This window comes from Saccharopolyspora mangrovi (assembly GCF_035320975.1).
Classification (GTDB): Bacteria; Actinomycetota; Actinomycetes; order Mycobacteriales; family Pseudonocardiaceae; genus Saccharopolyspora; species Saccharopolyspora mangrovi.
The window spans coordinates 99156-155588 of sequence record NZ_JAWLNX010000006.1; the positions used below are offsets into that span (position 1 = coordinate 99156).

Here is a 56433-nt window from a genome sequence, read left to right on the forward strand (position 1 = left end):
GGCGGATGGAGGCCGATCCCGACCTTCTTCGACGCGGACCGGAGGCGGTGCTCTACGCGGTGCTCGACCACGTCGTGGACGGGTACGCGCCGGTCATCGCGGGTCTGCAGAACGACATCGACGAGATCGAGACCGAGGTCTTCGGCTCCGACCCGCACGTGTCGCGGCGCATCTACGAGCTCTCCCGCGAGGTCATCGAGTTCCAGCGCGCGACCCGCCCGCTGCTGGCGATCCTGCGCAGCCTGGAGGCCGGGTTCGAGAAGTACCAGATCGACGAGGAGCTGCAGCGCTACCTGCGCGACGTCGCCGACCACGCCACCACCGTCGCCGAGCGCGTCGACGGGTTCCGGCAGATGCTCGACAACATCCTCACCGTCAACGCCACGCTGGTCACCCAGGCGCAGAACGAGGAGATGAAGCGCATGACCGAGGCCAGCTACGCGCAGAACGAGGAGATCAAGCGGATCTCCTCGTGGGCGGCGATCCTGTTCGCCCCGACCCTGATCGGCACGGTGTACGGGATGAACTTCGACGTCATCCCGGAGCTGCACTGGTCGTTGGGCTACCCGTTCGCCCTGGTGCTGATGATCGTGGTCTGCCTCGGCCTCTACGCGATCTTCAAGCGCCGGAACTGGCTGTAGCTCAGCCGAAGGTGCCGACCTTGTGCAGGTAGCAGGTGCCGCACATGGATTCGTAGCCGACGTCGCCCTCGATGGCGACCTGGCTGCCGTCCTGGGTGAACTCGCCGTTGACGGTGCGCGCGTTGAGCGTCGCCTTGCGACCGCAGCGGCAGATCGTCTTGAGCTCCTCGATGGAGTGGGCGAGCTCCATCAGCCGCAGGCTCCCCGGGAAACCGCGGGTGCGGAAGTCGTTGCGCAGCCCGTAGGCGATCACCGGGATGCCGTCGAGCACGGCCAGCCGGAACAGGTCCTCCACCTGCTCACCGGTGAGGAACTGGGCTTCGTCGACGAGCACGCAGTCGGGCACCCCGGACGCCAGCACGACGTCGCGCACGGCGGTGTCGGCGTCGGAGACGAGATCGACCTCCCGCGTCACGTTGATCCGCGACAGCACCTCGGGGCTCTTGGTGTCGATCTCCGGCTTCACCACGAACACCCGCTGCCCGCGCTCGGCGTAGTTGTGCGCGACCTGGATCAACGCCGTCGACTTGCCGGAGTTCATCGCCCCGTACCGGAAGTAGAGCTTCGCCACGACCGAGCACGCTAGCGACCCGAGATCCCCACCCCGAACCCAGCCCCGCCCCCGACCCGCAGCAGGATCCCAACCAACGGCGCGGGTCCAGATCATCTGACGTGACGTCGTCACCGCCGACGGCCTTGAGACTCCGACGAAAAAGCCCAGGCCGTGGGGCCTGGGCTTTGCGCTCCTCCGACTGGACTCGAACCAGTAACCCTTCGGTTAACAGCCGAATGCTCTGCCGATTGAGCTACGGAGGAATGTTCTCTTGTCGTCGGCGCTCTCTCGCGCTGACGGGAACTACTTTAGCGGATGCCCGAAAGGGGTTTCACGGCACCCCCCGGGTTAGCTTCAACACGAACATCTGTGCAGGTCACGCGCGATGTGCGACGACGAAGACCCGGCGGAACGGGAACCAGGTCACACCATCCGGTCGTTTCGGATAGGCGGCCGAAAGGCGATTCGACAACTCCGCTCGGAACTCCGCCCACTCCTCGTCGTCCAATGCCGCGCGCACCGGCCGCAGGGCAGTTCCGCTCACCCACTCCAGGACCGGGTTGGGGCCGCGCAGCGCGTGCACGTAGGTCGTTTCCCAGGCGTCGACCTCGAGGTCCGGGTCGGCGAGCTCGTCGGCGTACTCCACCGGGTCGCGCACGACGTCGTCGTGCCGCAGCACGCCGTCCAGCTTGCCGCGCCAGCGCGGCTCGACAGCCAGCTCGCGGATGGTGGCGTGGGACGGGGCGTTGAAGTTGCCGGGGACCTGGAAGGTGAACCAGGCGCCGCCGGGCAGTTCCGGCAGCCAGCGGTGCAGCAGTTCGACGTGGTCCGGAACCCACTGCAGGACCGCGTTGCAGAGCACCACATCGGTGTCCGACTGCGGTTTCCAGTCGCGGACGTCCTCGACCCGGGCGGGCACACCGCGCGAGCGGGCTTCGGCGACCATCTCCTCGGAGGAGTCCAGCGCCTCGACCTCGGCGCGCGGCCAGCGACCCGTGAGCAGTCCCGTCAGGTTGCCCGCTCCGCAGCCGAGATCGACCACGCGCCTGGGGTTCTCCGCGCGCACCCGGCTGATCAGCTCGAAGGCCGGCCGATCTCGCTGGTCGCTGAAGGTCAGGTACGTGCCCGGGTCCCACATGCCGCCACCTCCGCTAGCAGTACGCCCGTACCGTATAACGGTCGTGCGTTCCCGTCGAGGGCGTTTCGAGGTGGAACGAACTCAGGCGGGCAGGTCGCGGGACTCCCGCAGGCGCTGCACCAGAGCACCCGCCAGGCGGTCGAGGGCCGCCTCGTCGGTGCCCGGATCGGGGCGGATCTGCAGCTCGATGCCGTTGCGGCCCGGAACCTTGCGCTGGACGAACCAGGCACCACCACCCGGCAGCTCCCGGTGGTGGCGGGTGCGGATCGAGCGGTTGACGCGCTCGTGGACCACGTCCGGCAGCCGCGTCTCGCCGGTGAGCGCCAAGCGGCGGGGTTGCAGGTCCCGCAGGATGACCGCGCCGTCGATCCGCCGCGCTTCCTCCGCCTCGGTCACGGTCAGCACGCCGCTGCCCCAGGTGGCCTTGCTGATCAGGTGCCAGCCGACCCGCCGGCCCTCGGGCAGCCACAGGCCGAGGTGAGTGGCCACCACCGGCCCGCCCTCGCCGGGCGCGGCGGACAGGACGTGCTCGTGCTCCTCGAGGCTGCCTGCGAAGTCCGCCGGCACCTCGGCGGTTCCGCTCAACTTCGCCAGCAGCCTCTTGATCACAGAGTCGTTCCCATCGCCTGGTCCAGCAGTGCCTTGCGGTAGCCCTCCAGGGCGACCATGTCGCCGAACAGGGCGTTGTACTCCTCGGCGTCCTCCAGCGGGGACATCCGCTGGACCTTGGACTTGATGTCCGCGATCTGCCTGCTGACCAGGCGCTCCTGCAGCCGGGCGATGATCGCGCCCACGTAGCGCGGGTCGTCCTCGGTCGTCCACTCCAGCGCCTCGACGGCCAGCTGCGTGCACAACCTGGCCCCGACCTGGCTCTCGCACCGCTGCGAGACCGCGTCGACCAGCCCGGCTCCGCTCAGGCCCGACGCCGTGCCACCCGCGGCCAGCAGGGCCTTCTGCAGCTCGGCGTAGACCGGCTCGGTGAAGGCCTCGGCGGGCAGCGAGTCGTAGAGCGGCCCGGCCAGCGCGGGGACCTGCAGCGCCGCCTTGAGGGCCTCCCGCTGCAGCCAGCGGGGATCGTGCCGCGGCGGTTTCGGCGGCAGCTCGACGTCCATGCCCAGCGACTGCTGGTTCTCGTCGCGGCGCGGGCGCCGCTGCTTGCGGACCGGGGCTCCGGAGCTCTCCCGGACCCGCTTGACCACCTGGTTCTCGTCGTTCCAGCCCGCCCACCAGGCCAGCTTGGCCGCGTACCCGTCGCGACTGGCCGGGTCCTTGATCTGGGCGACCAGCGGAACCGTGCGCTTGAGCGCGGCGACCCGGCCGTCCACCGAATCCAGGTCGTACTCGGTGAGCAGGCTGCGGATGGCGAACTCGAACAGCGGCCGCCGCCGGGCCACCAGGTCGCGCACCGCCGCGTCGCCCTGGGCCTCGCGCAGCTCGCACGGGTCCATGTTGTCCGGGGTGATCGCCACGTAGGTCTGACCGGCGAACTGCTGCTCACCGTCGAAGGCCTTCATCGCGGCCTTCTGGCCCGCCTCGTCGCCGTCGAAGGTGAAGATGACCTCGCCGCGGAAGGCGTCGTCGTCCATCATCAGCCGCCGCAGCACCGAGATGTGCTCGTCGCCGAACGCGGTTCCGCAGGAGGCCACCGCGGTGGGCACGCCCGCCAGGTGCATGGCCATCACGTCGGTGTAGCCCTCGACGACCACGGCTTGGCGACGCTTGGCGATCTCCCGCTTGGCGAGGTCGATGCCGAACAGCACCTGCGACTTGTTGAAGATCGGGGTCGCCGAGGTGTTGACGTACTTGGCCTCGATCGGGTCGTCGTCGAAGATCCGGCGCGCGCCGAACCCCACGACGTCACCGCCGAGGTCCTTCAGCGGCCACAGCAGCCGCCGGTGGAAGCGGTCCATCGGACCGCGCCTGCCCTCGCGCGACAAGCCGCACTTGATCAGCTCGTCGACCTCGAAGCCCTTCTTCAGCAGCAGCTTCGTGAGCTTGTCCCAGCCGCTGGGCGCGAAGCCGCAACCGAAGCGCTGGGCGGCGGCCTCGTCGAAACCGCGCTGGGCCAAGTACTCGCGGGCCGGTTGGGCCTCGGGCGAGCGCAGTTGCTCGGCGTAGAACTCGGCGGCGATGCGGTGAGCTTCGACCATGCGCGCCCGGCTGCCCCGGTCGCGCTTCGGGCCTGGCGTGCCGCCCTCGTACTGCAGCTGGATGCCGACCCGGTCGGCGAGGCGTTCCACCGACTCCACGAAGCCGAGGTGCTCGATCTTCATCATGAAGGCGATCACGTCGCCGCCCTCACCGCAGCCGAAGCAGTGGAAGGTGCCGTGGCTGGGGCGGACGTTGAACGACGGCGTCTTCTCGTCGTGGAACGGGCACAGGCCCTTCTGCGCGCCACCGCCGGCGTTGCGCAGCGCGACGTAGTCGCCGACGACGACGTCGATCCGGTTGCGATCGCGCACCTCGGCGATGTCGCTCTCCCGGATCCTGCCTGTCACGTCACCCAGTCTAGGGCCAAGGTGATCGATCACGACCGGGTGTCCGCCCGGTGCGGCAGAATCGCTCGCGTGAAGCCGGACATCAGCACGCTCGCCGCCGAGTTCGACCGGCACCGCAGCCGCCTGATCGGGCTGGGCTACCGGTTGACCGGCCGGCTCGCCGACGCCGAGGACGCGGTGCAGGACGCCTGGCTGAGGCTGGCGGGCACCGACCTCGACGAGATCAGAGACCTGGGCGGCTGGCTGACCACCGTGGTGAGCCGGCTGTGCCTGGACCGGATGCGCTCGGCGGCCGTGCGCCGGGAGAGCTACGTCGGGCCGTGGCTGCCGGAACCCCTGGTCAGCGCAGTGGATTCCGATCCGGGCGACATCGTGGCCGGGCAGGACGACCTGCGCATGGCGGCGATGCGGGTGCTGCACGAGCTGCCACCGGACCAGCGGCTCGCGCTGGTGCTGCACGACGGGTTCGAGGTGCCCTTCGCCGAGATCGCCGACGTGCTGGGCTGCAGCGTGCCGACCGCCCGCCAGCACGCCTCGCGGGCCCGCAAGGTGATGAGCGACGCCGCTCCCCCGGAGCGGGTGCCGCTGCCCGAGCAGCAGCGCGCGCTGGAGGACTTCCTGACCGCGGTGGCGGCCAAGGACATCGCGGCGCTCACCCGCCTGCTGCACCCGGCCGCCGCCGTCTACGGCGACAGCGGCGGCAAGGCCCGCACCGCGCGGCGTCCAGTGGTCGGCGCCGACAAGGTCGCCCGGTTCGCGGTCGGACTCATCGAGAAGTACGGCGGGGACCTGGTCGGGGCCGCACGTCCGGTGCTGGTCAACGGCGACTTAGGGATGATGCTGCCGGGCGACGCGCAGGTGGCACCCCGGGTGTTCACGCTGGCCGTCCGCGACGGACGGCCAGCGGAGGTGTTCGACATCGTCAACCCGGACAAGCTGACCCGGGTGGAGTTCTAGGGCATCGGGACCTTGCAGGCGTCGCCGCTGGTGAAGCCCTGGGCGGTGAGGCCGAGGGCGTGGTTGACGCGGGTGCGCTGGTTCTCCACGGCGATCATGTAGGTCAGCTCGACCAGGCCCTTGTGGCCCAGGCGCCGGTCGAGCTCGGCGACCTGCTCGTCGGTGACCTGCATCGGCTGCTCGGTCATGGCGTCGGCGTAGGCGATGACCAGCCGCTCCATCTCGGAGTACTTGTCCGAGGTGCGGTAGTCGTCGATCTCCTTGAGCCGGTCGATGTCCAGGCCCTCGTTGCGCTGCAGCATGGTGCCGAAGTCGACGCACCACGAGCAGCCGATCTTGGTGGCCACCCGGTAGACCGCCAGCTCGCGCAGGTTCGCGGGCAACGCCTTCGCGGCCTTCTCCACCGCCATCTCCGACACGCCCGCCGCCATCAGCAGTCCCCGGTGGTGGGCGACCACGGTCAGCGGGTCGAGCACCGCGCCGTAGCGGCGCTTGGAGAACTTGTAGGTGAGCTTGGTCAGCAGGTTCGCTTCGCTGGTGGGCACGCCCGGAATGCGCGGCATGTGCTCGCTCCCTCCTCGCCACCCCGGCTTTCGGGGTTCGTCACCGGAGTGACGAGGCAGGGCGTCGAAGCGTGACAGCTCAGCTCGGATCGGTGATGCGGGCCAGGAAGTAGATCGCTCCGCTGTCGCGGTGCCGGACCAGGAGCAGGAACGGGCGGTCGACCTCGACGCGGACCGGTTCGGGCTCCCGGACGATGGCGGTCAGCCGCATCATCATCGCGGTGGCCGCCGCTCCTTCCAGACCTGCTTCGTCGACGTCGAGCACCGCCTCGTGCAGCACCTCCGAGACCCGCAGCGACCGGTCGGTGAGCGGCGTGAAGTCGGCGGCCGGGGTGAACAGGTCGCGCACGCCCAGCGCGCCGAGCGGCTCGGTGAGCTCCGCGCCGCCGGAGACCTTGAAGCGCGGCAGGAAGAGCTCGATCTTGCGCTGTTCCATCGCGCCGAGCAGGCCGGACAACCGCGCGGTGTCGAGAGCGGTTTCGGCGGCGGCCAGGTCGCCGTCGGGCAGGAGGACGACCGCCTCCACTCCCCCGGCGGCCGGGAGCCCGACGGCCTGCCAGCCGTCGGCGGTCGCGTAGCCGAGGTTCTTCGCGGCCGTCATGGTCGGGACGTCGCGGTCACCGGCGGGCGCGTGGAACGGGCGCTGGGTGGTCTTGGACTTCTCGAACGCCTCCTTCCAGGAGACCTTCAAGTAGAGCGCGTTGACCAGGGCCGCAACGGTCTGCGGGTGGACCGCCCCGGTGGGCAGCAGCTCCGGGATGAGGTCGCGGGTGGTCTCGGCGACGTCGGCGTTGATCAGCTGCCGCGCGCCCTCGGGGTCGTCCCGGAACGGTGCGTTGCGCACCGCGCTGCCCGGCCAGTCCTTGAGCGCCAGCCGGTAGGACTCCTCGATCGGCAGGTCGGCGTGCGCCCACAGGGTGTTGGCGACGGCCAGCACCGGCTGCTCACCCGAGGCCGCCGTCAGCTCCGCGGCCGCGCCGAGCAGTTCCAGCAGGGTCGCCGGTTCGTCGCGCAGAGCGCTGACCAGCTCTTCCCTGGTCCGGCCACCCGTGGCGGTGGCCGCCAGCCCGAGCGCGCTGCTCACCGAGTACGGCGACCAGCAGAAGGTCTTCGCAGGCGGCGGAGCCAGCTTCTCGTGCAGGGCCAGGGTGAAGTCGAGGTGATCGTTCACGTCGGCGGGGCTCCGTTCCGCGTCGGGGAGACTCGGGCTTGATCCCGAGTCTGCCAGAGCGCGGCACGCGACCACGGCCGCGAACGCTCCCGGCTTCTAGCCGGATTTCCCGTTCCGCCCTGGAACTGCTAACGAGCGGTGGAGCCCACCGCCGAGCAGGACGACCACCGGGAGGGTTCTCAGCGGAGGGATTCTTCGATGTCGCTCAGCCCCATCAGGCGGAGTTCCTGGGCGATGTACTCGGCGGCTCGCTGGCCTGCGGGGTCCTGCCAGCGGAGGTCCTTGATCCAGTCGGCCAGGTTGTCCGCGTTGACGTACGGCTCGCCGCCGACGACGAGCTTCTGGATGTAGTGCCGGTTGCGCATTCGGGGTCTCCTCGCGGCCCGGCGTCGGGGGAACGACGGGCCGCCGCCGCTCGGCTCGGGGTGCCTCGCGGTACGGGATCAGGGCACATGCCGCCAGCAGAACCGCCGGTCGACACTCTGGGTAAGGATTGTCGCCGACGAACCTAGATCCATTCACCCCCATTCGGATTAACGTCACATTGGTTTGGACACGCTATGCACATGCTGTTGATGCCAGGTCACGGCCTGCGCATCCGTCAGCGACGCGACCTGGTCCAAAACCACCCGATAGCGGGACGAATCGTCCGAAGCACGCAGCCAGGCATCCCGCATCACCGGATCGAGTGAAGTGGGAGCGCGTTGGTCCAACGCCTCGACGAGCTCGGCCAGCTGCTCCCGCTGCCGGGCCTGCATCCGCCTGCGGTCGGCGTCGTGCAGCACGTAGCGCACCGCCATCGACTTCAGCACCGTCACCTCGGCGACCGCCTTCTCCGGCAGCACCAGGTCCGCGCGGTAGCGGGTCAGCCCAGGACCGAAGCGGCCGACCGTGCCGCTGACCGCCGCCGCCACGAAACGACCGACGAGTTCGCTGGTCAGCCGCTTGAGCGCGACCTGCGCCGACATCGTTCCGTCGTAGTCGAGCACCGCGGCCACCACCGGCCAGCGCACCAGGTCCTCGGCCGCTTCCTCCAGCAGCGCGGTCTCACCGCTGCGCAGGAACCGCTCGTCGGCCAGCTTCGCGATCTGCGCCCGCTCCTGCGGATCGGTCAGCGCGCGCAACGAGATCCGACCGGAGATCACCGCGTCCTCGACGTCGTGCACCGAGTAGGCGACGTCGTCGGCCCAGTCCATGATCTGCGCCTCCAGGCAGCGGTGGCCCTCCGGAGCACCGTCGCGCAGCCACTCGAAGACCTCCAGGTCGTCGCCGTAGGCGCCGAACTTGGTCTCCCCGGGTCGCTTCGGCCACGGGTACTTCGTCGCCGCGTCCAGGCAGGCCCGGGTCAGGTTCAGGCCACGCCCGATCTCGCCGGAATCGGTGACCTTCGGTTCGAGCCGGGTGAGGATGCGCAGCGTCTGCGCGTTGCCCTCGAAACCGCCGTGATCGGCCGCCAGCTCGTTGAGCGCCTTCTCGCCGTTGTGCCCGAACGGCGGGTGACCGATGTCATGAGCCAGCCCAGCGGTGTCGACCAGGTCCGCGTCGGAGCCCAGCGCGGTGGCGATGCCCCGGCCGATCTGCGCGACCTCCAGCGAGTGCGTCAGCCGCGTGCGCGGCACATCACCGCCCTCGTTCGGCCCCATGACCTGGGTCTTTCCCGCGAGTCTGCGCAGCGCGGCGGAGTGCAGGACGCGGGCTCGGTCGCGGGCGAACGCGGTCCGGTCGTCCGGGTGCGCGGACGCGGCCTCCTTCGGCGCCTCGGGGTGCAGGCGCTGGAGGTCGTGCTCGCCGTACCCGGCCAGGTTCACGGGGCTCATCGCAGTGAGGCTAAGGCCCCGAGATGACATGTCCACGCCGTGCCCCCGACACCGGCGTCAACAAGAGCAACCCGAAGCCTCAGCGGAAACCTGGGGCGGACCGACCAGCTCGACAGCCCCTAGCCGAGGCCGTCGCCGTTGAGCTCCGCCGGTGCGTGGGTGAGGCGGTAGTAGAGCAGGGCGCCGGTTTCGCGGACGATGTACTTCATCTGGATCTCGCGGGTCTGGACCACGGGGCCCGAGCGAGCCGGCGAGGCCCACGCCTCCAAGCCCATGTCGTTGGCCATCGTCCGGGCGCGCAACGAGTGCCAGGGGTCGCTGACGATCAGCGCGCTGTCCCAGCGGCGCTGCTCGGCGAGCTCGGCGACCGCCTGCATGCTGCCGAGGGTGTCCGTGCCGACGTCGACGTCGACGATCTTGTCGCGCGGGACGCCGTTCTCGACCAGCCAGTTCTTGCCGGCCTGAGCCTCGGTGTAGGTGTCCCCGGCCTTGCGGCCGCCGACGGTGACGATGTAGTCGGTCAGCCCCTCCTCGTAGAGGCCCAGGGCCTGCTCCAGCCGGGCTTCGAGGATGTCGGACGGCTTGCCGTGGTACTGCGCCGCACCCAGCACCACCGCGATGTCCACCGGCTGCCGGTCATCCGCGCGGGCGACCTGCCACACGCGGATCGCCGTGCCGCCGACCACCAGGATCGCCACCAGCAGCGCCCCCACCAGGGCACGCGAGAGGATGCGACCGGTCCGCGACCGGTGGGCGGGATGATGTGCGCTCACTCAGGCATCCTCGCAGATCCGAAACCGGCCGCGCCCGGGCCGGGCCCGTCCTGGAACGGGCCCGGTAATCCGGTCTTCCGCATCGTGATCAGCAGCCGATCAGCCGGGCGCCGAGGTACTCCTCGAGCTTGTCGATGGCCACGCGCTCCTGGCTCATCGTGTCCCGCTCGCGCACCGTGACGGCGTGGTCGGAGAGGCTGTCGAAGTCGATCGTCACGCAGAACGGCGTGCCGATCTCGTCCTGCCGCCGGTAGCGGCGGCCGATCGCACCGGCGTCGTCGAAGTCGACGTTCCAGTTGCGGCGCAACATCGCTGCGACGTCGCGGGCCTTCGGCGAGAGCTCGGCGTTGCGCGACAGCGGCAGCACCGCGGCCTTCACCGGGGCGAGCCTGCGGTCCAGCTTGAGCACGACGCGCTTGTCCACGCCGCCCTTGGCGTTGGGCGCCTCGTCCTCGGTGTAGGCGTCGATCAGGAACGCCATCATCGGACGACCGACACCAGCCGCCGGCTCGATCACGTACGGCCGGTAGCGCGAGTTGCTGGCCTGGTCGAAGTAGGTCAGGTCCACGCCCGAGTGGTTGGAGTGCGTGGTGAGGTCGAAGTCGGTGCGGTTGGCGATGCCTTCCAGCTCGCCCCACTCCTGACCGCCGAAGCGGAACCGGTACTCGATGTCGACGGTGCGCTTCGAGTAGTGCGACAGCTTCTCCTTCGGGTGCTCGTACTCCCGCAGGTTGTCGGTGTCGATGCCCAGCTCCGCGTACCAGCTCATCCGCTGGTCGATCCAGTACTGGTGCCACTGCTCGTCCTCGCCGGGCTCGACGAAGAACTCCATCTCCATCTGCTCGAACTCGCGGGTCCGGAAGATGAAGTTGCCGGGCGTGATCTCGTTGCGGAAGCTCTTGCCGATCTGGCCGATGCCGAACGGCGGCTTCTTGCGCGCGGTGGTCATCACGTTGGCGAAGTTGACGAAGATGCCCTGCGCGGTCTCGGGCCGCAGGTAGTGCATGCCCTCCTCGGACTCCACCGGCCCCAGGAAGGTCTTGAGCATCATGTTGAACTCGCGCGGCTCGGTGTACTGGCCGCGGTTGCCGCAGTTCGGGCACGGGACGTCCGACAGGTCGTCCTCGGTGACCTCCTTGCCGGTGCGCTCGGAGTACTCCTCGGCGAGCTGGTCGGCGCGGAAGCGGCGGTGGCAGGAGGTGCACTCCACCAGCGGATCGTGGAAGGCGCCGACGTGGCCGGAGGCCTCCCACACCTGGCGGGGCAGGATCACCGACGAGTCCAGGCCGACGACGTCGTCGCGGCCCTGCACCATGAACTTCCACCACTGGCGCTTGATGTTGTCCTTGAGCTCGACGCCGAGCGGGCCGTAGTCCCAGGCCGACCGGGTACCGCCGTAGATCTCGCCGGACGGGAATACGAATCCGCGGCGTTTGCAGAGGCTGACGATCGTGTCGATCTGGTCGGCGGGCACGTTCACTCCGGAGATTTCACTGGAAACACGTCGAACCAGCTGGCGAGCTGGAGTTTCCCAGCGTACCGATGCCGCGGGGACCGCATTCGGCCCGGGCCGTGCGCGCTGCGGGACCGCCCGCTCGCGGCGGGTGATCGACCCGGCATCGACCGATCGGGGCGCGACCCCGATACCCGTAGGATGGTGCGCGTGGAACGTCATGGCGTGGCCCCCGACCAGAGCGCGGCTCCGCGTCCGGACCGGCCGGAGGACCACGTCCACTCGCCGGACCGCGACGTGCGGCCGGTGCCGGTGCGCGACCAGCGGGTCCTGCACGACGCGGGTGAGCTGCTGCGGGCGCTGGCCGCGCCGGTGCGCATCGCGATCGTGCTCCAGCTGCACACCTCGGAGCGCTGCGTGCACGAGCTGGTCGATGCGCTGGGCGTCGCGCAGCCGCTGATCAGCCAGCACCTGCGGGTGCTGAAGTCGGCGGGCGTGGTCTACGGCGAGCGGCACGGCCGGGAGGTCATGTACCGGCTGGTCGACGAGCACCTGGCGCATATCGTGGTGGATGCGGCAGCACACGCCGAGGAGATCGCCCGCGAGCGAGCGGGCAACGACGCAAGCGACGGCGGACAGGAGACGGAGACAGCGTGACCACCGGCCAGGAGCCCACTGTCGGAGTACCGGGACTGCGGGCCACCAAGCAGCGAGCTGCGGTGTCGCAGCTGCTTGACCAGGTCAACGACTTCCGCTCGGCCCAGGAGCTGCACGAGGAGCTGCGGCGGCAGGGCGAGGGGATCGGTCTGACGACCGTCTACCGGACGCTGCAGACGCTCGCCGACGCCGGCGAGGTCGACGTGCTGCGCACGCCCAGCGGCGAGGCCGTCTACCGGCGCTGCTCGAGCCACCACCACCATCACCTGCTGTGCCGGCACTGCGGTCGCACCGTCGAGGTGGCCGACCCGCCGGTGGAGAACTGGGCCGAGCGCATCGGCCAGGAGCACGGCTTCTCCGACGTCAGCCACACCGTCGAGATCATCGGCACCTGCCCGGACTGCTCGGCGAAGGGCCGCTAGTACTCGTAGGTGTCCGGTGGGGCCGGGATCGGCGTGATCGTGAGCGGGTCGACGGTCGGGACGTAGTCGTTGGCCTCGGTGGCGGTGCCCGGGCGGAGGCGTCCGGTGATCTCGATCCAGGTGTCGGCCGGGAGCGCTTCTGCTCGGGGGCTGGCGAGGTCGATCTTGACCGGGGTGGCGTCGGCGGCGCAGCAGCTGATCCGCATCCTGGCCAGCTGGGTGGTCTGCGGGGTCGGGTGGACGACGAACCCCTGCAACGTGACCGTGCGGTCGTTCAACTCGCCGGAGTCGTCCCAGACCACGCGGGTCAGGAACTCCGACATGCTCAGCACCGGCGCTTCTCCGGCCGGCAGCGGCGGGAACTTGGCCTGGCTGGGAGCCGCCGGGGCCGAGGCCGCGCGGTCGCGGGTGACCGAATCCGAGCCCAGCGCCGGCGGGGCGACCAGGAAGATCGCGAAGACCGGGAGCAGCAGCATCCACGGACTGCGGGTGCCGTGCTCGTGCTGGTCGACCGCGTGCCCGGCGCGGATGTCGCGGACGATCGCGAAACCCGCGAGCAAGATCATCACCGCTCCGGCGACGACCAGCCACGGCTGCAGCGAAGGCTTGACGTAGCGCAGGTAGCCGCCGGTCAGCGAGATCTTCAGCAGCGCGCCGCCGAGCAGCACCAGCAGGACGTTCTGGGTCTCCCGCCGCATCAGGCACCTCCGAGCATTACGGCGCCCACGGCGCACGCGCATCCGACCGCGACCAGGAACGTCGCCGGTGCGAACCGCGCGGCGAACCGGCGGCCGAACGCGCCGGACTGCAGCGAGATCAGCTTGAGGTCCACCGCCGGGCCGACCACCAGGAACACCAGCTTCGGCAGCAGCGGCAAGCCGGGCATGGAGGCGACGACGAACGCGTCGGCCTCGCTGCACAACGCCAGCACCACCGCCAGGACCGCCATGACCAGGACGCCGAGCAGGATCTGACCGCCCAGCGTCTCCAGCCACTCGGCGGGCACCAGCACGTTGAACACCGCCGCGGTCAGCCCGCCCAGGACGAGGAAGCCGCCGGCCTCCACGAGGTCGTGCCGGGCGGACTCGGCGAACACCGCCCACCTGCTGCCCTCGTCGTGGTGCGCCTCGACGCGCCGCAGCGCGCGTTCGGCGAGCCACTCGGCTCGGCCGAGCTTGGCCCACAGCCACCCCATCACGCAGGCGGTCAGCAGCGAACCGAGGAACCGGGCGGGCACCATCCACGGATCGGCCGGGAAGGCCACCGCGGTGGACACCAGCACGACCGGGTTCACCGCCGGGGCGGCCAGCAGGAACGCGAGCGCGGCGGCCGGGGCGACGCCCTGCTGCATCAGCCGTCGCGCCACCGGCACCGAGGCGCACTCGCAGCCGGGCAGCGCCACTCCGGCCAGCCCGGCGACCGGCACGGCCGCGCCCGCCCGCGCGGGCAGCGCGCGGCGCAGCGCCTGCGGCGGCACGAACGCCGCGATCAGGCCGCTGACCAGGACGCCGAACACCAGGAACGGCATGGCTTGCACGCACACCGCGACGAACACGGTCGATCCGGTGCGCAGCGCGGGGACGTCCAGCACCGCGGTCAGCTGCGGCTGGAAGATCACGGCCAGCACGAGCAGCCCGCACATCACCTCCAGCGAGGTGATCGCGGGACGGCGCGTCCGCTGGGGCTCGGCGATCTCGGTCACGAGCGCAATCGTGCCAGCACCCCTTGAGCGCCGTTCGAGGCTCGGGCGCTGGGCGGGCGAAAGCCCAGGTAGCGAGGGTTCCGACACACGGGCGGGTCACCTGGGCGGGGGTTGGGGAGGGCAGTTCCAGCCATCGATCGCGATCGCGGCTGGAACTGCCCCTCGGTGGGTCAGCCCGTGCCCTCGGACTCGGCGAGCAGCTCCGAGCGCAGCTGGGACGCCGTGGCGACCACCAGCATCAGCAAGGTCCCCAGCGGCGAGGGGTCCATCCCCTCGGCGGGGAAGGCGTAGCGCAGGGTCACGTCCATCCCCCGCTCGGTGCGGACCACGCCCAGCGTGCCGAACAGCCCCTGGCCAGCGCGTTCGGCGACCGACTGCGCCAGCTCTTCACCCGGGGGCAGGTCCCACGCGACGACGCAGGTCAGGCTCAGCACCGTCAGGCCCTCCGCCAGCTGCATCGCCTGAACCGCGCACGGCACCTCGGAGTGCCGGAACGTCAGCGCGCCGTCGTCGTCGACGTGAACGTCGTGGTAGTTCTCGAGCGCTTCCTTGGCCGCGGTCATCAACCGCGCGGTGGTAGCGGCCTCTTGGGTCATCAATTAGCCCTCCTGGGCCGACGTGGCTGTCGCCGACCGATCGATTGCGCCGCCGAAGCGGCGGTCCCGGCGCGCGTACTGCTCGCACGCCCGCCAGAAGTGCGTGCGATCCACGTCGGGGAACAGCGTGTCCTGGAAGACCATCTCGGCGTAGGCAGACTGCCAGAGCAGGAAGTTCGACGTCCGCTGCTCGCCCGATGGCCTGATGAACAGGTCCACGTCCGGCATCTCCGGCTGGTAGGTGTACTTCGCGATGGTCCGCTCGTCCACTCGGTCCGGGTTGATCTTCCCGGCGGCCGCCAGTCGCGCGATCTCCCGCGCGGCGTCACCGACCTCCGCGCGCCCACCGTAGTTGACGCACATCGTCAGGTTGAGGACTTCGTTGCCAGCGGTTCGGACCTCGGCGTCCTGCAGGGTGTTGACGACGCTGCGCCACAGCTTCGGCTTGCGCCCGGCCCAGCGGACCCGCACGCCCATCTCGTCGAGCTCGTCGACGCGACGGGCGATCACGTCCCGGTTGAAGCCCATCAGGAAGCGCACCTCCTCGGGGCTGCGCTTCCAGTTCTCGGTGGAGAACGCGTACAGCGAAAGCCACTTCACGCCGAGTTCGATGGCCCCCTTGGCCAGCTCCAGCACCACGGCCTCGCCGCGCTTGTGGCCCTCGACGCGCGGCAGGCCGCGCTCGTTGGCCCAGCGACCGTTGCCGTCCATCACCACCGCGACGTGGTTGGGCACGAACTCCGGGGGCAACGCCGGCGGCTTGGCCCCCGAGGAGTGCGGCTCAGGTGCCCGAACGGTCGGGTCGTCCTTGCCTCGCCCACGGCGTCGCAACATATCCAGGTTCTCCTTCGGCGTGCTCGACGTGCGCGGCCATTGTCCCCGTCGAGCCCGATCATCAGTTCAGCGGCCGTCAGCTGTCCCCCTCCGCGGCTCCGACCAGCGCCGCTTCCGAAGCTCGTTCGCGGATCAGCTCCGGCACCGTCCGCTCCACCAACGGCAACGACCGCAACTGCCGCTCCATGTACCACTGCAGGTGCGCGGCGACCAGGCCGCTGGCCTCCCGGCGGACCGGGGCGACCGCCGCCTCGGCGGTGTCCCAATCACCGTGCAGCAACGCCTCCATCAGCGGCAACGTCAGCGCCGACGGCCGGACCGACCCGGCGGGCCTGCAGGTCGTGCACACCGCGCCACCGGCTTGGACGTTGAACGCCGCGTGCGGACCGGACTGGCCGCAGCGCGCGCACTCGGTCAGCGCGGGCGACCACCCGGCGAAGGACATGGCGCGCAGCAGGAAGGCGTCGAGCACCTGGGAGGAATCGCGGTCCCGGCCGGCCAGCGCGCGCAGCGCCCCGACGGCCAGCAGGTACAGGCGCAGCACCGGCTCGCCCTCCTCGGCGGCCAGCCGGTCGACGGTCTCCAGCACCGCGCAGGCCGCGGTGTAGCGCTGGTAGTCCTCGACGATCTGCACGCCGAAGGCGTCGACGGTCTGCACCTGGGTGATGACGTCGAGCGTGCGGCCGGTGTAGAGCTGCACGTCGACGTGGCAGAACGGCTCGACCCGCGCGCCGAAGCGGGAGGTCGTGCGGCGCACGCCCTTGGCGACCGCGCGCACCTTGCCGTAGCGCCGGGTCAACAGCGTGATGATCCGGTCCGCCTCACCCAGCTTCTGCACCCGCAGCACGACCGCGGTATCCCGGTAGAGGCTCACCGGTCCATTTTCGCACTTCGGGGTGACGATCGGGTGGGATGTCTAGAGGCGCAGCCCCGGAACGGCGTTGCGCACCACGACCCAGAGCACCACCACCGCCAGCAGGACGTGCGGTGACCAGCGCCAACGAGTCCAGGTCGGCAGCGCGCGGCCGAAGCGGCGGGCGACCCACGCCGTCCAGGCCCAGGCCAGCAGCGGCAGCAGCAGCACGGCCAGCGCGTTGTAGTGCAGCGCCGAGGGCAGGTCGGCGCGCAGCAGGCTGAACAGCGTCCTGGTGATGCCACAACCCGGGCAGTCCAGGCCGGTCAGCAGCTTGATCGGACAGGGCGGCAGCGGGAACCCGGCGTCCGAGGTGGGGTCGGCGGCGAGCACCAGCGCGGCACCCACGCAGCCGACGAGCACCGTCGCGGCGGGCAGCCGCACCCGGTGCAGGAACGACGATGCCGGCGCGGGACGACCCGCGCCGGCATCGATCTCAGTCATGGGTCACCACTGCTGCGGCGGCTGACCGTAGCCCTGCTGCGGGGGCTGGAAGGCGCCCGGCGCCTGCGGCACCTCGGGAGCCGTGACCACGACGGTCTTCATGATCTTGTCCGCCCAGGTCTGCTTCTTCTCGTCCCACAGCGGGGCGAGCCAGCCGATGGGCAGACCGCAGATCGCCGAGTCGACTACGTGGCAGATCTGGCGCAGGAAGGCGTTGCCGAAGCCGATCGGCTGGCCGGTGGCCTCGCTGACCGTCTTGATCTTGGCGACCTTCTGGCCGAGCGTCTGGCCGGTGGTGCCGCGCCGGTAGCAGGTGTTCCAGATCGTGAACCCCAGCAGACCGAGGTAGAGGATGCCGAGCACGACGAACAGGATGATCATCGTGGTCATCGCCGCGTCCTCGTCACCGCTGCTCGCCACGGCCCCGGCGACGAACCCGGAAACGATGTACAGCAGGAAGAACACGGCACCCGGGATCGCACCGTCGATCAGGTAGCCCAGCACTCGCGTGCCCCACTCGGCCAGCTGACCGGCCGGGTGCACGCCCGGCGCGCCGTAGGGCTGCGGCGGGTAGCCCTGCTGCGGTGGGTAGGGCTGCTGGGGCTGCGGGCCCGACGGAGGGCCGAAGGGCTGCTGCGGCTGCGGGCCCGAGGGCGGGCCGCCGTAGGGCTGCTGCGGACCGGACGGCGGGCCGCCGTAGGGGTAATTCACGACAGGGAGTCCTTTTTCCAGGTTTTTCGGAACGTCTGAAGGCCCGCTGCGAGGCCGTTGGGAACGTAGCTCAGACGCGGTGCGATCGTGGGCGGTTCCGGAAAACCGAGGTGGAAAAAGTGATCAGAACCCCAGCTTGCGGAGCTGCTTGGGGTCGCGCTGCCAGTCCTTGGCGATCTTGACGTGCAGATCGAGGTAGATCTTGCTTCCCAGCAGCGCCTGGATCTGCCTGCGCGCCTGAGAACCCACCGCGCGCAGGCGTTCCCCGCCGCGGCCGATGACGATGGCCTTCTGGCTGGAGCGCTCCACGTAGATCAGCGCGTGCACGTCGATCAGGTCGTCGCGGCCCTCGCGCGGGTTCATCTCCTCGACGGTGACCGCCAGCGAGTGCGGCAGCTCGTCGCGCACGCCCTCCAGCGCCGCCTCGCGGATCAGCTCGGCGATCAGCGTCGACTCCGGCTCGTCGGTCAGCTCGCCGTCCGGGTAGAGCTGCGGGCCTTCCGGCAGCTGCGAGACCAGCACGTCGGAGAGCTCGTCGACCTGGAAGGAGTCCTTGGCCGAGACCGGGATGAGCTCGGCGAAGTCCATCACCTCCTGCAGCGCCACCAGCTGTTCGGCGACCTGCTGCTTGGGCACCAGGTCGGTCTTGGTGACGATGCCGACCACCGGGGTGCGGCGGGCGACCTTCTTGAGCTGCTCGGCGATGAATCGGTCGCCGGGACCGACCTTCTCGTCGGCGGGCACGCAGAAACCGACGACGTCCACCTCGGACCAGGTCTCGTAGACCAGGTCGTTGAGCCGGCGTCCGAGCAGCGTGCGCGGGCGGTGCAGGCCGGGGGTGTCGACGATGATCAGCTGGGCATCGGGGCGGTGCACGATGCCGCGGATGGCGTGCCGGGTCGTCTGGGGCTTGCTGGAGGTGATCGCCACCTTCGTTCCGACCAGGCGATTCGTCAGCGTCGACTTGCCTGCGTTGGGCCGGCCGACGAAGCAGGCAAATCCGGAACGGTGGGCATCTTCGGAGGTCACCGCCCCATTGTGACGGCTCCCGGTCTCCACCTGCTCACCACCCACCACCCCGCACCGCCCCGGGGTTCCCGACTACCGCCGTAATCGGGACCCGGATTACCGCCGTAATCCGTCACCCGAATGCGGCGGTTTTCGAACCCTGATTACCGCCGTAATCGGGTACCTGATTACGGCGGTAATCCGTGACGGGGAACTGCCGTGGTCGGGGCGGGTCAGTCGGCGATGACGCCCTGGACTTCGCCCTTGGCGTTGGCTCGGAGGACGGGGGTGCTCTTGGTGAGGTCGTGGGCCGCGGCGACCGAGGCGTGGTCGAGGGCGTCCGCGTCGGTGACGACCGCGGCGGCCTCCAAGCCCTCGGCGCCGCTGGAGACCGCTGCGGCCACGGCGGCCTGCAGGGCCGTGAGCTTCAGGGACGACAGGTCCACCGTGGTGGCGGCGTAGGTGCGGCCGTCGGTGTCGCGGACCGCCGCGCCTTCGGCGGCTCCGTTGCGGGCGCGGGAGGAACGCGCGAGCGTGACGATCTTGGCGTCCTCCTGGTCGAGCTCCTGCGGTGCCGCCTTCTCGACATGCTCAGCCACGGCTGTTGCTTCCCTCCTGCTCGGCACCGCGCAGCGGTGCTTGATCGTTGTTCACCCGGCGGACCAGCAGCGCGTTGATGCGGATCCGTCCCCGGTGGTCCTTGCCGCCCTCGGCGCGCAGCCGGAGCCCGGCGATCTCGGTCTCGGCACCTGGCAGCGGGACCCGGCCCAGCCGCTGGGCCAGCAGCCCGCCCACGGTCTCCACGTCGGAGTCGTCGAGCTCGACGTCGAACAGCTCGCCCAGGTCTTCCACGGGCAGCCGCGAGCTGACCCGCACGGTGCCGTCCTCGAGGTGCTCGACCGGGCGGTGCTCTTCCAGGTCGGACTCGTCGGTGATCTCGCCGACGATCTCCTCGACGATGTCCTCGATGGTCAGCAGCCCGGCGGTGCCGCCGTACTCGTCGACCGCGATGGCGAGGTGCCCGCGCGAGATCTGCATCTCGCGCAGCAGCTCGTCGAGCCGCTTGGTGTCCGGCACGAAGGTCGCCGGGCGCATCAGCTCCGCGACGGCGGGCCCGGCCGCGTCGGTGGTCTCCAGCACGACGCGGGTGAGGTCCTTGAGCGTGACCAGGCCGACGATGTCGTCGACGCTGTCACCGATCACCGGGATCCGGGAGAAGCCCGAGCGCAGGCACAGCGCGAGGGCCTGCCGGGAGGACTTGGTCTGCTCGATCCAGATGATCTCGGTGCGCGGCACCATCACCTCGCGCGCGAGGGTGTCGCCGAGCTCGAAGACCGAGTGGATCATCTCCCGCTCGCCGGCGGCGACCACGCCGCGCTCACCGGCCAGGTCGACCAGCTCGCGCAGCTCGACCTCGGTGGAGAACGGCCCCTCGCGGAAGCCCTTGCCGGGCGTGATCATGTTGCCGATCAGGATCAGCAGCCTGGTCAGCGGGTTGAGCAGCCGGGCGAGCACGCGGACCGGTGCGGCGACCTTCACGCCGATGCCGTACGGGTGCTGGCGGCCGAGCGTGCGCGGGCCGACTCCGACCAGCACGTACGAGGCCACCAGCATGATCAGCACCGCGATCACCAGCGCCCAGGTCTCGGACTCGGCGATCCGCAGCGCCACCACCGTGACCAGCACGGTCGCGCCCATCTCGCAGGCGAGCCGGAGCAGGAGCAGCAGGTTGACGTGGCGCGGCCGGTCGCCGAGCACGGCGACGAGCTGCTTGGCGCCTGTGCGCCCGTGGCGGACCAGGTCCTCGGCGCGCGCCTGGGAGGCCACGGTGATGGCCGCCTCGGAGGCGGCGAACACCCCGGCCGCCAGCACCAGCAGCACCGCGAGCACCAGGAACGCGGTGGAACCGGCCAACGCCACTCCCCTAGTTCGCCGGAGCCGGGCCGGTGCCCGGCTCGTCGTCCAAACCGACCGCGCCCAGGACCTTGTCGTCCATGCTGCGCTGGGCCTTCGCCCGCTCGGCCTCGTCGCGGGCCTCGCGGTACTCGGCGAGGATGCGGTTCTGCAGCCCGAACATCTCGCGCTCCTCCTCCGGCTCGGCGTGGTCGTAGCCGAGCAGGTGCAGGACGCCGTGCACGGTGAGCAGGTGCAGCTCGTCGAGCGTGCTGTGACCGGCCTTCTTCGCCTGGTCCCGGGCGAACGCCGGGCACAGCACGATGTCGCCGAGCAGCGCCGGGCCGGAACCGGCCGAGTCGGGGCGGCGAGCCGAGTCGTACTCGTCCATCGGGAACGACATCACGTCGGTGGGCCCGGGCAGGTCCATCCACCGCTCGTGCAGGTCGGCCATCACGTCGAGGTCCACCAGCACGATGGACAGCTCGGCGAGCTGGCTGACGTTCATCTTGTCGAGCGCGAAGCGGGCCACCGAGACGATCGTCTCCTCGGGCACCGCGACGCCGGATTCGTTGGCGATCTCGATGGTCATGCTCGTCCTCGTCGCTGGCCGTTGCGGCGTCCGTCGTGCTGGTCGGTGTCGTTGAGCGCGTGCCAGCGGTCGTAGGCGTTGACGATGTCGGTGACCAGCCGGTGCCGCACCACGTCGTGGCTGTCCAGCTGGGAGAAGTGCACGTCGTCGACGTCCCCGAGGATCTCCTGCACCATCTTCAGGCCGCTGCGCTGGCCCCCGGGCAGGTCGATCTGGGTGACGTCACCGGTGACCACGATCTTGGAGCCGAAGCCCAGCCGGGTCAGGAACATCTTCATCTGCTCGGGCGTGGTGTTCTGCGCCTCGTCCAGGATGATGAACGCGTCGTTGAGCGTCCGGCCGCGCATGTAGGCCAGGGGCGCGATCTCAATCGTGCCCGCCTGGGTGAGGCGCGGCACCGACTCGGGGTCGACCATGTCGTGCAGCGCGTCGTAGAGCGGCCGCAGGTAGGGGTCGATCTTCTCGTAGAGGGTGCCGGGCAGGAATCCCAGCCGCTCACCGGCCTCGACGGCGGGGCGGGTCAGGATGATCCGGTTGACCTGCTTGGCCTGCAGCGCCTGCACGGCCTTGGCCATCGCCAAGTAGGTCTTGCCGGTACCGGCCGGTCCGATGCCGAAGACCACGGTGTGGTGGTCGATGGCGTCGACGTAGCGCTTCTGGTTGAGAGTCTTGGGGCGGATGGTGCGCCCGCGCCGCGACACGATGTCCAGGCTGAGCACGTCGGCCGGCGACTCGTTGTGGTCGGCCGAGAGCATGCCCACGCTGCGGCGGACGATGTCGGGGTTGAGCTGGCTGCCCTTGCCGATCAGGGCGATGAGCTCGGCGAACACCCGCTCGGCGAACGCGACCTCGGCAGGCTCCCCGGAGAGCGTCACCTCGTTGCCCCGGACATGGACGTCGGCAGTGAGCAGGTCCTCGATCACCCGCAGGTTCTCGTCCCGGCTCCCCACCAGCGTCAGGACGACGTCGTCGGGGATGTTCACCTTGGACTGAGCGGTTGCGGACTGCGACTGCTCCCCGGACTGGGCGGCGGCGCCACCCGCTGCGAAACCGGCCACGTAGTTCGGGCCTACCTTCTGCGCGTGCGCGCGGGTCGTTCGGTCAGTTCTCCCTGGCACCGATGGTAGTCCAAGGGAGCAACCGAGATGCCGACCTGCTCCCCCGGACCACGCCCGGTCAGCCCTTGAGCGGACCGCCGGTCATGCCACCGAGCCATTCCCCGCCGAGCAGGTGCAGGTGCACGTGGAAGATCGTCTGACCCGCGTCGGCGTTGGTGTTGAACAACAACCGATAACCGGACTCCACGATTCCCTCGGACTCGGCGATCTCGTGCGCGGTGCTGATCAGCTCGCCCAGCAGCGCAGGGTCTGCGACCGCGAGCTCGGCGGCGTTGCGGTAGCGCTTCTTGGGGATGACCAGCACGTGCGTCGGCGCTTGCGGGTTGATGTCGCGGATCGCGATGACCCGCTCGTTCTCCCGCACGATGTCGGCCGGGATCTCCCGCGCGATGATGCGCAGGAACAGCTCAGTCTCCTCGCTCATGCCCGAAGGCTATCCGAAGTGGATGTTCGACCCGAGCTGGGAAGTTGCCACTGACGTCCCCGGACCTTGGGGTGCTGCGCCGCAACCGGGGCTGGGGGAGTTGCTCCACTTGCGGCGCAGCTCTCGCCGGACCAAGGGGGGAGGGGAAGTCCGGCGAGCGTCGCAACCGAGCGTATCGCCGTGTCAGCCGATCGCGCTACGCGAGACCCCTGGTTCTCGATGTTGGTCACCTGCGGTGTCAGGACCAGCGGGTGGTGAGAGCGCCCAGCGCGCCCAGGGCCACCGCTGCGGCGGTGGAGGCTCGCAGGACCGTGTGCCCCAGGCGCGTGACCTCAGCTCCTGCCTCGCTCAGGGCGGCGAGCTCGTCGTCGGTGATGCCGCCCTCCGGGCCCACCACCAGCAGCAGCTCGCCCGACTTCGGGAGGTCGAGGTCGGTGAGCTGACCCGTGGCCGATTCGTGCAGGACCAGCGCGGTGTCGGCGCCGGCGACGAGCCCGGCCAGCTGCTTGGTGCTGACCGGCTCGGCGACCTCGGGCGTCCAGGCGCGCCGGGCCTGCTTGGCGGCCGCGTCGGCGGTGCTGCGCCAGCGGGCCAGGGCCTTGGCGCCGCGCGGCCCGTCGTCCCACTTGGCCACGCAGCGCGCCGCACGCCACGGGACGACCGCGTCGACACCGGCCTCGGTGGCCAGCTCCACCGCGAGTTCCCCGCGATCGCCCTTGACCAGCGCCTGGACCACCCGCACGCGCAGCTCGGGCTGCGGCTCGTGCCAGGTCTCCGACACGGTCAGCCGCAGCGAGTCGCGTTCGGCGGCGTCGACGACGCACCGCGCCACGCCGCCCCGCGCGTCGGAGAGCAGCAGCTCTTCGCCGACGCGCAGGCGGCGCACGGTGGCGGCGTGCTTGCCCTCCGGGCCGTCCAGCGTGGTGGGGCCCACGGCGGGCAGCTGCTCCACCGAGAAGACCGGCAGCGACACGGCCGCCTCAGCGGTGCCCGAAGGAGCGGAAGCGGGAGAACAGGCCCTGCCTGCCGTTGCCGTTGGCGGTCACGGTCGGCTCGGGCTGCTCCTCGCCGCGCAGCTTGGCCAGGTCGCGCAGCATCTCCGACTGGGTCTCGTCGAGGTTGGTCGGAACCACGACGTCCAGGTGGATGTGCAGGTCGCCGTGGCCGCTGACCTTGCCGTTGGAGCGCAGCTTGGGCAGTCCGCGATCGGTGATCACGTGCTCGGTGCCGGGCTGGGTCCCGGGCTCGACGGTGATCTCCTCGTGCGAACCGTCCAGGGTCTCCAGCAGCAGCACGGTGCCCAGCGCGGCCGCGGTCATCGGCAGCTCGACGTTGCAGTGCAGGTCGGCGCCGTCGCGGGTGAACCGCTCGTGCGGCCGCTCCTCGACCTCGACGAACAGGTCGCCCGCCGGGCCACCGCCGGGGCCGACCTCGCCCTCACCGGCGAGCCGGACGCGCATCCCGTCGCCGACACCGGCCGGGATCTTGACGGTGATGGTGCGCCGCGCGCGGACCCGGCCGTCGCCGGAGCACTGCCCGCAGGGGTCGGTGATGACCTCGCCGAAGCCGCGGCAGACCGGGCAGGGGCGGGAGGTCATGACCTGGCCCAGGAAGGACCGCTGCACCGACTGCACCTCGCCGCGACCACCGCAGGTGTCGCAGGTCGAGGGCGCGCTGCCGGCCTTCGAGCCGCCGCCGTCGCAGACGTCGCAGAGCACCGCGGTGTCCACGGTGATGTCGCGGTTGACGCCGCTGGCGCACTCCTCCAGCGTCAGGTCCAGGCGCAGCAGGGCGTCGGAACCGGGCTGCACGCGGCTGCGCGGGCCGCGGCCACCGCCGCCACCTCCGCCGCCGAAGAAGGCGTCCATGATGTCGCCGAGGCCGCCGAAGCCGGCGAACGGATCGCCGCCCATGCCGCCGCCGGCGCCACCGCCGTTGCCCAGCGGGTCGCCTCCGAGGTCGACCACCTGGCGCTTCTTCGGGTCGGAGAGCACCTCGTAGGCGGTGGTCACCTCCGCGAACCGCTCTTGGGCCGCATCGTCCGGATTGACGTCCGGGTGCAGTTCCCGGGCGAGCTTGCGGTACGCCCGCTTGATCTGCTCGGGTGTCGCGTCCTGGGGAACCCCGAGGGTCGCGTAGTAGTCCCTGGCCACCTTCTCCGTACTTCCTCTGCTCGATTGAGTCGAGTTGTTGCCGGTCAATGCCGGTGCAACCTCACCGGCCGTCCAGGATCTCACCCACGTACGCGGCCACGGCACGGACCGCCGCCATCGTTCCGGGGTAGTCCATGCGGGTCGGGCCGACAACGCCCAGACCGCCCAAGACCATGCCATCCGAACCGTATCCGGTGGAAATCACCGAGGTCGTCTGCATCTCCAAAGCCTCGTTCTCGGCCCCGATGCTGACGCGGACGGTACTCGAATCGCGGGCGGCGGCGAGCAGCTTGAGCACCACCACCTGCTCCTCCAGCGCTTCGAGGACCTGCCGCAGCGAGTTCGGGAAGTCGGCGACGTTGCGGGTGAGGTTCGGCGTGCCGCCGAGCACCATCCGCTCCTCCGGGTGCTCCACCAGCGACTCGATGAGCACGCCGCAGACCCGGATGAGCACGTCGCGCAGTTCCGGCGGCGCCTGGTCGGGCAGTTCGGCCACGGCGGCGGAGGCGTCGGCGAGCCGCTTCTCGGCCATCGCCGAGTTGAGCACGGTGCGCAGCCGCGCCACGTCGTCGTCGGTGATCACGTCCCCGAGGTCGACCATGCGCTGGTCGACGCGGCCGGTGTTGGTGATCAGCACCAGCATCAGCCTGGCCGGGGTGATGGTGACCACCTCGACGTGCCGGACCGTGGACCTGGTCAGCGTCGGGTACTGCACGACCGCGACCTGCTGGGTGAGCTGCGCGAGCAGCCGCACGCTGCGGCGCATCACGTCGTCGAGGTCCAGCGCGCCGTCCAGGAAGTTGCGGATGGCCCTGCGTTCCGGGCCGGTCAGCGGCTTGACCTCGTGCAACCGGTCGACGAACAGCCGGTAGCCCTTGTCGGTGGGAACGCGACCGGCGCTGGTGTGCGGCTGGACGATGAAGCCCTCCTCCTCCAGCGCGGCCATGTCGTTGCGGACCGTGGCGCTGGACACACCGAGGTTGTGGCGGTCGACCAACGCCTTCGAACCGACCGGCTCCTTGGACGACACGAAGTCGGCCACGATCGCCCGCAGGACCTCGAAACGGCGTTCATCCGCGTTCAACCGCGCCACCTCCTCTGCTGCCTGCCCAGCGGATTTCGCGGGAGGACGTGCCCACGCGAATCCGCGCGCCCGGAGCTTGGCGCCCCGGGCACCCACATCGAGTTTACGGTGTTCGTCCGCCAGAGCCGAGAGCCGCAGCAGCGCAGTCGCCTCGTCAGGCCAGGAGGTCCTGCACGACCGCGTCGGCCAGCAGTCGGCCCCGATCGGTGAGCACGCAGCGGCCTTCGGCGAGCGCTTCGGGCACCAGCAGACCGTCGGCCGCGGCCCGCTCGGCGGCGCGGCGGCCGCCGGCGTCGAGGGCCCGGGTCGACAGGCCGCTGCGGACGCGGAGTTCGAGCATGACGCGCTCGATGCGCTGGTCCTCGGCGGTGAGCAGTTCGCGGGCCTGCGCCGGGGAACCGCCCTCGGCGAGGGTGGCCGCGTAGCGGGCCGGGTGCTTGACGTTCCACCAGCGGACGCCGCCGACGTGGCTGTGCGCGCCGGGGCCCGCGCCCCACCAGTCGCCGCCCTGCCAGTAGCCGAGGTTGTGCCGGCACTCGGCGTCGGCGTCGCGGGCCCAGTTGGACACCTCGTACCAGTGCAGCCCGGCCTCGGCGAGCTTGGCGTCGATGAGCTCGTAGCGGTCGGCGAGGACGTCCTCGTCGGGCATCGGGAGCTCACCCCGGCGGACCTTGCGGGCCATCGCGGTGCCGTCCTCGACGATCAGCGAGTACGCGGAGACGTGGTCGACCCCGGCTTCCAGCACGGCGTCGAGGGAAGCTCTCAGGTCCTGCTCGCGTTCTCCCGGTGTGCCGTAGATCAGGTCCAGGTTGACGTGCTCGAACCCGGCCGCGCGGGCCTCGCGGGCGGCGGCCACGGCGCGGCCCGGCGTGTGGGTGCGCTCGAGGACGCGCAGGACGTGCTCGGCGGCCGATTGCATGCCGAGGGACACGCGCGTGAAACCGGATTTTCGAATCCGTTCGAAGAACTCCGGTGAGGTGGACTCCGGGTTGGACTCGGTGGTGACCTCAGCGCCCGCTGCCAGGCCGAATGTGTCGCGAATCGCATCGATGACGGCACCGAGCCGCTCGGCCCCCAGCAGCGAGGGGGTTCCGCCGCCCACGAAGACGGTTTCGGCGGCCGGTGCGGGGCCCGCCGAGAGCACCTTCGCGCCCAGCTCCAACTCGGTCCGCAAGGCGTCCAGCCAGCTGCCGAAACTCGCCGAAGATCCCAGCTCATCGGCGGTGTAGGTGTTGAAGTCGCAGTACCCGCAGCGGGTGGCGCAGAACGGCACGTGGACGTAGACGCCGAAGGGCCGCGAACCCAGCCCGGTCAAGGCCGTTTCGGGGAGGCTCCCGTCGGCCGGAGCGGGTTCGCCGGTGGGGGGTTGAGCAGGCACGCTCCCACTGTCTCACCATGCGGATGGGGTTGGATCCTCCGGTTCACGCGTGGCAGGCTTCGCGACGTGGGTGCGACTCTGCTGAAGCTGCTTCTGGTCGCCCGCCGGTACGTTGACCTGCGGCGGGTGGCCAGCGCGCTGTGCCTCGGCAAGGTCTGATCCCCCGCCGTCTTTTTGTCTTGTTCAGTCGGCGCCGGGCCTCCGAGGAGTGAGAGCCGTCACGCCGACGGTGATTCCACGCGGGGGTTTCGCGCCTGAAAGTCCCGGAGGTCGCGGACATGGTTCCCCCGACGGAATCGCCTGCTCGTCCTACCCGCAAGCGCAAGGGCCGCGGCGAGGGCCAGTGGGCGCTCGGCTACCGCGAACCGCTCAACGCCAACGAGCGCTCCAAGAAGGACGACAATCCGCTCAACGTGCGTCAGCGGATCGAGAACATCTACGCCCACCGGGGTTTCGACTCGATCGACCCGGGTGACCTGCGAGGCCGCTTCCGCTGGTGGGGCCTCTACACGCAGCGCGCGCCGGGCATCCCCGGTGCCCGCACCGGCACCATCGAGCCCGAAGAGCTCGACGACAGCTACTTCATGATGCGGGTGCGCATCGACGGCGGGGCGCTGACCACCGAGCAGCTGCGGGTCATCGGTGAGGTCTCGCAGACCTACGCCCGCGACACCGCCGACATCACCGACCGGCAGAACGTCCAGCTGCACTGGGTGCGGGTCGAGGACGTGCCGACGATCTGGGAGAAGCTCGAGGGCGTCGGCCTGTCCACCACCGAGGCCTGCGGCGACTGCCCGCGCGTGATCCTCGGTTCTCCGGTGGCCGGCATCGCCGCCGACGAGATCATCGACGCGACCCCGGCGATCGCCGAGATCACCGAGCGCTACATCGGCGACAAGTCGCTGTCGAACCTGCCGCGCAAGTTCAAGAGCGCCGTGTCGGGCTCGCCGCGCTGGGACACCGTGCCGGAGATCAACGACATCTCGCTGGTCGGCGTGGTGCACCCGGAGCACGGCCCGGGCTACGACCTGTGGGTCGGCGGCGGCCTGTCGACCAACCCGAAGCTGGCCGTGCGGCTGGGCGCCTGGGTTCCGCAGGAGGACGTGGCCGAGGTCTGGCACGGGGTCGTGCAGATCTTCCGCGACTACGGCTACCGCCGGTTGCGGCACCGCGCGCGCATCAAGTTCCTGATCAACGACTGGGGCGCCGAGAAGTTCCGGCAGGTGCTGGAGGACGAGTACCTGGGCCGCAAGCTGATCGACGGCCCGGCGCCGGAAGCCCCGTCCGGGCACCGCGACCACCTCGGCGTGCACGAGCAGGTCGACGGCAACTACTACGTGGGCGTGAAGTCGGCCGCGGGCCGGGTCAGCGGTTCGACGCTGATGGAGGTCGCCAAGGCCGCCGAGCGCGTCGGGTCCAAGCGGGTGCGCACCACGGTCGAGCAGAACCTGCTGGTGCTCGACGTGCCGGAGTCCGAAGTGGACGGTCTCCGGGCGGATCTGGCGAAGCTGGGCCTGCACGCCGACCCGTCGCCGTGGCGGCGCGGCGTGATGGCCTGCACCGGCATCGAGTTCTGCAAGCTCGCCATCGTCGAGACCAAGCAGCGCGCGATCGACCTGGTCGCCGACCTGGAGCAGCGGCTCGCGGACGTGCAGGCCGGTGTCACCGATCCGGTGTCGATCAACCTCAACGGCTGCCCGAACGCCTGCGCCCGCACCCAGGTCGCCGACATCGGCCTGAAGGGCCAGATGGTCCCGGACGGCAACGGCAACCAGGTCGAGGGCTTCCAGGTGCACCTGGGCGGCGGCCTGAGCATCGACGCCGGGTTCGGGCGCAAGATCCGCGGCCACAAGGTCACCTCCGCCGAGGTCGGCCCCTACGTGGAGCGGCTCGTGCGCAACTACCTGGACCAGCGCGCCGACGGCGAGCGGTTCGCGCAGTGGGTGGCCCGAGCCGAGGAAGACGACCTCAAGTGAGCGAGCGGGCGGTGCCGCAGTACTGCCCGTACTGCGGCGACGAGGACCTCACCCCGGAGGAAGAACCCTCCGGGGCCTGGAAGTGCCAGGCCTGCCGGCGGGTGTTCACCGTGCGGCTGGTCGGGTTGGCGCTGGGAGGGAACGGAGACTGATGACCGCCGAAACCACCACCACGAACATCGGGTCGCGGCGCAGCGACGAGGAGCTCAAGGCGCTGGTCGAGAAGGCCGCGCCGGAACTCGCCGAGGCCACCGCCGAGGAGGCGCTGCGCTGGGCCGCGGACAACTTCGGCGACGGCAGGCTGATCGTGGCCTCCAACATGCAGGACGCGGTGCTGGTCGACCTGGCCGCCAAGGCCATGCCCGGCGTGGAGATCCTGTTCCTGGAGACCGGCTACCACTTCGCCGAGACCATCGGCACGCGCGACGCGGTGGAGCAGGTCTACGACGTGAAGATGGTCAACGCGCTCCCGGAGCAGACCGTCGCCGAGCAGGACGCGGCCGAGGGCCCGCGCCTGTACGAGCGCGACGCGCAGCGCTGCTGCTTCCTGCGCAAGGTCGTGCCGCTGCGCAACACGCTGTCCCGCTACGAGGCCTGGGTGACCGGCGTGCGCCGGGTGGAGGCGCCGACCCGCGCCAACACCCCGGTCTTGACCTGGGACGACCGCAACGGGCTGGTGAAGGTCAACCCGCTGGCGGCCTGGTCCGACGAGGAGATGCAGCGCTACATCGACGACAACGGCGTGCTGGTCAACCCGCTGGTTCCGGCGGGATACCCGTCCATCGGGTGCCAGCCCTGCACCGCCAAGCCGCTTCCGGGCGCGGACCCGCGCAGCGGGCGCTGGGCGGGCAGCTCCAAGACCGAGTGCGGATTGCACGGCTGAGCACTCAGCCCACACGAGAGCGACTTTGACCCCGGGTGCGGGTGTCCGGGAGACGACGGAGGGGAAATGACCACAGCAGACACCGAGGTGTCCGCGCCGCCGCAGGTGGACAACCTGGCCGCGCTGGAGTCCGAGGCGATCCACATCTTCCGCGAGGTGGCCGGCGAGTTCGACCGCCCGGTGATCCTGTTCTCCGGCGGCAAGGACTCCACGGTGCTGGTGCACCTGGCGATCAAGGCGTTCTGGCCCGCTCCGGTGCCGTTCCCGCTGCTGCACGTCGACACCGGGCACAACTTCCCGGAGGTGCTGGACTTCCGCGACGACATCGCCGAGAAGCACCAGCTGCGCCTGGTGGTGGCCAAGGTGCAGGACTACATCGACGACGGGCGGCTGCAGGAGCGCGCCGACGGCACCCGCAACCCGCTGCAGACCCAGCCGCTGCTGGACTCCATCAGCGACAACAAGTTCGACGCCGTCTTCGGCGGCGGTCGCCGGGACGAGGAGCGCGCTCGCGCCAAGGAGCGCATCTTCAGCCTGCGCAACGCCTTCGGGCAGTGGGACCCGCGCCGGCAGCGCCCGGAGCTGTGGAACCTCTACAACGGGCGGCACCGCCCGGGTGAGCACGTGCGCGTGTTCCCGCTGTCGAACTGGACCGAGCTGGACATCTGGCGCTACATCCAGCGGGAGAAGATCGAGCTGCCGGAGATCTACTACGCGCACCGCCGCGAGGTCTACCAGCGCGACGGCATGTGGCTGACCTCCGGCCCGTGGGGCGGTCCGCGCGAGGGCGAGACGCCGGAGTCCAAGACGGTGCGCTACCGAACGGTCGGCGACGGTTCCTGCACCGGTGCGGTCGAATCCGAGGCCTACACGGTGGACGACGTGATCGCTGAGGTCGCGGCCAGCCGCCTCACCGAGCGCGGCGCGACCCGAGCCGACGACCGGATCAGCGAAGCGGCGATGGAAGACCGCAAGCGCGAAGGCTACTTCTGACAAGAAGGGGTCGCACTTGAGTTGCTTAGCGGTGCCAGTAGGGGAACCTGAGCGGCTCCGTGGCTCCGGGCGCCACTCCTTATGTATGCCACCTCGCGACCCATTGAAACTTTCCCGACGACCAAGCCTTTACCACCAGGAGTGGGTTCCCAGATGACCGAGACCACGACCCGCACCGCCCCGGACAGCGGCACCGAGGTGACGCTGCCGGTGCACACCGACCTGCTGCGGCTGGCCACCGCGGGCTCCGTCGACGACGGCAAGTCCACGCTGGTGGGTCGGCTGCTGCACGACACCAAGTCGGTGCTGGCCGACCAGCTGGACGCGGTGCACCGCGCCAGCGCGGACCGCGGACTGGCCACACCGGACCTGTCGCTGCTGGTCGACGGCCTGCGCGCGGAGCGCGAGCAGGGCATCACCATCGACGTGGCCTACCGCTACTTCGCCACGCCGAAGCGCACCTTCGTGCTCGCCGACACCCCCGGCCACGTGCAGTACACCCGCAACACGGTGACGGGCGCCTCGACCGCGCAGCTGGCGGTGCTGCTGGTCGACGCCCGCAACGGCGTCGTCGAGCAGACCCGGCGGCACGCGGCCGTGCTGGCGCTGCTGGGCGTGCCGCAGCTGGTGCTCGCGGTGAACAAGATCGACATGGTGGACTTCGACGAGGCGACCTTCACCCGCATCGCCGAGGAGTTCGCCACCCACGCCAAGGCGCTGGGCTACGCCGACGACGCCGTGGTGACCATCCCGGTGTCGGCGCTGCTGGGCGACAACGTGGTGGAGCGCTCGCAGAACACGCCCTGGTACTCCGGCCCCTCGCTGCTGGAGCACCTGGAGAGCGTGCCGGTCGCGCCGGACCCGCACGACGTGCCGTTCCGGATGCCGGTGCAGTACGTGATCCGGCCGCGCACCGCCGAGCACCCGGACTACCGCGGCTACGCCGGTCAGGTCGCCGCCGGTGTGGTGCAGGCCGGTGACGAGGTCGTCGTGCTACCCGCCGGGGTGCGCACCAAGGTGTCCCAGGTGGACACCGCCGATGGCGAGCGCGCCCAGGCCGCGGCCGGTCACTCGGTGACGCTGCTGCTGGAGGACGACGTCGACATCTCGCGCGGTGACCTGATCGCCGCCGCCGACACCGCCCCGGCGCTGACCGACGAGCTCGACGCCACGGTGTGCTGGCTGGCCGAGAAGGCGCTGAACCCGGGCGCGAAGGTGCTGGTCAAGCACGGTGCCCGCACGGTGCAGGCGATGGTGACCGAGCTGTCGGCGCGCTTCGACGAGCAGCAGCTGACCAGCGTCGCGTCCCCGGAGTCGTTGCAGCTCAACGAGATCGGGCGGGTGCAGCTGCGCACGTCCGAGCCGCTGCCGGTCGACGACTACTCCGACAGCCGCCGCAACGGGTCGTTCCTGGTGATCGACCCGGCCGACGGCACCACGCTGGCCGCTGGCCTGATCGGCGTGCCGCTCGCCCCGTTCGCCGAAGCGTCGCGATGACCACCGCGCCCCTGGTCGCCGTCGCGCACGGCAGCCGGGATCCGCGCTCCGCCGAGACGGTTCACCGGCTGCTGGGCGTGGTGCGCGCGCTTCGGCCGGAACTGGACGTGCGCGCGGCTTTCCTGGACCTGTCCCAGCCGCTGCTGGGTGACGTCCTGGACGCCGTGCGCGCCGACGGGCACCGGGAGGCCGTGGTCGTGCCGCTGCTGCTCGGCCACGCCTTCCACGCCCGCGTCGACGTGCCCGCCGCCGTCGCCGACGCGCAGCAGCGCCACCCGGACCTGCGGGTGCGCATCGGTGACGTGCTGGGCCCCGATCCGCGCCTGGACGCCGCCGCGTGGCGGCGACTGCTGGCCGCCGGCGCCGATCCGGACGATCCGGAGCTCGGCGTGCTGCTGGCGGGCGCGGGTTCCTCGCACGCCCCGGCCAACCGGCTGGTGGCCGACGTCGCTGCCCGCTGGCAGGCGCGCACCTCCTGGGCGGGCACGGTCGCGACCTTCGCCGCCGCTGCCGCGCCGGACGTGCCCGCCGCGATCGAGCTGCTGCGCGCCCGGGGTGCGCGGCGGATCGCCGTCGGGTCGTGGTTCCTGGCCCCGGGCCTGCTGCCGGACCGCATCATCGAGCTCGCCTCGGCGCACTCCGACTCCCCGCTGGTCGCCGGGCCGATGGCCGACGACCCGGGGGTGGCCGACCTGGTGCTGCACCGCTACGACCTGGCCTCGGTCGAGGTCCCGCTGCCCGCTCTGGCCTGAGCCGGAGCGCGGTGCGCCTCGCGCGCAACGGTTTGGCGAGAACTCGCCAACGGGATTCACCGGGACGACCTGGTCGGCATGATGTGATCTGTGCCGTTCACGTCAGGGTTGCGCGCGCAGGGGGTCAGTGCCCGATGAGCTCGATCCCGCACCTGATCGCGCGGGTGCGCCCTGAGTTCGCGCGCAGCGAGCAGGACAAGTCCTGCCACTTCTTCCCGCTGCCCAACGGCGACTCGCTGCCCGAAACCCTGCGCGCCTACTGCGGTTTCAGCATCGCACCCGGCCAGGCCGAAGCGCTGGAGGGTCCTGCGGGCATGCCGTGCCTGGGCTGTCTGATGGCCGCCGCGCTGTCCGACTGAGCGCCCGGCACCGGCCGAGTGAACCATTGCCGTCCCGGCCGACGTGTGATCCACCGGACCGCGCGCCGCTGAGTTTCACGCAGAGTTGTTCACTCAAAGACTACGATTCACCCCATGAGGTCATGAGAGAGTGCATGACGGCGTCTGGACGGGGTACCGGCAGCTCACCGTGCATCGTTCACCGCCAGGCCCGCGCGTTCGAGTGACCGTCGCTGTGGGGGCGATCAATGCAAGGCTGGACAGGGAGTCAGGGACAACAGGGCGAGATGAACACGCAGCAGCCGAGTCGACCGGTCATCACACCGGCTATGCGGGAACAGGCCAAGAAGCAGCCCAACACCTGGCTGTACGTGGTCGACCCGATCTTCACCGATCCCAACGCGGAGGTGCCGCCGTGGGGCTTCATCGGCGGGTACCGCGTCGACGAGCAAGGTGAGATCACCGACGACTTCTCCCCCAACCCGAACTACCGGCCGTCTCCCGTGGCGCTGCGGCTGCCCGCGCCGACCAACGACGTCGAGCGCGCCCTGCAGCTGACCACCACCGGATACGCCCAGGGCCAGGCGCTGCTGGCCGCGATGCTCGACTCCGAGCTGATCCTGTTCGCCCAGCCTCAGGGCAGCGGGCTGTTCACGATGGAGCACGAGTCGGGCCGCCGCCAGCTGCAGGTGTTCACCTCGGAGGGCTTCCTTCCGCCGAACTGGACGACCTGGCAGCGCATGACCGGCAGGCAGCTGGCCGCCAACCCGCTGGCCGGCATCGACCTGCAGATCAACCCCACCAGCCCGGTCAAGGCCCGGATGCCCGGTGAGGACCTGGTCAAGATCTCCGCCTCGGTCCCGCCGAAGCAGGTGGGCGCGCCGACCTCCCCGCCGGCCGGGACCCCGGTGCCCCCGGGCACCCCGGTGTCGCCGCCCGTCGGCACGCCGGTGCCCCCGCCTGCGGCTGCTGCGCCTGCCACTCCGGTGCCTGCCGCTGCTGCGCCCGCCGCGCCCGCGGCACCTGCGGCTCCCGCCCCGGCCGTGCCGGTCGGGCCCGCGACTCCCGCCGTTCCCACCGCCCCGGCTGCCCCGGCGGACCCGGCCGAGACCGAGTTCGGCCGCCGCTTCGTGGGGTCGATGCTGGCCGGCGCGATCGGTGACGCGCTGGGCGCGCCGGTGGAGTTCTACCCGATCGACCAGATCCGCAGCCGCTTCGGCGAGGACGGCGTCACCGAGTACGACCGCAGCGGCGAGCACCCGGGCGAGTTCACCGACGACACCCAGCTGACCCTGTTCACGCTGGAAGGCCTCATCCGCGCGCACAGCCTCGCGCGCAGCGGCGACTCCGCCGGTCCGCTGCCCGCGGTCCAGCTGGCCTACCAGCGCTGGCTGCACACCCAGGGCTACGCGTGGATGCGCTCGGCCGGACCGTTCGCCGCCAAGCACCCCAAGGCCAACGGCTGGCTGGTCGAGCAGTCCGACCTGTTCGCGGTCCGCTCGCCGAACAGCGGCTCCATCAGCGCGCTCCGGGAGTTCGCCTCGGTCGGGGCGCCGGGCACGTTCGAGCGGCCGATCAACGACTCCGACGACTGCGGCGGCGTGGTCCGCGCGGCTCCGGTCGCCCTGTGGTCAGACGACCCGCGCTCGGTCTTCGAGCTCGCGGCGGCCACCGCCGCGCTGACCCACTCCAAGCCGAACGCCTACCTGCCCGCCGGTGTGCTGGCGGTGCTGGTGCACCGGCTGCTGCACGAGGAAACCCTGACCGCAGCGCTCGAACAGGCCCGCGAACTGCTCCAGACCTACCGCGATCACGAGGACACCGACCGCGCGCTGCACGCCGCCGAAGAGCTCGCCAAGAAGGGCAAGCCCACTCCCGAGCAGCTCAAGGACGCGCTCGGCGGCGGCTGGGCCGGGCACGAGGCGCTGGCCATCGCGGTGTGCGCGGCGCTGAGCACCGACACCGTCGCCGACGCGCTGATGATCGCGATCAACCACTCCGGCGACAGCGACTCGACGGCCGCGATCTGCGGCAACATCGTGGGCGCCCGGCACGGCGCCGCCGCTCTGCCCGGGGTGTGGCTGCGCGACCTGCGGCAGCGCGAGATCGTGGAAACCCTCGCCAAGGACGGCCTGCTGGAGTTCCGCGGCACCCCGCCCGCCGGGGACGCCTGGGCGAAGCGCTACCCCGCCTCCGGCGACGTCTCCGACCTCGACTTCGCCTCCTCGCTGCCGCGCCCGGAGAGCGAACCGGCGCAGGACGAGCCCGAGAGCGCGGCGGAACCCGAGGAGGCGGCTGAACCCGAGGAAGCCGCTGGCCCCGAGGACGCGGCGGAACCTGAGGACGCTGCTGAGCCCGAGCCCGCCGTGGCCGCCCCGGAAGTCGAATCGGTGGTCTCCCCGCCGGAATCGGCCGCGCCGCCCCCGCCGTCCTCGCCGGAGGACCTGCGCACGCAGCGGATCCTGGGGATGCTGCTGGGCGCCGCCGCTGGTGACGCGCTCGGCTTCCCGATCGAAGCCGACTCGCTGGCCGAGATCCGCGCCAAGTACGGCGACTCCGGGCTCATCGACTACGTCGACGGCCACCGCCCCGCCGGGTCGATCAGCGACGAGACGCAGCTGACCGCATTCACCACCGAGGGCCTCATCCGGGCCGCGACCGCCCGCCGCCAGACCGGTTCGGCCGATCCGGCCGCGCACGTGCAGCAGGCCTACCAGCGCTGGCTGCACACCCAGGGCGTCGACTGGGCCGAGGCGGGTGGCAGCGGTGAGCAGCCCGACGGCTGGCTGATCGACCAGCGCGAGCTGTTCGACCGCCGCGTCCGGGGCATGACCACGATGCAGGCGCTGCGCGGCTACGCCGGCGGCCACCAGCAGGGTTCGCTGGACACCCCGCCGAACGACGCCGCCGACTGGGGCGCGGTGATGCGCGCCGCCCCGGCCGCGCTGTGGTCCGACGACCCGTCGGAGGTGTTCCGCGCCGGTGTGCGCACCGCGCTGCTGACCCACGGCCACGCCAGCGCCTACCTGCCCGCCGGTGCGCTGGCGCTGCTGGTGCACCAGCTGCTGGCCAACCGCTCGCTGCCGCAGGCCGTGGATCGCGCGCTCATCGAACTGTCCGAATGGGACGGTCACGAGGAGCCGATCACCGCGCTGCGCAAGGCCGTCGAGCTCGCCGCGACCGGCACGCCGACGCCGGAGCAGATCGAGGAGGCCTTCGGCACCGCGCACTCGGGAGCCCAGGTGCTGGCGATCGCGGTGTGCGCGGCGCTGACCCACCCGGAGTCGTTCCCGGAGGCGCTGGTGCTGGCCGCCAACCACTCCGGCGCCAGCGACTCCACCGCGTCGATCTGCGGCGGCATCATGGGCGCGGCGCACACCGCCAGCGCGATCCCGCAGCACTGGCGGGACAAGCTGGAGCTGCGCGAGACGCTGGAGTTCCTGGCCGCCGACGCCGACCTGGAGTTCGGGCCGAACCCGCCGTCCGGTCAGCTGTGGGCGGCGCGCTACCCGGTGGCCGAGGAAGAACCCGCCCCCGAGGAACCGGTCGCCGAGGTCGCAGAGACCGAGCCCGAAGCGGCTGAAGCCGAGGAGACCGAGCCCGAGACGACCGCTGCCGCCGAGGAGGCTCCCGCCGAGCCCGCGGCCGCGAAGGAGGAGTCCGACGACGACGGGCTCTCCGACGAGGAACTCCGGCTGCTGCTGGCCTGGCGCAAGTTCCGCGACAACGACGACGGCAGCAACAGCACCGATCTCACCCAGGGCCTGCACAAGCTCCTGGTGGAGGCCTTCGGCGAGGAGCGCGCCGCGCAACTCATCGGTGAGGCCGTCGCCGAGACCGAGGAAACCGGCGACGACGAACCCGAGCTCGCCGAGGAGGAGCAGGTCCGGCCCAGCCGCCGCGACCGCCTCACCGGTTGCGTGCTCGGCACCGCCGCCGGGGACGCGCTCGGCGCGCCCTGGATGTTCAGCGACCTGCTCACCACGCTGCGCGAGAACCCCGACGGCGTGCGCGAGCACGCCGAGCTGTTCGGCCGTCGCGGCACCGCCACCGCCTACACCCAGCAGACCGCGTTCGTGCTGGCCGGGCTCAACGGGGAGAACCCAGACCGGCCGTCGCTGGTGCGGGCCTCGCTGCGGGACTGGGTGCGCACCCAGGGCGGCCGCCCCACGCCGGACAGCGGCGGCAAGCTCGCCCAGCTGGAAGCCCTCCGCGCGCAGCGGTTCCCAGACGAGGCCACGCTGACCGCGGTGGCCCGCTGGGGCGATCGCAGCGAGAACCCGACGCCGGGCAACCCGCCGAACGACGCCCGCAACGCCGCCGCCACCGTGCGCGGCGCGGCGGTCGGCTTCGAGATGACCGACCCGGCGGAGGCGATCGCGCTGGGCATCGGCATCGGCGTGCTCACCCACGGCCACCCGGACGGCTACCTGCCCGCCGCGGCGCTCGCGGGCCTGGTGTGCGGGCTGGACGGCGGCCGGACGCTGATCGACTCGGTGCAGGTCGTGCTGGCCGAGCTCGACCAGATGGAGGGCTCCGAGAACACCACGCGAGGCCTGCGCGCGGCGGTGGAGATCGCCACCGGCGGCCCGGTGTCGCCGACGGTGCTGGAGTCCCTGGGCCTGGGCTGGCAGGCCCCGGAAGCCCTGGCCATCGCGGTCGCTGCGGCGCTGTCGCACCCGAACTCGGTGGGTGACGCGGTGTCGCTGGCGGCCACCCACGCGGGCAACAGCGCGGCGACCGCGGCGATCTGCGGCGCCCTGATGGGCACCGCGCGGGGCGCGGCCGAGCTGCCGCAGGAGTGGGTCGACCAGCTGGAGCTGCGGGAGGTCCTGGAGCGGTTGCTGGCCGAGGTGGACGTCTCCGAATCCGAGGCCGAGACGCCCGAACCCGCCGCCAACCACGCCGGATAGTCCGCAGTGGACACGAGCGGGCTGGACGAGGAGGAACGCGCGCTGCTGGCCGCCTGCCGACGCGACCCGGTGGAGCGCCGGCTGCTGGCCGTCTGGCGCGGCTGGGAGCACCGCCCCTCGTCCCGCCCGCTGTGGGCCGCTGAGCTGCAACAACGACTCGCCGTCGACTCGGGCGCCCCGGCAACCGGGTTGGCCGGTCGCAACGGCGCCCTGCCCGGCGCCTCGGCCCGGGTGCTGGGCATGCTGCTCGGCGGTGCCGTCGGCGAGCTCACCGCGCTCGGCCGCGTCGGCCAGCGCACCGGCGCGCTGCTGTTCGTGCTGGAAGGGCTGATCCGGGCGCACACCCAGCTGCGCTCGACCGGCTCCGGCGAGCCGACCTCCGGGGCGCAGGCGGCGTTGCGCCGCTGGCTGCACACCCGGGGCGTGCCGTGGCGCGACTGCGGCGGCGACTCGCCCCGGCCGAGCGGATTCCTCGCCGCCGAGCGGGGTTTGCACGACCAGGTCAGCGACGAACCCACGATGCTGACCGCGGTGGCCAAGGTCGTCGCCGGGCACCCGCAGGGCACCCGGCAGCACCCGATCAACGGTTCGGACACCGCCACCGCGGTCCCGCTCGGCGCGCTGGCCGCGCTGTGGTCGGGCGATCCGGGCGCGGTGTTCGCGCTCGGCGGTGACCTGGCCGCGCTCACCCACGGGCACCCGCACGGGCACAGCCCGGCCAGCGTGCTGGGCGCCACCACGCTGTGGCTGCTGCGCGGCAACGACCTGGAAACCGCCCTGCGGCAGGGGATCTCAGGATGGCAGCCGGGACGGACGACGCTCGGCGACGCGCTGCGGCTGGGCCTGCTCAGCCCTGCGGGGTCCCGGCCGGGGCTCGAGCACCTGGGCACCTGCCGCAGCGGACTGGGCGCGCTCGCCGTGGCCGCGCGGGTGGCGCTGGCCTGCGACGACGACTTCGGCGCGGCCATCGCCTCGGCAGCCGAGCACGACGGGGACGCCGCGAGCGCGGCGATGCTGTGCGGGCAGCTGCTCGGCGCGCTGCACGGCCCCACCGCGATCCCGGCCGAGCTGCTGGAGCGGCTGCCGATCATCGACGTGGTCGAGCGCCTGGGCCGGGACGCCGCAACGGAGTTCGGCCCCGAGCCGGACGAGTCCGCCGCGTGGGAGAACCACTACCCCGCCGACGATTCCACCGCCACCGCGAGCACCGCGTCCACATCGGACCACCGGACCGGGCTGAGCGACGTGCCCCGGCTGGCCGCCTCACGGGACCGGTTCCTCGGCGCGGTGCTGGGCTGCGCCGTCGGCGAGGCGATGGGCATGCCGATCGCCTCCGACAACTGGGACGAGATCCGCGCGCGCCACGGCGCCGACGGGCTCACCGAATACGTGCCCGCCGGGCACCCGTCCGGCCGCCTCGGCAGCGACACGCAGCTGCTGCTGTTCTCGGTGGAGGGCGTGCTGCGGGCCAACATCGCCCGCCGCACCGGCGACACCGACGACCCGATCCGGCACCTGCAGCACGCCTACCAGCGGTGGCTGCACACCCAGCACCTCAGCTGGCCGCGCGCCGCGGGCGAATTCCTGGACCGCGCACCGGAACCCGACGGCTGGCTGGTGCAGCAGCGCGCGCTGTTCCAGACCCGCAACCCGGGCCGCACCATGATGCGCACGCTGATCGCCTTCGCCAAGGGGCAGCAGCCGATGGGCACCCCGGACCAGCCGGTCAGCGACTCGGCGGGCAGCAGCGCGATCATGCGCGCGATCCCGGCCGCCCTGTGGTCCGACGACCCGTCGGAGGTCTTCGCGCTCGGCATGCGCAGCGCCGCGCTCACCCACGGCCACCCCACCGCCCTGCTCAGCGCCGGCGCCCTCGGCTTCCTGGTGTCCAGGCTGCTGATCGGCGAGCCCCTCGCCGACGCGGTCACCGGCGTCCTGGCCCAGCTCGCCCCGCACTCCGGGCACGACGAGGTGACGCGCAGGCTCACCGCCGCCAGGGACCTCGCGGGCGGCCGACTCGCACCGGAGGAACTCGAACGCGAGCTCGGCACCGCGGGCACGGCCGCCGAAGCCCTCGCGATCGGCCTCCACGCCGCCCTGGTCGCCGAAGGCGACTTCGACGCCGCGCTGCCGATCGCGGCCAACCACTCCGGCAACAGCGCCACCACCACGGCCGTCGCAGGAGCCCTCACGGCCGCGATCACCGGCGCTTCGAAGATCCCCCAGCGCTGGACCGCCGAGCTCGAACTCCACGACGTCATCGAGCAGCTCGCCCGGGACGCCGTCCAGGAGTTCGGCCCGCGCCCACCCGCCTCCTGGAACACCCGCTACCCGGCCACGTGACCGGATTTCAACGGAAGTCGTCCCCCTGATTTCCATTGAAATCGCGCACCCGACTTCCCTTGAAATCCGGTTCCCCGGCGCGTCGGGGGGTGCGGCTGGGTGTGGCGTCGGAGGTGTTGGGCTGGTTAACGTCTCGGTCATGGATGAGCTCGTGCACTTCGACGTGGCCGACGGGGTCGGGACGATCACCCTGGACTCGCCGCACAACCGCAACGCCCTGTCCGCCCAGCTCCGCCGGGAGCTCAAGGGGCACCTGGACGCCGCGATGGACGACGACGCGGTGCGCTTGATCGTCCTGGCGCACACCGGCAAGGTGTTCTGCGCGGGCATGGACCTCAAGGAATCGCGCTCGGCCGATTCCGACCAGCAGGGCGTCAACGAGTTCCCCGCACTGCTGGAGCAGATCTGGACCAGCCCGAAGCCGGTCGTCGCGAAGCTGGCAGGCCCGGCCCGCGCCGGCGGTGTGGGTCTCGTCGCGGCCTGCGACATCGCGGTGGCGGCCGAGACCGCCACCTTCGCCTTCACCGAGGTCCGCATCGGCGTGGTCCCGGCGGTGATCTCGGTGACCGTGCTCCCCCGGCTCCACTCCCGCCCGGCGCACGAGCTGTTCCTCACCGGCGAGACCTTCGACGGCAAGCGCGCAGCCGAGATCGGCCTGCTCAACTCGGCCGTTCCGGCCGAGGACCTCGATGCCGAGGTCCGGCGCTACACCGACATGCTCACGCTCGGCGGCCCCCACGCCCTGGCCGCCACCAAGGCGATGCTCAGCAGCCAGCGCCCGGACTCGATGAGCGAGGACTTCGCCGAGATGCTGCAGCTGTCGGCCAAGCACTTCGCGGGCGAGGAGGGCCAGGAGGGCATCACGGCCTTCGCCGAGAAGCGCAAGCCCCGCTGGGTCCCGGAAGCCCTCAGATGAGCGGTGGGGGGGGGGGGGGGGGGGGGGGCCCCCCCCCCCCCCCACCACCTGCATCCAGTATTACGAGCGGCTGATCACGACCGGGTGAGGACCGCCGTGAAGCGGCGACCGCACATGGGGCGCTCGGCCGCGTCGCGCAGCACCGAGTTGATGCCGTTGAAGGCCTTCGGGTCGTGGTCGGCCAAGTCCTGGAAGCCGGACCAGACCAGCACGTGCTCCCCTTCGGGCAGCCACGACAGGTCGGTCAGGCAGTCGAAGAGCGAGTCCAGGTTGCGGCCCGCCCACTCCGGGAAGTCCAGGACCGCTGCGATGCCGTCGAGCGCGGTGCGCTTGCTCGTCAGATCGGTGCCGTCGAGGACGTGCGCGGTGGCGCCGCGCTCCTCGGCGGCGGCGACGGCTTCGCGCGTCGTGACGTCTGCGGTCGGCTGCTCACTCACCGGCTGCTCCTTCCGCAACCTGCTGGCCAGTTTCGTCCCGAACATGGCACTCAACCCGCCGTATCCACAACCACGAACGACCCGTAGTGATCACCCGTGTAGTACACCTCTTCCTGGCTGCCGGTGACCAGTCGGCGCGCCCCGCGGTCCTTCGATCCGGGCGTGGGCACGGTGTACTCGCGGTAGTAGCCGGACTTCTGCTCAGGCAGTTCGCCTTCGCGGTTGCCGAACGCCGAACCGTCCTTGCCCGGGTACGGGAACGGGCCGCCCTTGACGATCAGCTGGTACGTCTTGCCCGCCTCCGGCGGCAGCTTCGACAGCTGCTGCACCTGCAGGCCCGACTGGCTGGCACCGGGCACCTCGGTGCTCGGCGAGTCGGCGACGACGTCCTTGCCGAACCAGCCCAGCACGACCAGGGCGACCAGCCCGATCAACGCCGATGAAATGCGCTTGCGCGAGCTCACGCCGTTCTTCCCCTCCGCCCGGTCTTCTCCCCGTCGCTGCCGCCGACCGGCGGTTCGGCGTCGTTCGCGCGGGTGAACTTGGCGCCGATGCCGTCCACCGCGCGGTCGACGACTCGCGCCACCCCCCAGCACAACGGCACCAGGACTGCGAGGACCAGGGCGACCTGCAGCGGGTAGACGAGCTGCACCAACCACAGCTCGACGCCGTCGTACCACTCGACCAGCGACTCCAACACAACGCGCAGCGTACGCGCGCTGCCACGACTCTTCGCAGACCCCCAGGACGCGGGTGTGGCGCCACGCCGAGCCAAAACGGTTGCACCGCGTGCCACGGTGGTGCCATCATGGCGTCATGGACCTCACGCCGCATGTCGACGAACTGCGCCGCGATCTGGCCGTCGCCGCCGAGGCCGGTGGTGACCAGGCGCGGGAGCTCGCCGAACGACTCACCGCACCGCTGGAATCGGCCGCCCGCCTGATGCTGTTCAACGCCCTGTCGGCGGCCGCCGACGAGATCACCAACGACCTCGCCCCCGGCTCGGTCGAGGTGCGGCTGCGCGGCGGCGAGCCCGGCTTCGTCGTGACGCCACCGGTCCACACCGAGGACGTCGAGGCGGACCCGACCCCGGCACCACCACCGGTGCCGGAGGCCGAGGACGGCGCCATGTCGCGGATCAACCTGCGGCTGCCGGAGTCCCTCAAGAACCGCGTCGAGGAGGCCGCCGCCGCGCAGCACCTGTCGGTCAACGCCTGGCTGGTGCGCGCCGCCGCAGCGGCGCTCGACGGAGAGCGACCACGGGCCAGGCCGCACGGCAAGGTCGGCCAGCACTTCACCGGCTGGGTGCGCTGAGGCGCTCCCACCCGCTACTCACCACACGTCTCCGACCAGCGGAGACGCGCACTCACCCCCTTTGGAGGGCACCGCTATGCCTGAATTCGACACTCCAGAGCCGATCGCGGCGACCGTCGAGCTCGCGTGGGGCACCGCGCGGATCGTGGCGACCGATGGCGCGCGCACCGTCGTCGAGGTCCGGCCCACCGACCCGGCGGCCAAGGGTGACGTGACCACCGCGGAGAACACCGACGTCTCCCTCGCCGGCGGCACCCTGCAGGTCAAGGGGCCGAAGGCGCGCGGGCTGTTCACCAAGCCCGGCTCCATCGAGATCACCGTGGAGCTGCCCGCGGGTTCCAGCCTCAACGGGCAGGCCGGCGCCGGGTCCTTCGAAACCGAGGGGCGGCTCGGCGACACCCGGATCAGGACCGCGATGGGCAGCATCGACGTCGACGAGACCGGTGCGCTGCGGGCCGACACCGCGGGCGGGCGCGTCACCGCCCGGCACGTGGCGGGCAACGCCGAGGTCAGCACCGGCACCGGCGAGGTCGAGCTGCACCGCATCGACGGCACCGCCACCGTCAAGAACTCCAACGGCGCCACGCGGATCGGCGAGGTCCGCGGCGCGCTGCGGCTCAAGGCCGCCAACGGCGACATCACCGTGCAGCGCTCGCTGGCCGACGTCGAAGCGCAGACCGCCAACGGCAGCGTCCGGATCGACGAGATCGTGCGCGGCTCGGCGCACCTGGCGACCTCGCTCGGCGACCTGCGGATCGGCATCCGGCCGGGCACCACCGCGTGGCTGGACCTCGACGCCAAGCACGGCCGCGTGCACAACGACATGGACCACGCCGACGAACCCGGTTCCGACGCCGAGACCGCCGAGGTGCGCGCCCGCACCGGCTTCGGCGACGTGACCGTCCGACGAGCGGCGATAGCGCGATGACCTCTCGGGCCGAGTAAGTGGGGCATCGACCCCGGGAAGTTCTGGATGCGCGGCCGGCGACCGGAAGCACCGGTGGGCCACGACGACGCGACCGGCGTGTGGCCGCGAGCTGCGCAGCCTGGTCAGCCGCGCGTTCACGCCGAAGGTCGTCACCGACCTCCAGCCGCGGATCGCGGCGCTGACCGAAGAGCTGCTCGAACCGCTCGGTGACGAGTTCGACCTGGTCGCCGAGCGCGCCCACCCCCTGCCGGTGATCGTCATCGCCGAACTCCTCGGTGTGCCCGCGAGCGACCGCGCGCAGTTCCGCACCTGGGGTCCGGCCGGGGCATCCACTTCTGCCTGGGCGCACCGCTGGCCAGGCTGGAAGGCCGGATCGCCCTCGGCCTGCTGCTGGACCGCTTCCACCGGCTCAGCGCCGATCCGCAACGCCCACCGGCGTTCATGCGGTCGTTCGACATCAACGGCGTCAACGAACTCCCGCTGCTGACCGGCGTCAGGAGCCGGAGTGCTCGCGGATCGACTTGATGATGGCGCCGAAGTCCTGCCCGCCGCCGCCTTCCTCGTTGAAGCGCCGGTAGAGGTCGGTGGCGAGGCGCCCGATGGCCACGTCGGTGCCGGATTGCTCCGCCGCCGACACGGCGAGGTTGAGGTCCTTGAGCATCAGCGCCGCTGCGAAACCGGGCTCGTAGTCGTGGTTGGCGCGGCTGGTCTCCACCAGGTCCGGCACCGGGCAGTTGGTGGTCAGCGCCCAGCACTGGCCGGTGGACACCGACGCGACGTCGTAGAGCGCCTCGTGCGACAAGCCCAGCCGCTCGCCGAGCACGAACGCCTCGCCGACCGCGATCATCGACGCGCCCAGGATGAGGTTGTTGCACATCTTGGTGACCTGCCCGTTCCCGGGCCCACCGCAGTGGATCACCTTGCGCGACATGGGTTCCAGCACGCTCTCGGCCCGGTGGAAGTCGGCTTCCGAGCCGCCGACCATGAACGTCAGCGTCCCCGCCTCGGCACCGGCCGTGCCGCCCGAGACGGGGGCGTCGATGCTGCCGAAACCGGCCTCCTGCGCGCGCTCGTGCGCGGTGCGGGCGTCGGCGACGTCCACGGTGGAGGAATCGATCAGCAGCGCACCGGAGGCCGCGTTGGGCAGCACCTGGTCGTAGGCGTCCAGCAGGTGCTTGCCGCTGGGCAGCATGGTGATCACCGCTTCAGCCCCGGAGACGGCCTCGGCGATGGAGTTCACCGTGGTCACGCCGTTGTCGGCGGCGGTGGCCAGCGCGGCCGGGACGAGGTCGTAGCCCCGCACGGTGTGCCCGGCCTTGACGAGGTTCGCCGACATCGGACCGCCCATGTGACCGAGCCCGATGAAACCGATGACAGCCATTGTCACAACCCTTCTGCTCGAACTTCCGCCAAGGCCCCGGCACCCGCGTGGTCAGCCGAACAACTTCGGTTCGTCGGCTGCCGGTTCGAAGAACTTCTGCACCCGCGATTCGTCCACTTCGGACAGGCTGGTGGGCGACCACTGCGGGTTGCGGTCCTTGTCCACCAGGGTGGCGCGCACGCCCTCGACGAAGTCGCCGATGCGCACGCACGCCATCGCCAGCCGGTACTCCTGGGTCAGCGCCTGCTCCAGCGAGGTGTGGTCGCTGCGCAGCGCGCGCAGGGTGACCTTGAGCGCCGTCGGCGACTTGGTGGCGATGGTCGTCGCGGCGTCCTGCGCGGCCTGCTCGGGACGTTCCCGCAGCCGGGCGAGGATCGCCTCGACGTCGTCACCGGCGTAGGCGGCGTCGATCCACTCGCGGTGCTCGGCCAGCGACGGCTCGGGCACCGCAGCGGCGAAGCCGGCCAGCACCTCGTCCACGTCACCGCTGCTCAGGGCCTCGATGAGCGCGGGCAGCCGGGCGCTGTCGACGTAGTGGTCGGCCAGGTCGCAGTACAGCGCGTCCGCGCCGCCCACGGCGCTGCCGGTCAGCGCCAGGTGCGTGCCCAGCTCGCCGGGGGTGCGCGACATCAGGTAGGTGCCCCCGACGTCGGGGATGAAACCGATGCCGGTCTCGGGCATCCCGACCTTGGAGCGCTCGGTGACCACCCGGTGCGAGCCGTGCGCGGTGATGCCGACGCCGCCGCCCATGCAGATGCCGTCCATGATCCCCACGACGGGCTTGGGGTAGTTGGCCAGCGCGGAGTTGAGCCGGTACTCCTCGGCCCAGAACGCCGAGGGCAGCGACTCGTCCCCGGCCTTGGCCGCGTCGTGCAGGGCGCGCACGTCGCCGCCCGCGCACAGGCCGCGCTCGCCGGCCCCGTCGATCAGGATCGCCCGGATGTGCTCGGCGTCGCGCCACCGCTCGACCGCCTCGGTCATCTCCCGGACCATGCCGAGCGTCAGCGAGTTGAGGGCCTTCGGGCGGTTGAGCGTGATCCGCCCGAGCGAGCCGTTCTCGCTGACCAGGATCTCGGACTCCGTCATGGTGCGAACTCCATCGTTGTGCAAGGTGCTGCCCCCGCGGGGCGGTCAGGCCGCCAGCAGACCACGGGAGATGATCAGCCGCATGATTTCGTTGGTGCCTTCCAGGATCTGATGCACCCGCAGGTCGCGGACGATCTTCTCCAGGCCGTACTCCGCAAGGTATCCGTACCCACCGTGGATCTGAAGTGCTTCGTTGGCCACGGTGAACCCGACGTCGGTGGCCAGCCTCTTGGCCATCGCGCACAGCTTGGTGGCCGACGGGTCCTTGGTGTCCAGCGCCCAGGCGGCCCGCCACAGCAGCAGCCGCGCGGCCTCCAGCTCGGTGGCCATGTCGGCGAGCTTGAACTGCAGCGCCTCGAACTCGCTGAGCTTGGACCCGAACGCGCTGCGCTCCCGCACGTAGCCCAGCGACTTGTCGAGCGCGGCCTGCGCACCGCCGAGCGAGCAGGCGCCGACGCTGAGCCGGCCGCCGTCGAGCCCGGCCATCGCGATGCGGAAGCCGATGCCCTCCTCGCCGAGCCGCTGGTCGGCGGGGACCCGGACGCCGTCGAAGATGACCTGGCGGGTGGGCTGGGCGTTCCAGCCCATCTTCTTCTCGTTGGCCCCGAAGGAGAGCCCGTCGGCCCCGGCTTCCACGACGAAGGTGGAGATGCCCTTGTGCCCGGGTTCGCCGGTGCGGGCCATCACCACGTACACGTCGGAGCTGCCGCCGCCGGAGATGAACTGCTTGACGCCCGTGATCAGGTAGTCGTCGCCGTCGCGGACCGCGCGGGTCTGCAGGGCGGCGGCGTCCGAGCCGGCACCGGGTTCGGTCAGGCAGTAGCTGGCGAGGCGTTCCATCGTGCACAGCTGCGGAAGCCAGCGCGCCCGCTGGGCGTCGGTGCCGAAGCGGTCGATCATGCCCGCGCACATGTTGTGGATGGAGATGTAGGCGGCGATCGACGGGTCCCCGCCGGCCAATGCCTCGAAGATCAGCACCGAGTCGAACCGGCTCAGGCCGCTGCCTCCGAAGTCCTCGTCGACGTAGACGCCGCCGATGCCCAGTTCTCCTGCTGCGCGCAGCGTTTCGACCGGGAAGTGCTTGTCCTGATCCCACTGCACGGCGTGCGGGGCGAGCTGGTCGTGGGCGAACTCCAGCGCCGCGTCCCGGATGGCGCGCTGGTCGTCGGTGAGCTCGAAGGGCGAGCTGGCCACTGCTGCGACGGACACGTCGAATCCCTCCTCGGCCGGGTGGGAACCGGGATCGCCGGTCCCCACCCGCGCGATCAGTGCATCGTCGGGATGGTGAAGCTGGCGCCTTCCTTGAGTCCGGAGGGCCAGCGGGAAGTGACCGTCTTGGTCTTGGTGTAGAAGCGGATCGCGTCCGGTCCGTGCTGGTTGAGGTCGCCGAATCCGGACCGCTTCCAGCCGCCGAAGGTGTGGTAGGCGATCGGGACCGGGATCGGCACGTTCACGCCGACCATGCCGGTGTTGACGCGGTTGACGAACTCGCGCGCGGCGTCGCCGTCGCGGGTGAAGATCGCCACGCCGTTGCCGTACTCGTTCTCGCTGGGCAGCCGCACGGCCTCCTCGTAGTCGGCGGCGCGCACGACCGACAGCACCGGGCCGAAGATCTCCTCCCGGTAGATCCGCATCTGCGGGGTGACGTGGTCGAACAGCGAGGCGCCCATGAAGAAGCCGTCCTCGTGGCCGGCCATCGAGAAGCCCCGGCCGTCGACCACCAGCTGCGCGCCCTCGTCGACGCCGGCGCCGACCAGGTCGTGCACGCGCTGCCAGGCCTGCTTGGTCACCAGCGGCCCGAAGTCGGCGTCGGCGTCGAAGCTGGTGCCGATCTTGAGCGCCCGCACCTTCTCGACGAGCTTGTCGACCAGCGCGTTCGCTGTGGCCTCGCCGACGGGGACGGCGACCGAGATCGCCATGCAGCGCTCCCCCGCCGAGCCGTAGCCGGCGCCGATCAGCGCGTCGGCGGCCTGGTCGAGGTCGGCGTCGGGCATGACGATGAGGTGGTTCTTGGCGCCGCCGAAGCACTGCGCGCGCTTCCCGTGCGCGGCAGCGGTCGAGTAGATGTACTCGGCGATGTCGGAGGAGCCGACGAAGCCGACGGCCTCGATGCGCGGTTCGGTCAGCAGCGCGTCGACGGCGGTCTTGTCACCGTTGACGACGTTGAAGATCCCGGGCGGGCCCCCGGCCTCGATGAACAACTCGGCCAGTCGCAGCGGCACCGAGGGGTCGCGCTCGGAGGGCTTGAGCACGAAGGCGTTGCCGCAGGCGATCGCGGGCGCGGCCTTCCACAGCGGGATCATCGCCGGGAAGTTGAACGGGGTGATGCCGGCGACCACGCCCAGCGGCTGGCGCAGCGAGTAGACGTCGATGCCGGTGCCGACGCTGTCGCTGTACTCGCCCTTGAGCAGGTGCGGGATGCCGATCGCGAACTCGGCGACCTCCAGGCCGCGCTGGATGTCGCCCTTGGCGTCGGCGACGGTCTTGCCGTGCTCGGAGGCCAGCAGCCGCGCCAGCTCCTCCATCTCGTCGTTGACCAGTTGCACGAAGCGCATCAGCACCCGGGCGCGCTTCTGCGGGTTCTGCGCCGCCCAGGCCGGCTGCGCCGCAGCCGCGTTGTCGACCGCTGCCGCGACCTCGTCGGTCGAGGCCAACGGGACCCTGGCCTGCACCTGGCCCGTGTTGGGGTCGAACACGTCACCGAAGGAGCCGGAGGTTCCCGGCACCCTCTTGCCTCCGATGAAGTGCTCCAGCTCGCTAGTCATCTCGCACCGCACCTCCGCCGAATCGGCCTCCTCGAGGAAGATACTAGGAAGCCAAACTGTTTGTAGCCCAATCTTCACCACAGGGAACGTCCGCACAACAGGGTGTGCCGCGTCACAGTATCGATTCTGCGCACTTCACGCCGCTTCATCCAGCTGCGGCGGAGGTGGGATCAGGCCCGAGAAGAGGGAGTGCGGAGAGCGAGCGGCGCGGTCAGACCTCGCCGAAGAGGTGGGTTCCCGGCGTGTCCGCGTCGTCCCCGACCCAGAACTCCACCCAGTGGGTCACGAACTCCGACTTCGCGATCTTGCCGTCACCGTCCAGGTCGAGCCGGGCGAACCCGTCGTCGGTCGGCGTGCTCTTCCCGGTCCACGCGTGGATCATGCGGGCATACTCGAGCGCGGTCACCCGGCCGTCGCCGTCCTGGTCCACCGCCTCGAACATCGATGCGGCGGTCGCCGTCACCAGGTCGAGCATCGCGCCCAGGTTCCCGACCGCGACCAGCATCTCCTCCCGCGTGATCCTCTGGTCGTGGTCCTGGTCGGCCGTCGCGCTCAGCGCGTCCCACCAGCCCATCATGATCTCGCGCAACCGGTTCGAGCCGTCTTCGCCGCGGATGCCCGTCCACCGGTCGGTCAGCGCCTCGAAGTCCGCGCGCTCAAGGAACCCGTCGTCGTTGGTGTCCATCGCGGTGAACACGACGGAGGCCTTCTTCCGCTGCAAGTCGCTCGCCATGACACCAACCTGGCAGTGGCCTCGCGGCGGCGACAACAGCCCGGTCAGGCATTCAGGTTGTGCGCCCGAGTGATCATCGTCGTCACTGTTGGTGATGACGCACCTCGGGATCAGGCGGTGACGCGGGAGGACCCGATCTTGGCGGCGACGGTGGCGCGCCACTTCTCCGGCAGGTCCGGGAGGCAGCCTGCGACGTGGTCGGCGAGGTCGGTCCGGCCGCGTGTGGTGAGCGCGAAGACCTCGGCGACCTGAACCCCGTGGTCCGGCCGGGACAGGACGCGGATCTCGTCGCCCGCGCTGATCTCGCCCGGCTGCTCGACCGCGAAGTACGCGCCGGTGCGCCCGTGCTGGGTGAACTTCTTGACCAGACCGGGGATGTCCCAGAACCCGGCGAAGACCCGGCACGGCTGGCGCGGGCCGGTCACCCGCAGCACGGCACCGCCGATGGCCCAGCGCTCGCCGATCAGCGCCGAGGTGCTGTCCGCCCCGGTCAGCGTCAGGTTCTCGCCGGCGTTGCCGGGCACGAGCTCCTTGCCGAGCTCGGCCGACCAGAAGGCGAGCTCCTCCGCGTCGAACGCGTAGGCGGCCTGGTACCAGGCGCCGTGGTGCTTGGTGTCGCACACCGCGTCGCCGCGCACGCCGCTCTCGGTGAACAGCACCGGGCCATCGGCGGGACGCTTGTCGATGCCGGACTTGCCGACTCGCCCGGTCCACTCCCCGGTCCGCACGACTGCCAGGTTCACCGACGACACGACGCTCATGCGATCAACCTACGCGACCTCGACGAACCGCCCCAGCGGTTGCCGGGGCCGTGAACGTCACAGCCGACCGGCGACGCCCTGCAGCGCTTCCCGAGCTTCCCGGCGCAGCACCTCGACCAGTTCCGCAGCGGGCATCGGACGCGCCTGGGCGTAGCTCTGTCCCGCCCACATCGAGAGGGCTTCGGCGTCCCCGGCCTTGCCCGCAGCGCCGCGCATCGGCTTCGTGAGGTTGTTGACCTGCGGATACGCTGCCGGGGCGTGCTGGTTGTCGAGCATGAAGCGGTTCACCAGGCCGCGCGCCGGACGGCCGCTGAAGGCTCGGGTGATGTCGGTCTGCCGCTGCCCGTCGGCCATCTCGGCGCGCTGCACCGGGTTGGTGCCGGCCTCGTCGCAGACCAGGAACGCGGTGCCCAGCTGCGCGGCGACCGCACCGGCTGTCAGCACGGCGGCCACGTCCGCGCCGTGCACCAACCCACCGGCGGCGATGATCGGCAGGTCGACCGCTGCGCGCACCGAGCGGATCGCCGCCAGCAGCCCGAGCAGCGGTCCACCACCGGGCAGCTCGGGGTCGTCGTAGAACACTCCCCGGTGCCCGCCGGCCTCCATGCCCTGCACGCACACCGCGTCGGCGCCCACCCGCGCGGCCTGCCGCGCCTCGTCGGCGGTGGTGACGGTGATCACGACCTCGGACCCGGCCTCGTGCAGCCGGTCCACAGTGGAGGCCTCGGGCAGCCCGAAGGTGAACGACACCACCGGGATCCGCTCGTCGATGACCCGCTGCACCTTCGCCGGGTAGGCGTCGTCGTCCCACTCGGCCGGTCCCGGTTCCGCCCCGTGGCGCCCGGCGGTCTCAGCGACGCGAGCCCGGTGCTCGTCGAGGTCGACGTCGCGTCGCTCGCTGGGGACGAAGAGGTTCACACCGAACGGTTCATCCGTCAGCGAGCGGGTCCGCGCGATCTGCTCGGCGAGCTTGTCCTCGCTCAGCAACGCCCCCGCCAGGAACCCGAGCGCCCCCGCCTCGCTCACCGCCGCCGCCAGCTCCGGCGTGCTCGGCCCACCGGCCATCGGCGCCGCCACCAGCGGTACCCGCTCCGCAAAGATCATGCTCAAAAACTACCTCCGAACAAACCCCACCGCCGCCACCGTTCACAGATCCCGAACGTCAGGCAAGCGGCGAAGCCGCTTTCTCTTCATCCCACCAAAGGCACTGGCACCGCCGCGGGTTCTCAGCGGTGCTGTGGCATACACGCCGCGACGCCGCGTATTGGCATACATGAGGAGCGGTGCGCGGAATCCACGGAGCCGCTCAGGTTCCGTCACCCGCACCGCCAAGCAGGGCGACCACACACCCCCACACATGAAAAAGCGGGAGGGGACCCGACGCCTGGGTTCCCTCCCGCTTCGCACCATTGCGATTTTTCCGACACCCCGCCACAGGGCCGCTGGTGCGTTCAGGGGGTGGCCGGCGCAGCAGGGGCGCCGGCCACCTTCATCCACACGATCAGTGGAACTGCGCGGTCTCGGTCGAACCGGCCAGCGCGGTGGTCGACGAGTCCGGGTTGATGGCAGTGCTGATCGTGTCGAAGTAACCGGTACCGGCCTCGCGCTGGTGGCGAGTCGCCGTGTAACCGCGGTCCTCGGAGCCGAACTCCTTCTCCTGCAGCTCGACGTAGGCGGTCATGCCGTCGCTGGCGTAGCCCTTGGCCAGGTCGAACATGCTGTAGTTCAGGGCGTGGAAGCCCGCCAGGGTGATGAACTGGAACTTGAAGCCCATGTGGCCGAGCTCGCGCTGGAACTTGGCGATGGTGCTGTCGTCCAGGTTCTTCTTCCAGTTGAACGACGGCGAGCAGTTGTAGGCCAGCATCTGGTCCGGGTACTCGGACTTGACGGCCTCGGCGAACTTGCGGGCGACCTCCAGGTCCGGCGTGCCGGTCTCCATCCAGATCAGGTCGGAGTACGGCGCGTAGGCCTTGGCGCGGGCGATGCAGGGCTCGATGCCGTTGCGGACCTTGTAGAAGCCCTCCGCGGTGCGCTCACCGGTGATGAACGGCTTGTCGCGGTCGTCGATGTCGCTGGTCAGCAGCGTCGCAGCCTCGGCGTCGGTGCGCGCGATGACCAGGGACGGCACACCCGCGACGTCGGCGGCCAGACGAGCGGCGTTCAGCGTCTTGACGTGCTGGCTGGTGGGGATGAGCACCTTGCCGCCCAGGTGGCCGCACTTCTTCTCGGAGGCCAGCTGGTCCTCCCAGTGCACACCGGCGGCACCGGCGGCGATCATGCCGCGCATCAGCTCGTAGGCGTTGAGGACGCCACCGAAGCCGGCCTCGGCGTCGGCGACGATCGGGGCGAGCCAGTGGGTGTCCTCACCCTCGATGGCGCCACCCTCCGGGTCCAGCGCCTCGGCCCAGTTGATCTGGTCCGCGCGCTTGAGGGCGTTGTTGATGCGGCGCACGACCTGCGGGACCGAGTTGGCCGGGTACAGCGACTGGTCCGGGTAGGTCTCGCCCGCCAGGTTGGCGTCGGCGGCGACCTGCCAGCCGGACAGGTAGATGGCCTTGAGGCCGGCGCGGACCTGCTGGACCGCCTGGTTACCGGTCAGCGCGCCCAGCGAGTTGACGTAGTCGAGCTCGTGCAGCAGCTTCCACAGCCGCTCCGAGCCCTGGCGGGCCAGGGTGTGCTCTTCCTGCACCGAGCCGCGGAGCCGGACGACGGTCTCAGCCGAGTGCGTGCGCTCGACGCCCTTCCAGCGCGGGTTGGTGTCCCAATCGCGCTGCAGCTCCTCAGCGGCCTTCTTCGCCTGCTCGCGGATGCTCATGATTTTTCCCCTTCCGGGATCGCTGGCGACCTGCTGGAATCAATATTGCGCGCCGCCAAGCGAAACTGGGCCAGATTTTCGAGGTAAATTTCCGGATTTTTCTGTTAGCATCAACGCCATGACGGAGTTCGCCAGCGAAGAAGACCGTAGTTTTTCTACGGAACACGACCTTCTGGTCTTTGGTCAGCGCCTCAGGCACTTGCGCCGAGCCGCCGGATTGACTCTTGTTGAGCTCGGCGACCGCGTGGGGAGAGCGCCGTCACAGCTGTCGTTGCTGGAGAACGGCCACCGCGAGCCGAAGCTGTCGCTGCTGCGGTCGCTGGCCGACGCGCTGGGCACCTCCGTCGACGAGCTGCTGTCGAAGAAGGCCCCCAACCGGCGCGCCGAGCTCGAGATCGCGGTGGAGAAGGCCCAGCTCGACCCGATCTACCAGCGGCTCTCGCTGCCGCCGCTGAAGGTCGGCAAGCGGCTGCCCACCGAAGCGCTCGAGCACGTGCTGGCGCTCTACGAGGAGCTCAAGCGCCGCGAGACGCAGAAGGTCGCCACGCCGGAGGAGGCCCGCAAGGCCAACGCCGAGCTGCGCGGCATGATGCGGAGCCACAACAACTACTTCCCCGAGATCGAGAAGGCCGCGAACGACCTGCTCAGGCGCATCGGGTACCACGGCGGCCCGCTGTCGGAGGGCCTCATCCAGTCCATCGCCACGCACATGGGCTACGGGCTGAAGTTCGTCACCGACCTGCCCCGCTCGGTGCGCTCGGTGACCGACCAGAAGAACCGCCGCATCTTCCTGCGCCGCGAATCGCTGGGCATGCACAGCCCGCGCACGATCCTGCTGCAGACGCTGGGACACCTGACGCTGGGCCACAACCAGCCGCGCGACTTCGCGGACTTCCTGCGGCAGCGGGTGGAGGCCAACTACTTCGCCGCCGCGGTGCTCGTGCCGGAGCAGTCCGCGGTGCCGTTCCTGCAGGACGCCAAGTCCGAGCGCGACCTGGCCGTGGAGGACCTGCGGGACGTGTTCTCGGTGTCCTACGAGATGGCGGCGCACCGCTTCACCAACCTGGCCACCCAGTACCTGGACCTGGTCTGCCACTTCGTCCGCAACGACGAGACCGGCATCATCCACAAGGCCTACGAGAACGACGGGCTGGTCTTCCCCACCGACCCGACAGGCGCGATCGAGGGCCAGCGGATGTGCCGGTACTGGGCCGGGCGCCAGGTCTTCGCCTCACCGGACCGGTACTCGACGTACTACCAGTACACCGACAAGCCGGGTGCCACGCACTGGTGCGTCGGCCACGTCGACCCGAGCCGCGGCCGGGACTTCGCGATCACCCTCGGCGTGCCCTACACCGAGTCGCGCTGGTTCCGGGGGCGCGACACCAACAACCACTCCAAGTCCGGCTGCCCGAACGGCGAGTGCTGCCAGCGCCCGCCCGCCGAGCTCGCCAGCCGCTGGGAGGGCATGGTCTGGCCGTCGGCCCGGGCCCACTCGCACGTCCTGGCGGCACTCCCGGCGGACACCTTCCCGGGTGTCGACGAAGCCGACGTCTACGCCTTCGTGGAGGCCCACCAGGAGTGATCCGGAGCTTCAGCTGACACTTCGTCGTCGGTCAGCGGCGCAGTTCCGCGATGGATTCGGCCATCGTCAGGAACTGCGCCGCTGCTGGTGAGAGGGGACCCGGGCGCCAGAACAAGACGCCCCGGCGAACGACCCGGGGCCGCAGCGGCAACACGACCGCGCCGCGCGCGGCGGCGTCGCGGGCCATCGAGCGCGGCAGCAGCGTGGCACCCGCACCGGCCAGCACCAGCGGCACGATCATCGCCTGGTGCGCGGTCTCGACGGCGAACGCCGGCTCACCACCCCGGTTGCCCACGGTGTCCTCGATGACCGCCCGGGTCGCGGTGCCGGGCGGCGTGGCGATCCAGTCCAGGGTGGACAGCTCCGGCACGCTCATCCGCTTCTGGCCGGGGGCGGATCCGGGCGGCAGCACGGCGAAGATCTCCCGGCCGCGCAGCACCATGCTCTCCAGGTCGCCGATGGGGTGCTCGGAGTCGACCACGCCGAGCTCGCACTCACCGGCCCGCACCGACGAGGTCACGTCG

General features: G+C 70.9%; 57 protein-coding genes and 1 tRNA gene (2 of these 58 running past the window's edge). 18 read left to right on the forward strand and 40 right to left on the reverse strand.

What is annotated here, in order from left to right; translation table 11 throughout:
• A protein-coding gene (locus R4I43_RS10705) for a magnesium and cobalt transport protein CorA (RefSeq protein WP_324265420.1) crosses the window boundary here: on the forward strand, window positions 1-641 show its 3' portion. It extends 505 nt beyond the left edge of the window; 641 of the gene's 1146 nt are visible here — the last part of the coding sequence; the start codon falls outside the window, past its left edge; it ends in the stop codon at window positions 639-641.
• Between the two features lies 1 nt (window position 642).
• Here the strand turns inward: R4I43_RS10705 and R4I43_RS10710 are convergent, their stop codons facing one another.
• The 5 genes from R4I43_RS10710 to dnaG all read right to left on the reverse strand — a co-directional run bounded on the left by R4I43_RS10710 (window position 643) and on the right by dnaG (window position 4830).
• The gene (locus tag R4I43_RS10710; protein WP_324265421.1) at window positions 643-1212 is read right to left on the reverse strand and encodes a thymidine kinase; all 570 of its coding nucleotides are present in this window, start codon (window positions 1210-1212) and stop codon (window positions 643-645) included.
• A 172-nt stretch (window positions 1213-1384) separates the two neighbouring features.
• Window positions 1385-1457, reverse strand: a tRNA-Asn gene (locus tag R4I43_RS10715).
• A gap of 113 nt (window positions 1458-1570) precedes the next feature.
• A complete protein-coding gene (locus R4I43_RS10720; protein WP_324265422.1) occupies window positions 1571-2332 on the reverse strand; it encodes a trans-aconitate 2-methyltransferase in 762 nt (253 codons plus the stop codon).
• Window positions 2333-2413: 81 nt separating this feature from the next.
• Window positions 2414-2941, reverse strand: a complete 528-nt coding sequence (locus tag R4I43_RS10725) for a hypothetical protein (protein WP_324265423.1) — start codon at window positions 2939-2941, stop codon at window positions 2414-2416.
• On the reverse strand, window positions 2938-4830 hold the full coding sequence (dnaG, locus tag R4I43_RS10730; RefSeq protein ID WP_324265424.1) for a DNA primase: 1893 nt from the start codon (window positions 4828-4830) through the stop codon (window positions 2938-2940). The genes R4I43_RS10725 and dnaG overlap by 4 nt, the downstream gene beginning before the upstream one ends.
• 69 nt (window positions 4831-4899) lie before the next feature.
• On the opposite strand from dnaG, the gene R4I43_RS10735 reads away from it, so the two are divergent.
• Complete coding sequence (locus R4I43_RS10735; RefSeq protein ID WP_324265425.1) at window positions 4900-5787, forward strand: sigma-70 family RNA polymerase sigma factor; 888 nt, start codon at window positions 4900-4902, stop codon at window positions 5785-5787.
• Here the strand turns inward: R4I43_RS10735 and R4I43_RS10740 are convergent.
• The 6 genes from R4I43_RS10740 to R4I43_RS10765 form a co-directional block, all read right to left on the reverse strand.
• Window positions 5784-6350: a carboxymuconolactone decarboxylase family protein gene (locus tag R4I43_RS10740; protein WP_324265426.1), complete on the reverse strand. Its 567-nt coding sequence runs from the start codon at window positions 6348-6350 to the stop codon at window positions 5784-5786. The two genes, R4I43_RS10735 and R4I43_RS10740, sit on opposite strands and share 4 nt — an antisense overlap.
• Window positions 6351-6429: 79 nt before the next feature.
• On the reverse strand, window positions 6430-7521 hold the full coding sequence (locus tag R4I43_RS10745) for a serpin family protein (RefSeq protein ID WP_324265427.1): 1092 nt from the start codon (window positions 7519-7521) through the stop codon (window positions 6430-6432).
• A gap of 179 nt (window positions 7522-7700) precedes the next feature.
• On the reverse strand, window positions 7701-7886 hold the full coding sequence (locus tag R4I43_RS10750; RefSeq protein ID WP_093420954.1) for a hypothetical protein: 186 nt from the start codon (window positions 7884-7886) through the stop codon (window positions 7701-7703).
• A gap of 174 nt (window positions 7887-8060) precedes the next feature.
• Window positions 8061-9338, reverse strand: coding sequence for a deoxyguanosinetriphosphate triphosphohydrolase (locus tag R4I43_RS10755; RefSeq protein ID WP_324265428.1), 1278 nt, complete (start codon window positions 9336-9338; stop codon window positions 8061-8063).
• A gap of 119 nt (window positions 9339-9457) precedes the next feature.
• Window positions 9458-10111: a YdcF family protein gene (locus R4I43_RS10760; RefSeq protein WP_324265429.1), complete on the reverse strand. Its 654-nt coding sequence runs from the start codon at window positions 10109-10111 to the stop codon at window positions 9458-9460.
• An 88-nt stretch (window positions 10112-10199) separates the two neighbouring features.
• On the reverse strand, window positions 10200-11585 hold the full coding sequence (locus tag R4I43_RS10765; protein ID WP_324265430.1) for a glycine--tRNA ligase: 1386 nt from the start codon (window positions 11583-11585) through the stop codon (window positions 10200-10202).
• Between the two features lie 204 nt (window positions 11586-11789).
• Between R4I43_RS10765 and R4I43_RS10770 the strand changes: the two genes are divergently transcribed.
• Together R4I43_RS10770 and R4I43_RS10775 are read left to right on the forward strand one after the other, a co-directional pair.
• Window positions 11790-12221 (forward strand): ArsR/SmtB family transcription factor, encoded by a 432-nt coding sequence (locus tag R4I43_RS10770; protein ID WP_456115123.1) that lies wholly within the window; start codon window positions 11790-11792, stop codon window positions 12219-12221.
• Window positions 12218-12643, forward strand: coding sequence for a Fur family transcriptional regulator (locus tag R4I43_RS10775; protein ID WP_324265431.1), 426 nt, complete (start codon window positions 12218-12220; stop codon window positions 12641-12643). Before R4I43_RS10770 ends, R4I43_RS10775 begins: the two co-directional genes overlap by 4 nt.
• On the opposite strand, the gene R4I43_RS10780 is transcribed toward R4I43_RS10775, so the two are convergent.
• The 17 genes from R4I43_RS10780 to hemW form a co-directional block, all read right to left on the reverse strand.
• Window positions 12640-13341, reverse strand: coding sequence for a TIGR03943 family putative permease subunit (locus R4I43_RS10780; protein WP_324265432.1), 702 nt, complete (start codon window positions 13339-13341; stop codon window positions 12640-12642). The two genes, R4I43_RS10775 and R4I43_RS10780, sit on opposite strands and share 4 nt — an antisense overlap.
• Window positions 13341-14285: a permease gene (locus tag R4I43_RS10785; RefSeq protein ID WP_324265618.1), complete on the reverse strand. Its 945-nt coding sequence runs from the start codon at window positions 14283-14285 to the stop codon at window positions 13341-13343. Before R4I43_RS10785 ends, R4I43_RS10780 begins: the two co-directional genes overlap by 1 nt.
• Window positions 14286-14515: 230 nt before the next feature.
• Window positions 14516-14941 (reverse strand): hypothetical protein, encoded by a 426-nt coding sequence (locus R4I43_RS10790; RefSeq protein WP_324265433.1) that lies wholly within the window; start codon window positions 14939-14941, stop codon window positions 14516-14518.
• A gap of 3 nt (window positions 14942-14944) precedes the next feature.
• Window positions 14945-15775, reverse strand: a complete 831-nt coding sequence (locus R4I43_RS10795) for an isoprenyl transferase (protein ID WP_324265434.1) — start codon at window positions 15773-15775, stop codon at window positions 14945-14947.
• 76 nt (window positions 15776-15851) lie between these two features.
• Window positions 15852-16649 carry a DNA repair protein RecO gene (gene recO, locus R4I43_RS10800; protein WP_324265435.1) on the reverse strand — a complete coding sequence of 266 codons (798 nt, stop codon included), beginning with the start codon at window positions 16647-16649 and terminating at the stop codon, window positions 15852-15854.
• A 42-nt stretch (window positions 16650-16691) separates the two neighbouring features.
• Window positions 16692-17132: a DUF2752 domain-containing protein gene (locus R4I43_RS10805; RefSeq protein ID WP_324265436.1), complete on the reverse strand. Its 441-nt coding sequence runs from the start codon at window positions 17130-17132 to the stop codon at window positions 16692-16694.
• Between the two features lie 3 nt (window positions 17133-17135).
• Complete coding sequence (locus tag R4I43_RS10810; RefSeq protein WP_324265437.1) at window positions 17136-17843, reverse strand: RDD family protein; 708 nt, start codon at window positions 17841-17843, stop codon at window positions 17136-17138.
• 123 nt (window positions 17844-17966) lie between these two features.
• Window positions 17967-18872, reverse strand: a complete 906-nt coding sequence (gene era, locus R4I43_RS10815; protein ID WP_324265438.1) for a GTPase Era — start codon at window positions 18870-18872, stop codon at window positions 17967-17969.
• Between the two features lie 212 nt (window positions 18873-19084).
• Window positions 19085-19450 carry a cytidine deaminase gene (locus R4I43_RS10820; RefSeq protein WP_324265439.1) on the reverse strand — a complete coding sequence of 122 codons (366 nt, stop codon included), beginning with the start codon at window positions 19448-19450 and terminating at the stop codon, window positions 19085-19087.
• Entirely contained in the window at window positions 19443-20765 is a 1323-nt protein-coding gene (locus R4I43_RS10825; RefSeq protein WP_324265440.1) for a hemolysin family protein, read from the reverse strand. Before R4I43_RS10825 ends, R4I43_RS10820 begins: the two co-directional genes overlap by 8 nt.
• A 10-nt stretch (window positions 20766-20775) precedes the next feature.
• Window positions 20776-21336: an rRNA maturation RNase YbeY gene (ybeY, locus tag R4I43_RS10830; RefSeq protein ID WP_324265441.1), complete on the reverse strand. Its 561-nt coding sequence runs from the start codon at window positions 21334-21336 to the stop codon at window positions 20776-20778.
• Entirely contained in the window at window positions 21333-22394 is a 1062-nt protein-coding gene (locus R4I43_RS10835) for a PhoH family protein (protein WP_324265619.1), read from the reverse strand. The genes ybeY and R4I43_RS10835 overlap by 4 nt, the downstream gene beginning before the upstream one ends.
• A 118-nt stretch (window positions 22395-22512) precedes the next feature.
• Window positions 22513-22878 carry a histidine triad nucleotide-binding protein gene (locus R4I43_RS10840; protein WP_324265442.1) on the reverse strand — a complete coding sequence of 122 codons (366 nt, stop codon included), beginning with the start codon at window positions 22876-22878 and terminating at the stop codon, window positions 22513-22515.
• 238 nt (window positions 22879-23116) lie between these two features.
• On the reverse strand, window positions 23117-23851 hold the full coding sequence (locus R4I43_RS10845; RefSeq protein WP_324265443.1) for a 16S rRNA (uracil(1498)-N(3))-methyltransferase: 735 nt from the start codon (window positions 23849-23851) through the stop codon (window positions 23117-23119).
• 7 nt (window positions 23852-23858) lie between these two features.
• Window positions 23859-25031: a molecular chaperone DnaJ gene (gene dnaJ, locus R4I43_RS10850; RefSeq protein ID WP_324265444.1), complete on the reverse strand. Its 1173-nt coding sequence runs from the start codon at window positions 25029-25031 to the stop codon at window positions 23859-23861.
• Between the two features lie 61 nt (window positions 25032-25092).
• Window positions 25093-26115 (reverse strand): heat-inducible transcriptional repressor HrcA, encoded by a 1023-nt coding sequence (gene hrcA, locus R4I43_RS10855; RefSeq protein ID WP_324265445.1) that lies wholly within the window; start codon window positions 26113-26115, stop codon window positions 25093-25095.
• A gap of 154 nt (window positions 26116-26269) precedes the next feature.
• Window positions 26270-27493 (reverse strand): radical SAM family heme chaperone HemW, encoded by a 1224-nt coding sequence (gene hemW / locus R4I43_RS10860; protein ID WP_324265446.1) that lies wholly within the window; start codon window positions 27491-27493, stop codon window positions 26270-26272.
• 66 nt (window positions 27494-27559) lie between these two features.
• Between hemW and R4I43_RS10865 the strand changes: the two genes are divergently transcribed.
• From R4I43_RS10865 to R4I43_RS10915, 11 genes are all read left to right on the forward strand, one after another.
• Window positions 27560-27652 (forward strand): putative leader peptide, encoded by a 93-nt coding sequence (locus R4I43_RS10865; protein WP_324265447.1) that lies wholly within the window; start codon window positions 27560-27562, stop codon window positions 27650-27652.
• 119 nt (window positions 27653-27771) lie between these two features.
• Complete coding sequence (locus tag R4I43_RS10870) at window positions 27772-29469, forward strand: nitrite/sulfite reductase (RefSeq protein WP_324265448.1); 1698 nt, start codon at window positions 27772-27774, stop codon at window positions 29467-29469.
• On the forward strand, window positions 29466-29621 hold the full coding sequence (locus R4I43_RS10875; protein ID WP_324265449.1) for an Insertion element protein: 156 nt from the start codon (window positions 29466-29468) through the stop codon (window positions 29619-29621). The genes R4I43_RS10870 and R4I43_RS10875 overlap by 4 nt, the downstream gene beginning before the upstream one ends.
• A complete protein-coding gene (locus tag R4I43_RS10880) occupies window positions 29621-30352 on the forward strand; it encodes a phosphoadenylyl-sulfate reductase (RefSeq protein ID WP_324265450.1) in 732 nt (243 codons plus the stop codon). Before R4I43_RS10875 ends, R4I43_RS10880 begins: the two co-directional genes overlap by 1 nt.
• 66 nt (window positions 30353-30418) lie before the next feature.
• Window positions 30419-31345, forward strand: a complete 927-nt coding sequence (gene cysD / locus R4I43_RS10885; protein WP_324265451.1) for a sulfate adenylyltransferase subunit CysD — start codon at window positions 30419-30421, stop codon at window positions 31343-31345.
• Between the two features lie 153 nt (window positions 31346-31498).
• A complete protein-coding gene (locus R4I43_RS10890) occupies window positions 31499-32842 on the forward strand; it encodes a sulfate adenylyltransferase subunit 1 (RefSeq protein WP_324265452.1) in 1344 nt (447 codons plus the stop codon).
• Window positions 32839-33594, forward strand: a complete 756-nt coding sequence (locus tag R4I43_RS10895; RefSeq protein WP_324265453.1) for a sirohydrochlorin chelatase — start codon at window positions 32839-32841, stop codon at window positions 33592-33594. Before R4I43_RS10890 ends, R4I43_RS10895 begins: the two co-directional genes overlap by 4 nt.
• Before the next feature lie 134 nt (window positions 33595-33728).
• On the forward strand, window positions 33729-33953 hold the full coding sequence (locus tag R4I43_RS10900; RefSeq protein ID WP_324265454.1) for a hypothetical protein: 225 nt from the start codon (window positions 33729-33731) through the stop codon (window positions 33951-33953).
• Window positions 33954-34261: 308 nt separating this feature from the next.
• Window positions 34262-38845, forward strand: coding sequence for a type VII secretion system-associated protein (locus R4I43_RS10905; protein WP_324265455.1), 4584 nt, complete (start codon window positions 34262-34264; stop codon window positions 38843-38845).
• A gap of 6 nt (window positions 38846-38851) precedes the next feature.
• Window positions 38852-41188 carry an ADP-ribosylglycohydrolase family protein gene (locus R4I43_RS10910; RefSeq protein ID WP_324265456.1) on the forward strand — a complete coding sequence of 779 codons (2337 nt, stop codon included), beginning with the start codon at window positions 38852-38854 and terminating at the stop codon, window positions 41186-41188.
• Between the two features lie 139 nt (window positions 41189-41327).
• Window positions 41328-42104, forward strand: a complete 777-nt coding sequence (locus R4I43_RS10915; RefSeq protein WP_324265457.1) for an enoyl-CoA hydratase family protein — start codon at window positions 41328-41330, stop codon at window positions 42102-42104.
• Between the two features lie 74 nt (window positions 42105-42178).
• Here the strand turns inward: R4I43_RS10915 and R4I43_RS10920 are convergent, their stop codons facing one another.
• The 3 genes from R4I43_RS10920 to R4I43_RS10930 are packed head-to-tail and all read right to left on the reverse strand — an operon-like array spanning window position 42179 to window position 43241.
• A complete protein-coding gene (locus R4I43_RS10920) occupies window positions 42179-42586 on the reverse strand; it encodes a barstar family protein (protein WP_324265458.1) in 408 nt (135 codons plus the stop codon).
• Between the two features lie 5 nt (window positions 42587-42591).
• Complete coding sequence (locus R4I43_RS10925) at window positions 42592-43005, reverse strand: ribonuclease domain-containing protein (RefSeq protein ID WP_324265459.1); 414 nt, start codon at window positions 43003-43005, stop codon at window positions 42592-42594.
• On the reverse strand, window positions 43002-43241 hold the full coding sequence (locus R4I43_RS10930; protein WP_324265460.1) for a hypothetical protein: 240 nt from the start codon (window positions 43239-43241) through the stop codon (window positions 43002-43004). The genes R4I43_RS10925 and R4I43_RS10930 overlap by 4 nt, the downstream gene beginning before the upstream one ends.
• A gap of 116 nt (window positions 43242-43357) precedes the next feature.
• Here R4I43_RS10930 and R4I43_RS10935 point away from each other — a divergent pair, with 116 nt between their 5' ends.
• Both R4I43_RS10935 and R4I43_RS10940 read left to right on the forward strand, forming a co-directional pair.
• Complete coding sequence (locus tag R4I43_RS10935) at window positions 43358-43855, forward strand: toxin-antitoxin system HicB family antitoxin (protein WP_324265461.1); 498 nt, start codon at window positions 43358-43360, stop codon at window positions 43853-43855.
• 76 nt (window positions 43856-43931) lie between these two features.
• The gene (locus R4I43_RS10940) at window positions 43932-44783 is read left to right on the forward strand and encodes a DUF4097 family beta strand repeat-containing protein (protein ID WP_324265462.1); all 852 of its coding nucleotides are present in this window, start codon (window positions 43932-43934) and stop codon (window positions 44781-44783) included.
• A 493-nt stretch (window positions 44784-45276) separates the two neighbouring features.
• Here the strand turns inward: R4I43_RS10940 and mmsB are convergent, their stop codons facing one another.
• From mmsB to aceA, 8 genes are all read right to left on the reverse strand, one after another.
• Window positions 45277-46164, reverse strand: coding sequence for a 3-hydroxyisobutyrate dehydrogenase (gene mmsB / locus R4I43_RS10945; RefSeq protein ID WP_324265463.1), 888 nt, complete (start codon window positions 46162-46164; stop codon window positions 45277-45279).
• Window positions 46165-46215: 51 nt separating this feature from the next.
• Window positions 46216-47250 (reverse strand): enoyl-CoA hydratase/isomerase family protein, encoded by a 1035-nt coding sequence (locus tag R4I43_RS10950; protein ID WP_324265464.1) that lies wholly within the window; start codon window positions 47248-47250, stop codon window positions 46216-46218.
• Window positions 47251-47295: 45 nt separating this feature from the next.
• Window positions 47296-48459 carry an isobutyryl-CoA dehydrogenase gene (locus tag R4I43_RS10955; protein ID WP_324265465.1) on the reverse strand — a complete coding sequence of 388 codons (1164 nt, stop codon included), beginning with the start codon at window positions 48457-48459 and terminating at the stop codon, window positions 47296-47298.
• A gap of 56 nt (window positions 48460-48515) precedes the next feature.
• Window positions 48516-50015 carry a CoA-acylating methylmalonate-semialdehyde dehydrogenase gene (locus tag R4I43_RS10960; protein ID WP_324265466.1) on the reverse strand — a complete coding sequence of 500 codons (1500 nt, stop codon included), beginning with the start codon at window positions 50013-50015 and terminating at the stop codon, window positions 48516-48518.
• 211 nt (window positions 50016-50226) lie between these two features.
• Window positions 50227-50748, reverse strand: a complete 522-nt coding sequence (locus tag R4I43_RS10965) for an EF-hand domain-containing protein (RefSeq protein ID WP_324265467.1) — start codon at window positions 50746-50748, stop codon at window positions 50227-50229.
• 110 nt (window positions 50749-50858) lie between these two features.
• Window positions 50859-51509: an MOSC domain-containing protein gene (locus R4I43_RS10970; protein WP_324265468.1), complete on the reverse strand. Its 651-nt coding sequence runs from the start codon at window positions 51507-51509 to the stop codon at window positions 50859-50861.
• Window positions 51510-51566: 57 nt separating this feature from the next.
• Window positions 51567-52613 (reverse strand): NAD(P)H-dependent flavin oxidoreductase, encoded by a 1047-nt coding sequence (locus tag R4I43_RS10975; RefSeq protein ID WP_324265469.1) that lies wholly within the window; start codon window positions 52611-52613, stop codon window positions 51567-51569.
• A gap of 397 nt (window positions 52614-53010) precedes the next feature.
• The gene (gene aceA, locus R4I43_RS10980; protein ID WP_324265470.1) at window positions 53011-54324 is read right to left on the reverse strand and encodes an isocitrate lyase; all 1314 of its coding nucleotides are present in this window, start codon (window positions 54322-54324) and stop codon (window positions 53011-53013) included.
• A 118-nt stretch (window positions 54325-54442) separates the two neighbouring features.
• Between aceA and R4I43_RS10985 the strand changes: the two genes are divergently transcribed.
• Entirely contained in the window at window positions 54443-55909 is a 1467-nt protein-coding gene (locus R4I43_RS10985) for a helix-turn-helix domain-containing protein (RefSeq protein WP_324265471.1), read from the forward strand.
• 31 nt (window positions 55910-55940) lie between these two features.
• On the opposite strand, the gene R4I43_RS10990 is transcribed toward R4I43_RS10985, so the two are convergent.
• Window positions 55941-56433: the 3' portion of a LysR family transcriptional regulator gene (locus R4I43_RS10990; protein ID WP_324265472.1), read on the reverse strand. Its footprint extends 392 nt past the window's final position; only the last 493 of its 885 coding nucleotides appear in the window; the start codon falls outside the window, past its right edge; its stop codon occupies window positions 55941-55943.

Excerpts from the sequence above, each read along its gene's own strand:
- R4I43_RS10970 (WP_324265468.1), bottom strand. The coding sequence starts at position 51,509 with ATGAGCGTCGTGTCGTCGGTGAACCTGGCAGTCGTGCGGACCGGGGAG.
- ybeY (WP_324265441.1), bottom strand. The coding sequence starts at position 21,336 with ATGACCATCGAGATCGCCAACGAATCCGGCGTCGCGGTGCCCGAGGAG.
- R4I43_RS10895 (WP_324265453.1), top strand. The coding sequence starts at position 32,839 with ATGACCACCGCGCCCCTGGTCGCCGTCGCGCACGGCAGCCGGGATCCG.
- R4I43_RS10960 (WP_324265466.1), bottom strand. The coding sequence starts at position 50,015 with ATGACTAGCGAGCTGGAGCACTTCATCGGAGGCAAGAGGGTGCCGGGA.
- mmsB (WP_324265463.1), bottom strand. The coding sequence starts at position 46,164 with ATGGCTGTCATCGGTTTCATCGGGCTCGGTCACATGGGCGGTCCGATG.
- R4I43_RS10900 (WP_324265454.1), top strand. The coding sequence starts at position 33,729 with ATGAGCTCGATCCCGCACCTGATCGCGCGGGTGCGCCCTGAGTTCGCG.
- R4I43_RS10950 (WP_324265464.1), bottom strand. The coding sequence starts at position 47,250 with ATGACGGAGTCCGAGATCCTGGTCAGCGAGAACGGCTCGCTCGGGCGG.
- R4I43_RS10840 (WP_324265442.1), bottom strand. The coding sequence starts at position 22,878 with ATGAGCGAGGAGACTGAGCTGTTCCTGCGCATCATCGCGCGGGAGATC.
- R4I43_RS10975 (WP_324265469.1), bottom strand. The coding sequence starts at position 52,613 with ATGATCTTTGCGGAGCGGGTACCGCTGGTGGCGGCGCCGATGGCCGGT.
- R4I43_RS10985 (WP_324265471.1), top strand. The coding sequence starts at position 54,443 with ATGACGGAGTTCGCCAGCGAAGAAGACCGTAGTTTTTCTACGGAACAC.
- cysD (WP_324265451.1), top strand. The coding sequence starts at position 30,419 with ATGACCACAGCAGACACCGAGGTGTCCGCGCCGCCGCAGGTGGACAAC.
- R4I43_RS10940 (WP_324265462.1), top strand. The coding sequence starts at position 43,932 with ATGCCTGAATTCGACACTCCAGAGCCGATCGCGGCGACCGTCGAGCTC.
- R4I43_RS10780 (WP_324265432.1), bottom strand. The coding sequence starts at position 13,341 with ATGCGGCGGGAGACCCAGAACGTCCTGCTGGTGCTGCTCGGCGGCGCG.
- R4I43_RS10720 (WP_324265422.1), bottom strand. The coding sequence starts at position 2,332 with ATGTGGGACCCGGGCACGTACCTGACCTTCAGCGACCAGCGAGATCGG.
- R4I43_RS10750 (WP_093420954.1), bottom strand. The coding sequence starts at position 7,886 with ATGCGCAACCGGCACTACATCCAGAAGCTCGTCGTCGGCGGCGAGCCG.
- R4I43_RS10915 (WP_324265457.1), top strand. The coding sequence starts at position 41,328 with ATGGATGAGCTCGTGCACTTCGACGTGGCCGACGGGGTCGGGACGATC.
- R4I43_RS10905 (WP_324265455.1), top strand. The coding sequence starts at position 34,262 with ATGCGGGAACAGGCCAAGAAGCAGCCCAACACCTGGCTGTACGTGGTC.
- R4I43_RS10785 (WP_324265618.1), bottom strand. The coding sequence starts at position 14,285 with ATGTGCGGGCTGCTCGTGCTGGCCGTGATCTTCCAGCCGCAGCTGACC.
- R4I43_RS10795 (WP_324265434.1), bottom strand. The coding sequence starts at position 15,775 with ATGTTGCGACGCCGTGGGCGAGGCAAGGACGACCCGACCGTTCGGGCA.
- R4I43_RS10965 (WP_324265467.1), bottom strand. The coding sequence starts at position 50,748 with ATGGCGAGCGACTTGCAGCGGAAGAAGGCCTCCGTCGTGTTCACCGCG.
- aceA (WP_324265470.1), bottom strand. The coding sequence starts at position 54,324 with ATGAGCATCCGCGAGCAGGCGAAGAAGGCCGCTGAGGAGCTGCAGCGC.
- R4I43_RS10890 (WP_324265452.1), top strand. The coding sequence starts at position 31,499 with ATGACCGAGACCACGACCCGCACCGCCCCGGACAGCGGCACCGAGGTG.
- R4I43_RS10920 (WP_324265458.1), bottom strand. The coding sequence starts at position 42,586 with ATGTTCGGGACGAAACTGGCCAGCAGGTTGCGGAAGGAGCAGCCGGTG.
- R4I43_RS10755 (WP_324265428.1), bottom strand. The coding sequence starts at position 9,338 with ATGAGCCCCGTGAACCTGGCCGGGTACGGCGAGCACGACCTCCAGCGC.
- R4I43_RS10880 (WP_324265450.1), top strand. The coding sequence starts at position 29,621 with ATGACCGCCGAAACCACCACCACGAACATCGGGTCGCGGCGCAGCGAC.
- R4I43_RS10790 (WP_324265433.1), bottom strand. The coding sequence starts at position 14,941 with ATGACCCAAGAGGCCGCTACCACCGCGCGGTTGATGACCGCGGCCAAG.
- R4I43_RS10805 (WP_324265436.1), bottom strand. The coding sequence starts at position 17,132 with ATGACTGAGATCGATGCCGGCGCGGGTCGTCCCGCGCCGGCATCGTCG.
- R4I43_RS10870 (WP_324265448.1), top strand. The coding sequence starts at position 27,772 with ATGGTTCCCCCGACGGAATCGCCTGCTCGTCCTACCCGCAAGCGCAAG.
- R4I43_RS10740 (WP_324265426.1), bottom strand. The coding sequence starts at position 6,350 with ATGCCGCGCATTCCGGGCGTGCCCACCAGCGAAGCGAACCTGCTGACC.
- R4I43_RS10935 (WP_324265461.1), top strand. The coding sequence starts at position 43,358 with ATGGACCTCACGCCGCATGTCGACGAACTGCGCCGCGATCTGGCCGTC.